Genomic DNA, 56,963 nt, shown 5'->3' with positions numbered 1-56,963 from the left:
CGAGCACATAGCTGGCTCGCTTGCCGAATGCCTGGACCACAATGCCGAAGCCGTCCCATCCGGTCAGTCGCGGATCGCTCAGCACCATCTCGATCATGTCGAGCGAGAGACCGAGACGATAGGCTTCCTCCGCATCGATATTCAGCCCGATATTGGCGTCGCGCGCCGCGCGTGCCAGTTCACCCACGCGGTCGGCAAGCTCGGGCACGGCCTTGGCCTGCTGGCTCATCTCGTAGCGCGGATAGAGTGCCGACAATTTGATCGAAAGGCCCGGGTTCTCGCGCAGATCGTCGGAAACGGCGACCTTCGCGATTTCCTTTATCGCATCGGCATAGGCGGCAAAATATTCATCCGCGCCTTCCTGCGTAATCGCGGCCTCTCCCAGCATGTCATAGGAATAGGTGGCACCCTTGGCTTTCCATTTCTCCGCCCGCTTCAACGCCAGCTTCATGTCCTCGCCAAGCACGAACTGGTTGCCCAGCTCTTTCATCGCCTGTCGCACCGCGACGCGGATGACCGGCTCGCCCAGACGCTTGATCGCGCCCCGCAAGGCGTCCAGCGGGCCGCTGCTTTCGGGCCGATGGATTACGCTGCGTGTCATCTCCAGAGCATAGGTCGAGGCGTTGACCAGCGAGCTTTCCGACTGGCCGATATGGTCGCGCCAGTTGGAAGGGCCGATCTTGTCTTCGATCAGCGCATCGATGGTCTGGTTATCCGGCACCCGCAACAGCGCCTCGGCCAATGTCATCAGCGCCAGGCCCTCGTCGGTGGAAAGCCCGTATTCGCCGAGAAAACTCTCGGTCAATGTCGGACCGGAAGCGCTTCGAACCTCGCGCACGACCTTGATCGCCCGATCCTGAATCCGCTTGCGCGTCTGCTCGTCCGGACCGTAATTCGAAATCAGATAATCCAGAATTTCGGTTTCGTCGGTGCGATGATGCGTGCGAATTTTTTCCCGATAATCAATCAGAGTGTTCATCATTCCAGGACTTCCTAACAAGATTTACCGGCTTGGTTGGCGATTTGCAGATTCAAATTCGTGGTGAAACGAGACCAGGAGCGATCATATTGATCCGCCGGTCGAGCAGCGCGACTAACGCATTTCCGGTTTCAAACGCAACCTTTGTCGCCCGCCTGGATGAAATTTGCATATCTCTTGTAATACCGCCAGTCGGCCAGAAGGTTCCGGCGCTGCTGGCGTGCAGGAAACGGCCCGCAACGCAAAAACCGGATAGGTCAAGGGCATGAACGACGGCAGGCAAGCGGGACTATTGGCCGATATATTTTCGAACCCGTTATTCCGCTTCGGCACTCTGGTCATATTTGAGCTCGAGATAGCGGCCACGGATCGAGAGATTGTCGATATCACCCTTGGCGATCTGCTGGGTCACGCCGGAAATTTCTTTCTCGATCAGCGACAGGCCGCCGATCAGCTGCTCATCCGGTGATTTGCCGCTATCCGTCGCCTTGCCGCGCATCGATGCCGGGATCGCCCGATAGCCGTTGATCAGTTCGGGCAGATGCTCACCGACCAGCTTGCGCACTTCATAGGCAGCCGCATCGCCTTCGTTGAGCTTGTTCAGTTGCGGCGACAGCATGTCCAGCTGCACTCCGATGCCGTTGACGATCTGCACCGCCGGGGCTGGCAGAGCCGGTCGCTGGTTTTCCAGCCAGATTTCGGTCTTGCCGGCCAGCGATTTCAGATCGGACTTCATGATAGTCTCGGGTGTCGGAACTTTCATTTTTGGAAATTTCATCGAGGCCCAGATACCGCCGGCGATCAAGCCGGCGGAGATCATCACGCCCCAGAAACCGATGCCGCTCAATATCCCGCCGATGACGCTGGCACCAACCAGCACGGCGGCGGTCCACATCGCCGCACGACCAAGCTTCTTGAAAAAATGACCTTGCTTCAGCCTGTGCGAGCGATTGCCGATCGAGCGACGGAATTGGGAGTCGCGCAGCGCCCGCGACGCGCTGTCCAGGATTTGCTGATTGGATTCCGACACCAGCTTCTAGCCCTCCAGCGCCGAAAGAGGATTTTCGGACGGCGCTTCCAGTTGCGCCTTGGCCTGCCCTTCCGAACGGGCGATATAGCCTTTCGACTTTTCGATTTCGCCGGACAGGCTGTTGACCGTCGCCTTCATATTCTCCAGCGCCTTGAGCTTGAACGTGTCGATATTGTCCATCGTGTCATAGACATTCTGGAAGGCCCGCTGCAGCGTCTCGAGCGGGATCGTTGCCGACGCGGCCTGCTCGTGAATCTGCGCTGTCTGGTTTTTCAGCATCTCGCTGGTGCTGTCGATCACGCCGGCGGTGGTGGTGTTGAGCGCGGTAATCTGGTCGAGAACCAGCTTCTGGTTGGTCAGCGCCTGGGCGACGGTAACGCCGGTGCGCAACGCGCCTACCGTCGTCGTGCTGGCCCGGTCGACACCCTTGACCAGTTCCACATTGTTGCGTTTGACCAGATCGAGCGCGAGATAGCCCTGCACTGTCACCGCCATCTGGGTCAGCAGATCCTGGGTCCGCTGACGAACATAGAAAAGCGCGCTTTCGCGGATCGCCTTGGCCTTGCCGGGGTCGGTGGCGTCGAGCTCGGCGGCCTTGTCTTCCAGCCGCTGATCCATGACCTTGGAGACATGGATCATCTGCTCGAGCCGGCCCATCGCCGCCCAGAGATTCTTGCGCTCGACGTCGATCGCCGCATTGTCCATCAGCAATTCGTCCTTGCCGGAACGAAGCCGGTCGAGGATCGAGCCGATATGGCCCTGAGCGCTTTTATAGCCGTCAAAATAGTTGCGCAGCTTGTTGCCGAACGGGATGATGCCGAACAGTTTCTTCTTGGCGGTCAGATTGCCGCGCTTGCCCGGATCGAGGTCCTCGACCGTGCGACGCAGTTCCGCGAGATCGGCTCCGATGCCGCTTTCCTCGTCCATCGACCGGATCGGCCGGTCGAGAAAGCGGTTGGACTGGCCCGCCGCTTCGGCAATTTCCTTGCGGCCCATATTGGTAATCTGGTCCACTTTTTTGCCAAATTCGGGGCTGTTTTGGTCCTGAGCGATCAAATCATCGATAAAAGTGTCGACTTTTTCTTCCAGTTTCGACCGGATATCGTCACCGACCGGCACGAGGCCAGCGGCCTTTTCCGGCGCGACGGCAGCCACCGGATCGGGCGGAGTGAGTTTCAGGTCTTCGGTCGCGGTGATTGTTTCGGTCGCCATGTTCTTCAGCCTCCCTGCCCCGGCACCAGTGCGGGGCTTTCTCTATAAATGGATGCAAATGCCCCGCTTTTCAAGCGTTTCAACTGCTGTATTAGTAAAATAATACAGTTTTTCCGGAACTGTGCAACATGCTTCCAATTCTTCCAGCGGGCCCGGCTCTCAGCTTTCAAGCAGTTCCGCGACCTGAGGTGCGATTTTGCCGACGATGACATCAATGCCTTCCGCGGTCGGGTGCAGCCCGTCGGGCAGGAACAAATCCGGGCGCCCCACTACCCCGTCCATGAAGAACGGATAAAGCGCGACATCATATTTTTTCGCCAGTGCAGGATAAATGACATTGAATTCCTTGCTGAATGCCGCGCCCAGATTGGGCGGCGCCAGCATGCCGGTCAGCATGACCGGAATATCGCGGTCCTGCAGTTTCCGAACCATCGCATCCAGATTGGCGCGGGAATCCGCTGGCTTCAGACCGCGCAGCAGATCATTGCCGCCGAGCCCCAATATCACAAGATCCGGCTTGCGCGACAGGCTATCGAGAACAAAATCCATCCGCCGCAATCCCGCAGCGGTCGTATCGCCCGACACGCCGGCATTATGAACCCGGACATCCTTGCCGGCAGCGATGAGAGCTGCCTGCAGTTCGGGTGCAAAGCCTTGTTTCTGGTCCAGACCATAGCCGGCATAAAGGCTGTCACCGAAAGCGACAATCAGGATTTCCGCTTCTCTTGTACTGGCCGTTTGATCGCTTTCTGTAGCGGTGGAAGCCGTCTCTACGTCCTTGGGAACAGCTTGCGGCTCGTCCGGCGCGGGGCCACAAGCGATCAAAAGTTGCAGAAACGCCAGCGTGAACCCATATACGAATAAATTCTTCAACATCGGATATCCTTACCCCCATGATCCAGAAAAACGCCGCATCGAGCGACGCCGCCACGGTTGAACCCCATATTGCCATTGCAGCCCGGAATGTCACCCTGTCTTTGGGGGAAGGCGATGCGCGGGTCGATATTCTGCGGGGCATCGATCTCTCTATCGAGGAGGGAAAGACCGTTGCGCTGCTTGGACCATCGGGTTCGGGCAAATCATCGCTTATGGCGATTCTTTCCGGTCTCGAACGAGCCACCGGCGGTGAAGTGGATATTGCCGGAGCCGACTTCGGCGCAATGAACGAGGATCAACTGGCGGTCGCGCGGCGGGGCCGGGTCGGCATCGTTCTGCAAGCCTTTCACCTGCTCCCGACGATGACGGCCCTCGAAAATGTCGCCGTGCCGCTGGAACTGGATGGCCAGCCCGATCCTTTCGAGATTGCCGCGAAAGAGCTGACGGCGGTAGGCCTCGGCGACCGTCTCGGTCATTACCCGACCCAGCTATCCGGTGGCGAGCAGCAACGGGTGGCGATTGCCCGCGCGATGGCCTCCCGACCTACCATCATTTTCGCCGACGAGCCGACCGGCAACCTCGACGGCACCACCGGCGAGAAAGTAATCGCCCTCTTGTTCGATCGCCAGAAGGCCACCGCTGCGACCTTGCTGATCATTACCCATGACCCTGAACTGGCAAAACGCTGCGACCGGATCATCGAGTTGCGCGACGGACTGATCGAACGGGACAGCGCCGCGTGAGCGCGGAACTGGGCAAAGCATGGACGATTGCCCGCCGCGACCTGCGCGGCCGGTTTGTCGGACTGCGGCTGCTGATCGTCTGCCTGTTTCTCGGCGTCGCAACCCTCGCCGCCATCGGCAGCCTGACCAACGCGATAACCGAAGAGCTGGCCAATCGCGGCCAGGCCATTCTGGGCGGAGACCTTGAAATCGCGGTTGCCCAACGCGAAGCAACGACCGCGGAACTTGCCGCTCTTGGTCAGGCAGGCACATTGTCCGAAACCATCCGGATGCAGGCGATGGCGCGGCTGCCCGACGGCAGCGACACCCAGCTGGTCGAACTAAAAGGCGTCGATAGCGCCTATCCCCTCTATGGGGAATTCACGCTTGAGAATGGCCAAACCGCACCTGTTCCCGGACCTCGGGAAATTTACGTCACTCCCGCCCTGATGCAGCGCCTGTCGCTGCAAACCGGTGGCACGATTTCCTTTGGCGAGACCAGCTTCACCATCTCCGGTATCATCGCCGAAGAACCCGACCGGCTCAGCGAAGGCTTGTCGCTCGGTCCAGTGGCGATCACCTCGCTCGAAGGCCTGCGCGCGACAAATTTGATCCAGCCCGGCAGCCTGTTCGAGAGCAAATATCGCCTCAAGCTGCCCGTTACAGCAATTCCTCGCGAGGTCGGTGACGGACTGGCAGAACGGTTCCCCAACGCCGCATGGGAGATCAAGACACGCGACGACGGCGCACCCAGCACAAGACGTTTCATCGAGCGAATGGGGCAGTTTCTGACCCTGGTCGGTCTAGCGTCTCTGGTGATAGCCGGAATTGGTGTCGGCAATGGGGTCGCCTCCTACTTGCGCGGCAAACAGGGCGCGATTGCGACGCTCAAGATACTGGGCGCGGACAGCGCCATGATTTTCCGCATCTATCTGTTCCAGATCATGGCGGTAGCCATCGGCGCAATTGCGCTGGGTCTCGTGATCGGTGCCTTGGCTCCGCTGGCAATAATCCAGATTGCGGGCGATGTCCTGCCGATCAAGCCGGAATTCGCCATCTATCCGCTGCCGCTTGTGGTCAGTGCCCTATACGGGCTGCTGATCGCTGTCATCTTCGCCCTGCCGCCGTTGTCACGGGCAAAAACAATCCCGGCTGCGGGTATCATCCGCGGCGAAGGCCGGTCATGGCGACAGATTGATCGCCAAAGCTGGATCGGTGTCGGCTTGGCGATTGTGGCGATATTGGTTCTTGCCCTTGGCACGGCCAATGAACCGCTGTTTTCTGCCTCTTTCATTGGTGCTGCGACGGCAATATTGCTGCTGCTGACAGGTTTGGGCGCGCTGATCCGCTGGCTCGCAAGCAAGGCACCACGCCCGAAACAACCACTATTGCGACTGGCGCTGACCAGCCTCCATCGCCCCGGCGCCCAGACCGGACAGCTGGTCGTGGCGCTCGGCCTTGGCCTGACCCTGTTCGCCACTCTGGCCGCCATCCAGACCAGCCTGACCAATGAGATACGCTCCACCGTTCCGCGTGACGCTCCGAGCTTCTTCGTCCTCGACATTCCGGTCGAACGGGCGGACGAGTTCCGCTCTAGGGTAGCAGAAACCTCCAGCGCGGCAGAGGTGAATATCGTACCGACGCTGCGCGGGACGATCACCGAATTTGCCGGCCAGCGGGTCTCCGAACTCGAGACGCTCCCAGAGGGTGCATGGGTGCTGCGCGGCGATCGCGGCCTTACCTATAGCGCCGCCATTCCCGAAGGCAGCGAGATCGCGGCAGGTGAATGGTGGCCCGCCGATTATGACGGACCGCCGTTGGTTTCGGTCGACGAAGAACAGGGCGCAGCGTTGGGCCTCAAGATCGGTGACAGTCTGACCGTCAGCCTGCTGGGTGTTGAAATTCCGGCCAAGGTAGCCTCTTTCCGCAAGGTCAACTGGCGCAATTTCGGCTTCAACTATGTCCTGGTCTTTCCGCCCAGCGTGCTCGCCAATGTGCCACATAATGTCGCTGCGACGATCCAGCTGGAAACCGCCAAGGAAGACAAGCTGCTCGGAATATTGCCGCAGGAATTCCCGTCGATTTCGATGGTCAAGGTCAAGGAGATCGCCTCCCAGATCGGTGACATATTGGACCAGATGGCCACCGCCATCGCTGCAGCGGCCTCGATCGCGATTTTCTCCGGCATCGCCGTGCTGATTGGCGCTATCGCCGCTTCGCGCCAGACCCGAGTCTATGATAGCGTGATCCTGAAGCTGCTTGGTGCAACCCGGGCACAGATATTGACCGTTCAAGCTATTGAATATGCGCTTCTGGCGCTTCTGCTGTCTGCTGTGGCGCTTGTCCTGGGCCTGTTTGCCGGATGGTTCGTGATCACCCAGGTCTTTGAATTCACCTGGCAGCCGGACTGGGGGATTGTAATGCTGACCCTCGCTATTGGCGCGGTCGTGACATTGGGTATCGGTTTGCTGGGTTCTATCCCTGTATTGTCTGCCAAACCAGCAAGAGCGCTAAGAGAGCTCTAGTTTATCATCTTCGGCCAACCTAAGAGCGAGCGGGGCGGACAGAAACAATTGCGCTAGATGGTAGAAAATAAGCGGCAATATCACCAGACCCGCGCGCTCTGGGGTAAAGAGGATAGCGGCCAGCGGGGCGCCGATCGCAATGCTTTTCTGCGCTCCCGAAAATAGCAATGTTTTGCGATCTCCGCGCGCGAAGCCCATCATACCGCCAAGCAGCCATGTACCGCCAAAAGCCATCCCCAGCCAAAGCAGCAATGCGGCTGCCAGCCAGATGAATTCCGTGACGCTGACCCGGCTCCACATCCCCGCGATAATCGCGGCGGAAAAAGAAACGTAGACCGCCAGCGCAATCGCCCCCCTGTCGATCCAGCCCGTCACATCCTTATGCGCCATCACCCAGGGCCGCAGCCATTTCTGGAAAATCTGGCCCAGAACGAATGGCAAAAGCAATATCGCGGCAAGCTTGATGATTGTTTCCGATGTTATCTCCACTCCGGCTGCGCTGGCCAGCAAAGCGAACAGGATCGGCGACAGGAATACTCCAACCAGATTGATGAAGGCGCTGGCAACCACCGATGCTGCCACATTGCCTCTGGCAATGGCGCAATAGCTGGTTGCCGACTGCACAGTGGAGGGCAATACGCCGAGGAACAAAAAGCCCAGGACGACATCGGCGGGAAGAAGCTGGTCAACCGCCTTCGACAGAAGCAGCCCGATGGCCAGCATAACCCCGAAGACCCAGATGAATATCGTTCCTTGCAGTCTGATATTGCCAAGCCCTGCCCGCACCTCGTGGCGTTCGAGTCGGATGCCATGCAGAAGAAATACCGCAAAGATCCCGGCATTGAACAAGACACCAGCTACATCTTTCGCCAGGCCCTGTACGGGTAGCAAGGTCGCCAGCAGCACCGCTCCGCTGAGCAGCCAGATGAATTTGTCGGTGAGGATGAGACGAAGGGTTTGCATGGTGTCAGGGCCGAATGGATGGCCCAAGTTGATTTGGCAAGCTTTCTGATGTTGCGGTGCAGCACCAAACAGGCTAAGGGCGCGGCAATATCGGGGCTGTGCTTATGGCCGCCCCTTCCTCTTCTAACGGTAGATTCTAGTATGTCCCTTCGCAATATCGCAATCATTGCGCACGTTGATCACGGCAAAACCACCCTGGTTGACCAGCTTTTCCGCCAATCCGGTACTTTCCGCGACAATGAACGTGTCGAGGAACGGGCGATGGATTCGAACGATCTGGAAAAAGAACGCGGCATTACGATTCTCGCCAAGTGCACCAGCGTCGAGTGGAAGGGCACGCGGATCAATATTGTCGATACCCCGGGCCATGCCGACTTTGGTGGCGAAGTGGAACGCATTCTTTCGATGGTCGACGGTGTTATTCTGCTCGTCGACAGCGCCGAAGGTGCTATGCCGCAGACCAAATTCGTAACCGGCAAGGCCTTGGCGCTTGGCCTGAAGCCAATTGTCGTCGTCAACAAGATTGACCGTCCCGATGGCCGTGCGGAAGAAGTACTCGACGAAGTCTTCGACCTTTTCGTCAATCTCGACGCCAATGACGAACAGCTCGATTTCCCGTCGCTCTTCGCCAGCGGTCGCAACGGCTATGCAGGCGAGACACCGGACGTTCGCGAAGGCGACCTTTCTCCCTTGTTCGACAAAATTATCGAGCACGTACCGGAACCCGATGTGGACCCGGATGCCGAATTCAAGTTCCTGGTAACCTTGCTCGACCGCGACAATTTTGTTGGCCGCATTTTGACGGGCAAGGTCGAAAGCGGAAAGATCGACATCAACATGCCGATCCACGCCATCGATATGGACGGCAAGGTTGTCGAAGCTGGCCGCGCCACGAAGATCATGGCGTTTAATGGCCTGGAACGCGTTCCCGTTGAAAGCGCCAAGGCAGGTGACATCATTTCGCTTGCGGGCCTTACAAAAGCGACCGTTTCCAATACGATATGCGATATTTCTGTTACCGAGCCTATTGCCGCCCAGCCGATTGATCCACCAACGCTATCGATGCGTTTTGCCGTCAACGACAGCCCGGTTGCCGGTCGTGAAGGCGACAAGGTCACCAGTCGTGTGATCCGCGAGCGCCTTTTCCGCGAAGCCGAATCCAATGTCGCGATCAAAGTGACCGAGAGCGACGACAAGGACAGCTTTGACGTTGCGGGCCGCGGCGAATTGCAATTGGGCGTTCTCATCGAGACGATGCGCCGCGAAGGCTTTGAACTTGGCATTTCCCGCCCCCGCGTTCTCTATCGCGAAGAAGGCGGCAAACGCGAGGAACCCTATGAAACCGTGGTTATCGACGTTGACGAGGAATATTCCAGCACGGTCGTTTCCAAGATGCAGCGCCGCAAAGCGGAACTGACCGAACAGCGCCCCTCCGGCGCCGGCAAGACCCGCCTCACCTTCTCCGCACCTTCTCGCGGGCTGATCGGCTATCACGGCGAGTTTCTGTCCGACACGCGCGGTACCGGCCTGATGAACCGTCTGTTCGAAAAATATGGCGACTATAAGGGCGTTATCGAAGGCCGCCCGGTTGGCGTTCTGGTATCCAATGGTACCGGCAGTACGGCTGCCTATGCTCTGAATATGCTCGAAGAACGCGGCGTACTTTTTGTCGGCGCACAAACCCCGGTTTACGAAGGCATGATCATTGGCGAGAATGCCAAGCCAGGCGATCTGGATGTCAATCCGATGAAATCAAAGGCGCTGACCAACTTCCGCGTTTCGGGCAAGGAAGACGCTATCCGCCTCACGACGCCAAAGGTCATGACGCTTGAGCAGGCGATTGCCTATATTGACAATGACGAACTGGTCGAGGTCACGCCGAAAAACATCCGCCTGCGTAAACGCTATCTCGATCCGAACGATCGCAAGAAAGCGTCCCGTCAGGCAGCGGCTGCGTAAAGCAACAACCATTACAAAAAAGGCGGCCATCAAGGCCGCCTTTTTCTTGTCAATTTGCCGTAGCGATTAGAAGCGGAGTGCCGCTGTCAGCCTTACACTGTGCTGATCGAAATTCGGATCGCTGCGCTTCATGTCGGTTCCACCGGATACCAGTAGAAACGGGTTTGTCGCGCCCGCGGTTCCCGGCCCTACATTCACGACATAATCATCGTCGGTATAGCGGGTGTACAGATATTCCAGACCCATGGTGATGTTGTTCGTCACCTTGGCTTCTGCGCCACCGCCTGCGCTCCAGCCAAAGCTGTCGGTCTTGCCATTGTCGGTAAAACTGTTGGCGCCATTGGTTGTGGTAAAGCTATTGTCGATCTTGGCATAAGAGACACCGCCGGTTGCATAAAACAACACGCCGCCCGGAGTATAGCCAACCCGGCCACGCGCGCCGATCGAATAGTCCAGTTGACGGGTGAGCGTATAAGACGCCGGCGTCGTGCTGAATGCGGTCACGCTATCTGTAGATTCGCTGCGACCGGCATCAACAAGAAAGCCGACAACGAAGTTGCCATATTGCTTGTCTGCACCAGCACGGATGTAATAATCAATATCATCTTTGTCGTTGGCGCATCCGGCGTTTGGCGCGTTGCCATTGGCGGCACCGTTACAGAAACCGGGCGAGAAAGCATCTGCGCCCGACACTGTCCGAACGCTATTGTTGAAAGCGCCGTCACGATCGGTGTCAAATATGACGCTTTCGTTCCTGTCATTGGATTGAGCACCCAATCCGAATGATCCGCCAACGTAGAAGCCGTCGAATTCCTTGTTTTCAATTTCCTGTGCCTGCGCCGGAACAGCAACGATCGCTGTCAGCATTGTCATTGCGCTTAGCGCGCGTTTTGTGGGGGACATATTAAACTCCTCTTTTACTCTAACAATTAAGAGACCCATCAAGCGCACGGCTGCTGTTATGGTTCCATCGCGAAGAGGAATATGCGGCGGTGTGACATTCAAGACACGGCAATCGGGTTTGCGACGCTCTGATGCCGAATTTCCAAACGGTATCAGCCTCGGCGAGGCGACAGCATGAGATTTCTCTCTCGACGGACGCGACTTGATTATATGGATTATTGTCCTACGCTCGGATCTGTTTCGGCTTTGGAGTGAGAATATATGGAATGGATGCTTTTGCCGCTGAAACGCTATGCGGATTTTTCCGGACGATCACGGCGAAAAGAATATTGGATGTTCTTTCTGTTCCAATTGCTCGTGAACATCGCTTTTTTCGGTCTGATGATCGTGGTTGCGATGAACGGGCCTGACGAAATTGTTTCCGCCAGTGACACAATTCCGAAGATAGATGGAACAGACCACCTGATTCCGCTTCTTGTCATAATGGGATTATGGGGCTTGTTCTGGCTCGGCGTGCTGATCCCCAATGCGGCCGTCATAGTCAGGCGCTTTCACGACCAGAATATTTCGGGCATCGTGGGAATATTGCTATATGTAGGAACTCTGATCCTCACCCTGCCCGGCATCGTGATTTTGATCTTCATGTGTATCGATGGCCAAAAGGGTGACAATCAATATGGCAAAGATCCCAAAATGGCGGACAATATCGGCGACGTCTTTCGCTAGCCGGTCTCTTACCCTCATTCTCGAGATAACATCTGTTTGATTTTTGCGATGATTATGGCAAAGCGCTCGCAACATCAGAAAACGAGTATCGATCATGACCGAAGACCAACAACCCGAGCAGGCCAACAGCGCAGCATCCGGCGGGGATGTTCCGCCCGACCGTCTCGCCATCAACCCGCGCAGCCCGCATTATGGCGGCGAGTTGCTCTCGCGCGGTATCGGCATCAATTTCCGCGGAGATCGCAAGCATAATATCGAGGAATATAGCGTTTCCGAGGGCTGGGTTAAGGTCCAGGCCGGCAAGACCATGGATCGCAAGGGCAATCCCCTTCTGATCAAGCTCAACGGCGAGGTTGAAGCCTGGTTCGAAGACCTCGGTGATGATGCGCCGAAGTTGAGCAAAAGCGCTTAGACAGCAGGAATAGCCGATGACACCAAAGCGCATTCAATTTTTCATTGCGCTGGTGTTCTTCGTGCTTGGCGGCTGGGCCGCCTTCTTTCCCCAACATGTGATTGATACGGTATTCCTTCCGGAATATCGCGATCACGGACGCCTGTTGCCGTTCACAATCGCGTGTTTCGGCGCGCAGGCTTTGTTGTCAGGACTGTTCGCGGCTTTCTCGCGATTCTCTTCGCTGACATTTCTTGTCTACGGAATCGCGCTGCTGCCCTTTTTCGCATTCAACTATTATTTCACCTTCCACGATCCGGTGTTCACCAGCATCGGGTTGCTCGACGCTGTCGGCAATATCATCATGCTCGCACTTTGTTATGTCGGCTGGAAGAAATGCAAAGCGATAGAACAGGGAGCCTTCTCATGACATTTGTCGATAAAACCGTCTGGATAACCGGCGCATCGTCTGGAATTGGCGAGGCACTGGCAAAGGCCTTTGCCGAGGCGGGGGCGCATATCATCCTGTCCGGTCGCCGGACGGATGCGCTGCAGCAAGTAGCGGCTGATATCGCGACCGACACGCTTGTTCTGCCGTTTGAAACAACTGACTATGGCGCCCTGCCCGCGAAAGTAGAAGAGGCGCATGGCTGGAAAGGCAAGGTCGACATTCTGGTCAACAATGCCGGTATCAGCCAGCGCAGTCTGGCGCTCGACACTCATCCCGATGTGCATCGCAAGATCATCGATGTCGATCTGCTCGCTCCGATCTGGCTGACGCAATTGCTATTGCCGCATATGATCGACGCTGGCGGCGGCCATATCGTGGGGATCAGCTCGGTCGCTGGCCGGGTCGGCGTCCCGCTTCGCACCGCTTATTGCGCTGCGAAACACGGACTGATCGGCTATATGGATGCCCTGCGCGCAGAGACCGAGAAACTGCATAATGTCCATGTCACCAATATTTTGCCCGGATCGATCCGCACCAATGTATCACGCAATGCGCTGAACAGGAAAGGCGAGAGCCGGGGCAAGTCGGACGCTGTTATCGACAATGGGATGGAGCCCGCCGAATGCGCCCGGCAGATTCTGGAGGCGATTTCGAGCAATGTACCCGAGCTGATCATCGCCGAAGGAATGGAACTGATGATCGCCAATTTGCGCCAGAGCGATCCCGACCAATGTTTCGCAACGACCGCTGCGCTGGGGGCGCAGATCGCCGAAAAATACGAAGCGGGAGACGATGACTGATGGCTCTGGTATTATTGGACAAAACAGACGGTGTTGCCACCATCACCCTCAATCGGCCCGAAGCGATGAATGCGCTGTCCAGGGCATTGCGCGCAGAACTCTCTGCCGCCTGTCAGGATGTTAGCAGCGATAATGATATCCACGCCCTGATTGTCACCGGTGCAGGAGAACGCGCGTTTACCGCCGGTCTCGATCTCAAGGAACTCGGTGAATCCGGCCTTGGCCCGGCCAATGATCGCGACGCCAGCACCAATCCGGTCTTTGCGCTGACCGAAATGCCGATACCCGTGATTGGGGCGATCAACGGAGTTGCTATCACCGGCGGTTTCGAACTCGCGCTGGCATGCGATATCCGGATCGCGTCTACCAATGCTCGTTTTGCCGACACCCACGCGCGCGTCGGGATTACGCCAGGTTGGGGCCTTTCTCAGAAATTGCCGCGCTTCATCGGCCTGTCTCGCGCCTGCGAACTGAGTTTCACCGGGCAATTTCTGGATGCGCAAACCGCTCGGGACTGGGGCCTTGTCAATCACGTCTATCAGCCTGATGAGCTGATGCCGGCTGCATTGGCGTTGGCGCGCGACATGACGACGATCGACCGCGACTTCCTGAAGGTCTACAAAAATTTGATCATGACCGGCTTTGACCGCAATCTTGCGGAGGGCATGGCTTACGAGAACGAGATATCGGTGCCATATAACGCCAAGGTATCGATGGACGAGGTCGAGAAGCGGCGGCTCGCTATCATCGAGCGCGGTCGCAAGCTGAAGGGATAAAGCCAGGCTCAGCGCTCCTGATTGCAGTGAAACAGGTTACCGGTCGCTGCAGCTAGGCTTTCGCGGTGAGCAGAAAATCCACGATTTCGTTCAGTGCCCTTTTCGCCTCCGGAATAGGCAACAGCATCCAGACATGCTGCATCCGGTCATAAACCTTCAGCTCGATCTCAGCCCCCTCTTGATCACCCTTTTGCTTCAGCCGCAAGGCGTCAGCAAGCAGCACTTCGTCCGATCCCGCAAAGACCAGCATCGGCGGCAATCCGTCAACCGTTTCGAACAGAGGACTGGCCGGGAACATTGCCGGGTCCTCGCCATCGCGCATCCACCATGACCCGAGGCGGCGGATACCCTCGATCGAGATCAATATATCGGTCTTTTCCAGCTCCACTTGCGTTGAATCCGCAGCGGTCTGGTCGAGATAGGGGCTGAGCAGCACCAGCTTATCGGGTAAAGTCTTGCGCTGATTCCGCAACATCTGGGTCAGGCCGAGCGAAAAGCCACCACCCGCACTGTCCCCCATCACGACAATATTTTCCGCACCATGAAGCGACACAGCCTGTTCAAAGGCCTCCATCACCATCGCATAGCTGACGTCCCATTTGTTCTCCGGCGACAGCGGATAGATGGGAACGGTAACGCTTGCTCCGGTTCGCCGGATCAATTTCCTGATGAAATGCCAGTGCAGTGAAACAATATTGAACGCATAGCCGCCCCCATGCAGGTAGAAAATATGCAGCGAGCTACCTTTTGCGCGAGGGTTGAGCCGGAATAGCGGCTGACCGTTGACCTCGACTTGCTCGATATCGCAATGTTTGCGCAACCAACGCCCTGGAGTGGCAGGACCGCGCGCATGGTCTCGAGCGATGAATTTTTCGTCCCGTCCCGGTTTGAGAAGACGATCTTTCAATCCGGAAATACGGACCAGAAAAAACAGGAATCGTGCTCTCAGACTGATCATATCATGCCCCTAAGCGGGTATTCCAGCCTATTGCAAAATGCGAGGCAACTGGAACTCGCTCGGTGATCACCCTGGCATCCCTGACATCTGAAGAACATCGGGATCAATTTCCACCCAGGCCTGCTTGCTTCTGGTCCAGAAGTGAATTTGCGGATCAACCACGCTGCTATCATCCAGCGTGCCGGCCTTGATATAGGTCATGCCCGGCTGGCTCGGGAGCGAAGTCTTTACCGGTGACCCGCATGTTCCGCAGAAATGGCGATAGACAATATTGCCGCTATCGCCGTGATCTTCATAGGAGGCGAGGTCACCGCTGAGTTCAATATCGTCGTCGGCCACACCGAAAAGAACCGAATAGGCACTACCGGCCTGGCGCTGGCAGTTTTTGCAATGACAGACCCCGCACATCTGCAATTCGCCTTCTATTTTATAGCTGATCGCGCCGCAGAGGCATTGGCCTGTCATCGTCATTTCAATTCCCCTGGATCACGCAACCTTGCGCACAAAAACCGTGCCTGCCGAATAGCCCGCGCCGAACGAGCAAATCAGTCCCAAATCACCGTCGGCGAGATCGCTGCTATGCTTGTGAAAGGCAATGATCGAGCCCGCGGATGATGTGTTCGCATAGGTGTCCAGAACGGTAGGGCTTTCATCCTCGCTGGCTTCGTGTCCGAGCACGCGCTGGGCGATCAGGCGGTTCATTCCGGCATTTGCCTGATGCAACCAGAGACGGCGTAGCGCGGAAGGTTCGATACCCAGCCGCTCGGACTGCTGGTTGATCATGTTCGCGACCATCGGCACGACTTCCTTGAACACCTTTCGGCCCTCCTGAACGAACAATTTGTCCTTGTCGTCCCGGCTTTCCGGACTGGTGCGATTGAGGAAACCGAAATTGTTGCGGATATTATTGGAAAATTGAGTCTTGAGCTTCGTTCCGACGATTTCCCAATGTTGCGCCGGCGCAATATCCCTGGATTCAACAAGGATCGCTGTGGCGACATCGCCAAAGATGAAATGGCTGTCGCGGTCGCGCCAGTTGAGATGGCCGGAACAGATTTCCGGGTTGATCACCAGCACCGATCTGGCGCTGCCCGAGCGGATATAGTCGGCGGCGGTCTGGATGCCGAATGTTGCGGAGGAACAGGCGACATTCATATCGAAACCAAAGCCGTCCTCTATTCCCAAAGCCGCCTGAATCTCGACCGCAATCGCGGGATAAGCGCGCTGCAGGTTCGAGCACGCACAGAGTACGGCGTCGACATCTTCCGGCTTGCGCCCTGCCCGCTCCAGCGCCTGTAGCGCCGCTTTCACGCCAATTTCGGCAAGTATCGAGATTTCCTCGTTCGGGCGTTCCGGCAGGCGCGGGCACATGACCTGAGGATCGAGGATAGGCTCCTTCGAGAGCACAAAGCGCGATTTGATGCCCGATGCCTTCTCGATAAACTCCACCGAACTATGCGGCAGTTCTTCAGCTTCACCGGCAGCAATCGCCTCGGCATTTTCGCGATTGGCGAGGTCAACATAGGCATTGAAACTGGCAACCAGTTCTTCATTGCTGATACTGTCTTCCGGCGTGAACAGGCCGGTGGCGGAGATAACGGGAATATTGTGGTCGGTCATGTGAAGATGCATTTCCTTTTGCGAATGCGCTTTCTGATGGCGCTTGAGCGGGATGGTAATCTTCTGGGGCGGAACTGGCAAGGAGGGTTAATCCTCCCTTGCCTATCAATTTCGCCTTGCTATCAGCAGCGTTCATGGATGACCGCGCAAAACTAGATCATAACTGGCAAGAACCGCTCGCTGACCAGCTTTCCAGCGATTATATGGCGAATCTGCAAGAGTTTCTGACGCGCGAGAAAGCCATGGGAAAATCGATATTTCCCGAAAGCCATCAATATTATCGTGCGCTCAACCTCACACCGCTCGACCAGGTTCGTGTCGTCATTTTGGGGCAGGACCCCTATCACGGTCCGGATCAGGCTCATGGTCTGTGCTTCAGCGTACAACCGGGCGTCCGGCCACCGCCGTCGCTGGTTAATATCTACAAGGAGCTGGAACGCGATCTCGGGATGCCCCGCCCCGCTCACGGGTTTCTTGAACATTGGGCCGAACAAGGGGTGTTGCTGCTCAACAGCGTGCTGACCGTGGAGATGGGCCGTGCCGCTTCCCATCGTGGCAAAGGCTGGGAACAGTTTACCGATGCGATCGTGCGTCTGGTTGCTGCAAAGCCAGAGCCGGTCGTGTTTCTGTTATGGGGAAGCTACGCACAAAAAAAGGCAGCCTTCGTAAAGAGCGTCGAACAAGGTGGCCGGCATCTGGTGCTGCAAGCCCCCCATCCCTCGCCGCTGTCTGCGCGTCATGGATTCTTCGGATGCAGGCATTTCAGCAAGACCAATGCTTTTCTTGAGCAGAACGGGATGGCACCGATCGACTGGAGCCTGCCGGTCGCCAGCCTGCCCATGAATGTCTATTGGGACAAATAGCGCAAAACCGTCATCACTCCTCGACCGGCGTGATGGAATCTGGCACTAGCCCCTCGATCCATCTATCAATATCGCGAGCAACCTGCTCCGGCGTTTCCTCCATCGGAAGATGACCGGCATCGGAGTAGGTGATCAGCTTGCTGCCCGGAATCGCGGCCTCGAAGGCACGACCGTGGGACACGGGAATGACTTTGTCCTGCTCTCCCCAAAGCAGAAGCACGGGCATTGTCAGATTTTTGACTTGCTCCCATTTCTCCGGTTCGCGCGGCGTGTTGCCTCGCGCCACAGACGCATGGCGGTTCCCGGGGAAGCGCAGCAATTCCCAATAGCGGTCAACCTGGGCTTCGGTCAGCCGCTCGGGCTGTGCGAAATTTTCTTCCAGCGATGATTTGACCAGAAAGCGCGGCGTGATTTCGGGAAGCAGCATTTTTCCAATCGATGACCGCGCCAGTCTAGCACCCAGATAAAGCTCGCCTTTCTGTTCCACTTGTGCGCCCGAAGCGTCGATCAGAACCAGACCTGCGGTGCGCTCCGGCACCGAAAGTCCGGCGCGCCAGGTCAGCCAGCCGCCCATGCTGTTGCCGACCCAATAGGCTTCGTCGATGCCGACCGTATCCAGAACCAGGATCGCCGCGGCAATATTGGCGTCGGCGCTATAGTTGTCGGTCGGACTCGGCCCGGTCAGCCCATGGCCATAAAGATCGAGCGAAACCAGTCGATATTTGTCGCCGAGCAAGGCGACCAGCGGCTCCCAAGTCTGGAGCAAGCTGTTCGATCCGTGAATCAGGAGAATTGCCGGTCCGTCCTTATTGCCCTCCTCGCGGTAATGGATTTGGCCGCCTTGGCCGTCATCGACGAAACGCGATGCCTCGTTGCCATATTTGGCGACCATCTCGGCGCGATCGGTGTCTGGCGTCCGGACTAGCAGAAATGCGAGGCCGAGCAGGACCAGGAACCCGAGAATGATGCGGATCGTCTTTTTCATCGCCTTGCCCCTCTTCCGATAAAAATCAGTCTATCGAATGTCGCCGCGGCCGCCAACGGATTATTCCGCGTGCCGCCATTCTCCGGGCTGCAATCCGTCCAGCGACCATTCACCCACGCTCCAGCGCACGAGTCGTAAGGTGGGATGGCCGACTGCCGCGGTCATCCGGCGGACCTGCCGGTTGCGTCCCTCGCTTATCGTCAGTTTGAGCCAGCAATCCGGTATGCTTTTGCGCACCCGGATCGGCGGATCGCGCGGCCAGAGATCGGGTTCTTCGAGACGCTCGACTTCAGCAGGTCTGGTCAAACCATCCTTCAATTCTACGCCTCGCTGCAGCATGGCGAGACTTTCATCGCTGACCTCGCCCTCCACCTGCACAAGATAGGTCTTGGGCATCTTATATTTGGGGTCCGAGATCCGCGCCTGCAATTTACCGTCGCCGGTCAGCATCATCAGTCCCTCGCTGTCGCGGTCCAGCCTGCCGGCCGGATAGACGCCGGGCAAATCGATATAGTCGGACAAAGTCGCGCGTTTGGTTTCGCTCCCGCGATCGGTGAATTGCGGCAATACGCCGAATGGTTTGTTGAACAGGATCAGTTTTGACATTCATCCCCTTTGGCAGCGGTCGGAGAATTCAGCAACGCAACAACGGTTTTGATCGCTCTTTCGGAAGTCGCGGAGCAATTGCCTTGAACAATAGGGTTACCGGTTCGGCGCGAAATTGTGTAGCGCATGATGATGCAATTTACTAATTTCGATGCCGCGGCTTTCCTGCGTGACTATTGGCAGAAACGGCCGCTGCTGATCAGAAACCCATGGCAGTCATGGCGCAACCCGCTTTCACCCGACGAGCTTGCCGGCCTTGCCTGCGAGGACCATGTCGAGTCACGCCTGATCACCCAGTCGAGCGATGACTGGAACGCCGAACACGGCCCGCTGCCAGAGACCCGCTTTGGCGAATTGGACAAATGCCCGTGGACCCTGCTGGTTCAGGCGGTCGACCAGCATGTTGCGGACGTCGCCGCGCTGATCGAGCCGTTTCGCTTCATCCCCAATTGGCGGATCGATGATGTGATGGTCAGCTATGCCAGCGATGGCGGTGGTGTCGGGCCGCATTTTGATCATTATGACGTGTTTCTGGTTCAGGGCCTCGGCCAGCGTCGTTGGCAGATCGGGGGCATGTGCAACGACCAGACGCCGCTCCGTTCGCATGAAGACCTGCTGCTGCTTGCAGAGTTTGAAGCGCTGGACGAATGGATACTGAACCCCGGAGACATGCTCTATATTCCGCCGGGCGTCGCCCATAATGGCGTCGCAGTCGGTCCCGATTGCATGACCTACAGCATCGGCTTTCGGTCTCCGTCACGCAAGGAGCTGATCGGCAGCTGGTGCGACGATCTGCTGCCGCAAATGACCGATGACGATCGCTATTGCGACCCGGACTTGGTGACGCAGGCTAATCCCGGCGAGATACCGGCGAATGCGATCGATCGGCTTCACGCAATGATCACCGAGAAACTGACTGATCGCAAGGAATTTGCAAAATGGTTCGGAGAATATAGCAGCACGCCGCGTTATCCCGAAACGGACTGGCGTCCCGAGGAACCGATCGAGGCAGATCATCTGCGCGAATTGCTGACCGCTGATCATCCGCTGATCCGCAATCCTGCGAGCCGGTTTTCCTTCGTTCGGGAAGAACAGGGCAAGCTGATGCTATTCGTGGATGGCGAATGCTTTCCTTGCGCCGGCAAAACTGCCGAGTTGGCCGAAATGGTCTGCGCGCAGGACGCGTTTGTCATAGACCCCGAATGGCGACGATCGGATGAGGTCGTGGCGCTGATCGCCGAATTATATAATCGCGGCAGTCTTTCGTTCGACTGGGGCTAGAGCGGCGATCTGCTGAAGACAAAAAAAGGGCGGGAATGCCGTGCACTCCCGCCCTTTCCCGTAATCGGTATTAGGCTTAAGCCTGCTGCAAGTTTACAGCGGCTTTCTTGCCGTTATTTCCGGTTTCAACATCATATGTGAGACGCTGTTCTTTTTCGAGCGTCTGCATTCCGGCAGCCTGAACTGCTGTGATGTGCACGAAGCTGTCATCGCCACCGTCTTCAGGAGCGATGAAACCATAGCCCTTGTCGGTGTTGAAAAATTTTACGGTGCCTGTAGGCATAGTCTTATTCCTATTCATAACTTAATTATGCCCGATCATGCGAAATGCAAAACCGGACGGGATTGGCCAACTTCGAGAAATGGGAAAAAGAGTATGCAACCTTAGGGGTAGCGAAACCATGATTTCGTCGTAACGCGATTTATTAGCTATCGCTCGTATAGCACCCTATTCCCTAATAAGCAATCAGATGTATTTCGACGGTTTCAAGTACCACAGAAACTGTGTAGCAATAGCCTTTATGAACAAATCAATTCTGGCCTGCTCGGCAGCTATTCTTCTCTGTACCCCTCTCGCATCCTGCGATTCATCGCCGGACGGGCCGCCAGAACCATCGCCGCAGGACCTGTTTTTCGAACGAATGAGTCTGCTCTGCGGGAAAGCCTATGCCGGAATATTGGTGTCCGATCAGGAAGCCGACGCTGACATGGCGGGCAAGCCGATGATCATGCACGCTGCGGCCTGCGATTTGAACGAGATCCAGATTCCTTTCCATATCGCCGAAGGGCCGGACTCGTGGGACCGGTCGCGCACCTGGTTCATCACCCGCAGCGACGAGGGACTGCGCCTGAAGCACCGCCACCGGCATGAAGACGGCAGTCTCGACGATGTCACCAACTATGGCGGCGACACCGTTGGAGAAGGAACAGCGGGCCGGCAGGAATTCCCGGTAGACGCCGAATCGATAGCCTCGTTCAAGGCAAACGGGCTCGATCAGTCGGTGACCAATGTCTGGGCGGTCGAAATCAGCCCGCCGGGACAGTCGGATGCCAAGTTCGCTTACGAACTGCGCCGTCCGGAAACCTCGGGCGGGCGTCATTTCCGCGTCGAGTTCGATCTGTCTTCCTCGGTTCCCGCACCACCTGCTCCCTGGGGAAGCTAGAACCAGATGTTCGCTGAACTGGCAGTGGGCGGTTTCATGGTCTTGTTGACCGTGCTTATCCACGGCGTCGGCATCTTCGGGCTCGGCCGATTTCTCCGGATAGAGGCGCGCGAAGAGGCCGCCGAACATATTCACCCGATGTCGCCGCACGGGATCATGGTAACCCTCGCGCTGGTGTTCGGCCTTTTCACACTCCACGGCATCGAAATCTGGGCATATGCGGTCGTCTACCGGATTGTGGATGCCATTCCGACCTTCGAACAGGCCATCTATTTTTCGACCATCACCTATTCCACCACCGGCTATAATAGCGAAGGCCTCGACGCCAAATGGCAGATGATTGCGGCCATAGAAGGCCTCAACGGTTTTATTCTACTGGGCTGGTCCACGGCTTTCTTTGTCACCGTGGTCGCTCGCATGGGCCGTCGGTGATGGAGCAAATCGATGGAAGGGATGGACGGACGAAACGCTTTTTCCGTATTTTGCTGGCGCTCATTTATCTGCTTGCGGGAATCGCGCATATCCGCTCCCCGGGCGGATTTCTTCAAATAACCCCGGATTGGGTACCTTATCCTGAACAGGTAATTCTGTGGACCGGGATAGCAGAAATCGCGGGCGCGATCGGGTTGCTCGTCCCGCCCCGCGTGATACCGCGCATGCGTCATGCAGCCGGCATCGGGCTCGCCCTCTATGCGTTGTGCGTCTATCCGGCAAACATCAACCATGCGGTCAACAATCTCGCGATCGGAGAGGCGACGGCGAGCTGGTTCTATCACGCCCCGCGCCTCGCGTTTCAGCCAGTATTTATCTGGTGGGCGCTGATTGCCGGAGGCGTCATCAACTGGCCGTTCAGACCAAATCAGCCGTAAACCTGACCAAAATCGGGTATGTATGTTATCCTCCGATCTGCTATTTTGCGAAAAGTGAAGGAGCACATCATGGAAAAGCATGGCGACAAGATTGAAGTAACCGAGCGCGAAGCGAGCAACAAACCGCGTAAATCCCACAATGTAAGAATAGTTCTGGCCGTATCTCTGTTGCTGGCGATCGTGACTTTGTCGATAGTCTGGATCGTCCCGGCATTGAGTTGATCAAACCCGGCATTCACCGCTGGTGCTGAGACTGTCTAGCGAAAAGACAGGCTCAGGATCGACGGTGAATGGGCCTCGTCTCACGCCCAAAGTTTGTCAAAGTTTGGGCCAAGGACGGTTTTTGCAGACAAAGCCCGATCACTTAACCTCATCATCTTTTCCTTTTTCTTCAGATATTTGCAGCTCGTTTGCGGGAAGACTTGTCAGATTTGGCGGAATTTCCGCCTCGTCGCCTTCGCCAATCCGGTCCTGTCGCTGCCAGTGCGGCAATTTCCCGTCCATGACATCGGCGATTTCCAGCGCATCATCCAGTTCCTGCGGGGACATCAGCTTCTCTGGCTCTATTGGTGGTTCGGGCCCCAGCAACCTGATTGCCTCCGCGACCGGTGGTGTCGCGGAAACTGTTCCCTGCCCGGCTGCGCGGCCATCCTGACTTGCATGTCCATAGCGTTCGGGAGCATGGGCGCGAATCAGAAACATCAACAGCCGGTCGTTATATTTGCGCTTGGTGAATATGTGATGGCCGTCCCTGTCTAGCACCACGTCATCCACCCCGTTGATCGCCCGGTCGAAGGCGATGTCGACGAGCCGTCTCGAAGCCGCTGCCAGCGCTGCGTCCCAGGCCGCGGCAAATCCCTCCGCCCCGGGCGAGCGACGCAGCTTGTAAGCCGCGGTATCAGACATTCCGACGCTTCGTGCCGCCGTGGCAACCACACCGCTATCGGCCAGCGCCCCGACAAAGGCTCGCTGTCGCTCAGGGGTCCAGCCATCCTTGCGACGCTTGCGCAGGACCGGAACCCAGTCATAGGCCCTGGGGTCATGGCCATGGGCATCAAGTTGGGAAGATTCGACCTCCTTATTTTCGGGAGATTCGGGGGTTTGCGGGGGCTTTTTGTCTGTCATGGCCGACATAATAACCCATTTGGTACATTGTAGGAAAGAGCCGCCAGGATCAGGCTCCATCAACGGTCGCGTACAGCCCGGCCTTCAGTCAGGGTCGTTGATAATCAATTCCATCGCGGCCACCACGGTGGCAATGGTTTTCTCGCCCAGCAGCTCATCGATCTTGGCGCTGGCCTCGTCCTCGATCGAGCCGGTTTTCCTGACGGCCTCGGAGCCGGATTTGGTCAGCTTCAGCAACCATGAGCGGCCATCATTGTCATCGCGAACCCGCTCGACCAGATTGAGATCGATCAGCCGCCGCATCATCGCGGTGATCGCGCTGTCGTTCAGACCGAGCTCTTTCGCCAACAGGGTCTGGGTTGTCGCCTCTTCGGATTCGATAATTGCCAGAGCAGACATCTGAGCGGTCGTGACGCCCGCAACTTCGAGCAGCTGACGGTCAGAAATTTTCTTGAGCGTGTGGGCGGCGATCTGGAGTCGCGAGTAGAATCTTTGTTTTCTTGCCGTCATGCCATCCCGATAGCGCAATCGCGCCTGTTTTGGAACAATTATAAGTTCACTGGTGAATTATAATGTTTCACAAATTCGCCCTCATGAGGGCGATCGCCTCCTATCTTTGTCACCATTACTGTGATATTGCCATCCATATTGATTGTGATATAGTTTAATGATGAACTAAATTACGACTCGCACGATCACCTCCACAACCCCGGATGTGGCTGCCCAGACCGCCTAGAAAAGGAACAATAATGACCCACGATCCCAATGATTCTGAAATGAATGACCTGAGAATGTCAGACAGCGGCCGGGTTCTTTACGACAAGGTAAAACGCTTTGTTGCCGAAGAAGTCGATCCGATAACCGAGAAATTCTATGCGATGGGCGAAGGCCGCGAAAACCGCTGGAGCTATGCTCCCGGACAGCTGGAATTGCTGGAAGGCGTGAAAGACAAGGCGCGCGCGCAAGGGCTCTGGAACTTCTTCCTGCCCGACGCTGAATCCGGCGAAGGCCTGAAGAATCTCGACTATGCATTCATCGCCGGCGTCCTCGGCCAGAACTCGCTGGCATCCGAATGCATGAACTGCAGCGCGCCGGATACCGGCAATATGGAAGTGCTCGAGCGCGTCGGAACGACCGCACAGAAGCAGGAATGGCTCGTCCCTTTGCTCGAAGGAAAAATCCGTTCGGCCTTCGCAATGACCGAACCGGGCCATCCTTCTTCGGATGCGCGGAATATTCGCACCGAAGCCGTCCTCGAAAAAGGCGAATGGGTGATCAACGGAGAAAAATTCTACATCTCCGGCGCCGGCGATCCGCGTTGCAAGGTCATGATCACGATGGTCCGGACCAACCCCGACGGCCCGTCGCACTCGCAGCAGTCGCAAATCCTTGTGCCCATCGACACGCCGGGCGTTGAAATCGTCGGACCAATGCATGTCTTTGGCGATGACGATGCACCGCACGGTCATATGCACATCAAGTTCAACAATGTGCGCGTGCCCGAAGAGAATATCCTGCTCGGCGAAGGACGCGGCTTCGAGATTTCGCAGCTGCGCCTCGGCCCCGGACGTATTCACCACTGCATGCGCAGTGTCGGTGTCGCCGAAAGAGCGCTGGACCTGATGGTCCATCGCGGCGGAAGTCGCGAGGCTTTCGGACAGCCTCTGGCGCTGCTCGGCAAAAACCTCGAGGTCATTTCACGCGCCCGTATCGATATCGAAGCGATGCGCCTGATGGTTCTGAAAGCCGCCAAGGCAATGGACGTCATGGGCAACAAGCAGGCCCGCGTCTGGGTCTCCATGGTCAAAGCATATGTGCCTGAAATCACATGCCGGATCATTGATGAAGCGATCCAGATTCACGGCGCCGCCGGCGTGTCGCAATGGACGCCGCTTTCCCGCATGTACGCCAACCAGAGAACCTTGCGTCTCGCCGATGGTCCGGACGAGGTCCACCATATGGTCGTTGGCCGCAACGAAATGGGCAATGCAGGCTACAAGCCACAGCGCTAAGACAACCATCTTCTGACACGAGAAAGGCCGGGCATGATGTCCGGCCTTTCTGCTTTACAGGCCTCCCGCAAACCGCTGCCCCATCGCATGCCCCGGCTTCTGCGGAGACAATTGTCCGCGAAACATATCCGTCGTCGATGCCATCGACGCGAGCACCCGTTCTTGTCAATTTGTTTACAACATTACATAGGTTTTGCGCAACTCCTAGACATCACGACACGAAAATTGACAAGAATCGCTGGCTTAGTTCCGAAAACTGGCCCAAATATCGTGTCAGACGCTGAAAATATTTTTACAGCACAATCAGTAACCGCCTCCCCAGTTTAAGGAAGAAGTATATGTCCTATCAAGATTTCAAAAATTCCGCTGACAGTCTGATCAGCAGCCAGAATGGCGCATGGAGCGGCATTGATGCCGAGTCCGTTGCCCGCATGCAGCTTCAAAACCGGTTCAAGACCGGCCTCGACATCGCCAAATATACCGCGGCCATCATGCGCGAAGATATGGCGGCCTATGACGCCGACAGTTCCAAATATACCCAGTCGCTGGGTTGCTGGCACGGGTTCATCGCCCAGCAGAAGATGATTTCGATCAAGAAGCATTTCGGCGATACCAAACGCCGCTATCTCTATCTGTCCGGCTGGATGGTTGCAGCGTTGCGCAGCGAATTCGGCCCCCTGCCCGACCAGTCGATGCACGAGAAGACCTCGGTACCTGCGCTGATCGAAGAGCTTTACACCTTCCTGCGTCAGGCAGACTCCCGCGAACTCAACCTCTTGTTCCGCGATATCGACGCGGCGCGCGACGCCGGTGACAGCGCGGCTGAAAAAGCGGCAATGGACAAGGTCGAGAATTTCCAGACCCATGTTGTTCCGATCATTGCCGATATCGATGCCGGTTTCGGTAACGCCGAAGCGACTTATCTGCTCGCCAAGAAAATGATCGAAGCGGGTGCCTGCGCCTTGCAGATCGAAAACCAGGTTTCCGATGAAAAGCAATGCGGTCACCAGGACGGCAAGGTTACCGTGCCGCATGAAGACTTCATCGCGAAAATCCGTGCGTGCCGCTATGCCTTCCTTGAGCTGGGCGTAACCGACGGCATCATCGTTACCCGCACCGACTCGCTCGGCGCCGGCCTGACCAAGCAGATCGCGGTGTCCAACGAACCCGGCGATCTCGGCGACCAGTATAACAGCTTCCTCGATTGCGAAGAAATTGATCCGGCCACCGCGAAGAACGGCGATGTCATCATCAACCGCGACGGCAAGTTGCTGCGTCCAAAGCGTCTGCCTTCCAACCTGTTCCAGTTCAAACCCGGTACCGGTGAAGACCGCTGCGTTCTCGACAGCATCACCAGCCTGCAGAACGGTGCCGATCTGCTGTGGATCGAAACCGAGAAGCCGCACGTTGAACAGATCGCCGGCATGATGGACCGTGTCCGCGAAGTCGTTCCGAATGCGAAGCTGGTCTACAACAATTCGCCTTCGTTCAACTGGACGCTGAACTTCCGTCAGCAGGTCTATGATGCGATGGCCGCAGAAGGGCTCGACGTTTCCGAATATGATCGTGACGGCCTGATGGACGCGAAATATGATGACACCGAACTGGGTGAAGCGGCTGACAAGCGCATCCGCACCTTCCAGGCCGATGGATCCAAGCGTGCCGGTATCTTCCACCACCTGATCACCTTGCCAACCTATCATACCGCGGCCCTGTCGACCGACAATCTGGCCAAGGAATATTTCGGCGACGCGGGCATGCTGGGTTATGTTCTTGGAGTACAGCGCAAGGAAATCCGCGAAGGCATCGCTTGCGTGAAGCACCAGAACATGTCCGGCAGCGACATTGGCGATGACCACAAGGAATATTTCGCCGGAGACGCAGCGCTCAAAGCTGGCGGTGCTCACAACACGATGAACCAGTTCGGCTAATATCAGATAGATCGGGCGTCTCCTTTCCCCTTGCGGGACGCCCGGTCCAACCAGTTTTCCTGGGGAGGAAAAAACTATCCGTCGGCAGCAATGTCGGCGGATTTTTTCTGTGTGGACAATTGCTCATAAGGTCATCAGTGTCGTTCACCTGAAGTCTGGCTGTCCGGTCCGGCAGTCTTCCACTTGGCAAAGGGGGCAGCATGGCGTTGCGGAAATCCGGTTCGATATTGGCACTTGCGGCCCTGCTCTCGGCCTGTGGGGGCGGTGGAGGATCGAGCAACAATACGGTCAGCCTGCCCGGGGGCGGATCAACACCGACACCGTCGCCCGCGCCGGTCAGCTCGACCTGTTCCCTGCAGAACCGCCAGAACTGGGCCTTTGCCCAGATCAACGAATGGTATCTCTTCCCGGAAACCCTGCCGGCCAGCCTCAATCCATCGCCTTATGCGTCGGTCCAGGCCTATATCGACGCGCTGACCGCAACCGCGCGGGGACAGGGGCGCGATCGCTATTTCACCTATATTACCTCGATCGCGGAAGAAGAGGCTTTTCTTAATTCCGGCGCGACAGCGGGCTTTGGAATCCGGCTGAGCTATGACAGTGCCGCCGCCCGGGTGTTCATTCTCGATGCGTTCGAAGGCGCCCCTGGTCTGGCCGCCGGTCTCGATCGGGGCGGCGAGCTGCTGGCGATCGGGACAAGCAGCGGCAATCTGCAGACTGTCGCCGCCTTGTTCGCGCAAGGCGGTGCCGGTGCGGTTAGTAGCGCTCTTGGCCCCTCCACCGCCGGCACCAGCCGGGTCTTGCGCTTTCGCAATGCTGCAGGGGTCGAGACCACCACCACGGTCAACAAGGCTGATTTTGCGCTTCAGCCGGTTTCGCCGCGCTATGGCGTGCAGATTATCGACAATGGTGGCACCAGGACGGGCTATGTCAATCTGCGCACCTTCATCGACAGCGCCGAACCGCAATTGCGCGCCGCTTTCCAGCGGTTTCGCGATGAAGGGGTGAGCGATCTGGTGATCGACCTTCGCTATAATGGCGGCGGACTGGTCCGCACCGCGGAGCTGTTCGCCGACCTGCTCGGCCGCAACCGCTTTGCCAACGAGGTGCAGGGTGTTACCCGTTTCCGCGCCAGCAAGGCGGCCAATAACGAGACCCGCACCTTCCAGTCCCAGCCCCAATCGATCGCCCCGACCCGCATCGCCTTCATCACCACCGGCGGCTCGGCCTCGGCCAGCGAGCTGGTGATCAACGCGATGATCCCCTATCTCGACGCCAATATGGCGCTGGTCGGCAGCAACACCTTTGGCAAGCCGGTCGGCCAGGTCGGTCTGGACCGGGCGGCGTGCGACGACCGGATCAGGATCGTCGCCTTCGCCACCGAAAATGCCGACGGCAATGCCAATTATTTCAGCGGCCTTGCCGGTTCGGTCGCCAACAGCTGTCAGGCAGCGGACGACATCAGCCTCCCGCTCGGTGACCCGGGCGAAGCCTCGACCGCTCGCGCGCTCGGGTTCCTCGCCGGAGCAGCCTGCAGCCCGATCAGCCGCGCGGCAGCCGGAGCGACGGCAGCTCAGCGCACACCGCTCTCCCTGCCTCGGGAGCTGCTGATGCCAGCCCGGCCGACCCCGGCCCAGCGCGAACTGCCCGGATCATTCTGAGATGACCGAGCACCAGACCGACCATGCCGTGATGGAGGAAAGTCTGGAGCTGCTGGGCGACCGCTATGACGGCATGGCGGCGGAACTGTTCGACCGGTTCATCGCCGGTCACCCCCAATATGCCCACGCCTTCGTCAACCCCGAAGCGGCGCGCGAGCGGATGACCCGGGAGACGCTCGAGGCGATGGTCGGCCTCGCGGCGGACGAGCCGTGGGTCGATCATGCGGTGACCAATTTCATCGACCTCCACCATGATTATGCCGACTTCACCCCGCAGGATTATGCCGCCTGGTTCGCGCTGGTGATCGAGACGATGGCAAGCCGCGCCGGAGCGGACTGGCCCGACGGTGCCAGCGCGGCGTGGCAGCGACAGGCCGACCCCCTGGTCGCCAAAGTCGCTGCGGTGGAGCGCAACAAGGAAGTGCCACTGCGGACATAGCTGTCACGCCGCACCATGAAATAGCGGATGAAACGCGATCACGCTGTGCGGTTCCGTCACCCGCAAGGGCAATAGCTGGAAATATTCAGCCGGTTCACCTTCCGGGCAGAGGTTCGGAAAGAGCCTGAAGCCAAAGCGGCGATAATAAGCCGGATCACCGACCAGCACGCATCCCGCCGCATCGCGCTCGCGAAGCATCGCCAGCCCCGCATCGATCAGCTTGCTGCCGATATGTTGCCCCTGCAGCTCCGGCTCCACCGCAACCGGACCGAGCGCATAATATCCCGAACTGCCATCCGCCGCAAAGGCCTTGGTAAAGGTCACCTGCCCCACCACGATCCCGTCCTGCTCCGCGACCAGCGAAAGCGCCAGTGCCCCGGCATCGCGGAAGCGGCCGATCAGATCCTGTTCATTGCCGTCGGCAAAGGGCATCGGCGCAAAGGCGCGCTTTGTGATGTCATATATTGCTGCGTGATCGGCGGACCGTTCGGGGCGAATGACGATGGTCACCGGACAGCTATGGCAGCGACCAGCAGGACCAGCGAAACCGTGCAGCTCACGGTCCGGACGTGGTTCCACGGCAGCCAGCGCAGCATGTAGCGGCGCCACATCGCCTCGGCGTCCGGGCCACAGGCATCCGTCGCTTCCAGCGCATTGTTGAGCGGGACATTCGCGGCCGCCGTGACCGCCAGCATCCCGGCCAGATAGAGCGTCCCGCCGATCACCATCTGCCACGATCCGGCACTGCCCCACTGCATGACGCCAAAGACCGCCAGCAACAGACAGGCGAGACTGCTGGCGAAGAACAGCGGCAGGAACAGCGACCTGACGATGATCCGGTTGATGGATTGCATCGCGGCCATGCCGGTCGCCCGCCCCGCCGCGTCGAGCGACTGCATGACGAAGGCCGAGAAGGCGAAATAGACCCCCGCCATCAGGCCGACCGATATCGCTGCGAACCAGAGGGTTGCGGTGATGACGTCCTGCAACGCGCTTCTCCTGCTGTTATCCTTCGATCTACATCGCCCGGACGTCGATATCCGCTTTCGGCATCAGCACGCCCAGCACCACGGCGACCAGCAACAGTGCCGGCACATCGCCGAGCATATGGCCGATATGCTCCGGATTCTGCATCGCCTGCACCGCCATGATCCCGGCGTGGACCACGCTCGACCAGATGGTGAACCAGATCAGCGAGCGATTGGCCGCGGGATTGGCGGCCGCGCGGATCAGCATCAGGCCGAGGGTCAGGTAAATGCCGAGGATCATCACATAATAATGGGAGGCAACCGGCGGTCCTTCGTGCCACATCCAGCCCGAGGGCCAGACCAGCGCCAGCGGATAGACGAGGCAGAAAATCGCTCCGAATAGAACCAGGGCGACTTGCAGAAAGCTATAACGTCCGATCATGATTATTCTCCCGTTACGACCCGCGAGTGGCGCATTGCTACGCCTGTTGGGCCGCGATAGCAAATCACGCGCCGAACTTTACACAGACGCACGCTTTTATTTTCTGTAACCTTCCGGTTCCTCGCCCCAATCCTCCCCCGGCGGCACCAGCCGGTCGAGCCGCCCGAGCAGCGTCAAAAGCGCATGATTGTCCGGTTTTTTGATCGTTGCGACATAGCGGCCGCCGCGCAGGACCGGCCGGTAGCGGCCCTGCCTGATCCGCTGGAAAAGCGTCTCTAGTGTAATCTTTGGCTGCCGGCTCTCCGGCACACCCAATATCGCGTCCCAGGCCGCAACAAATTCCTCCGCCCCCGGCTTGCGGCGCAGGCGGTATGCGCTGTCTCTGCTCATCCCGACAAAAGCCGCCGCCTTGCTGACGGAGCGGGTCTGCGCCAGCAGGCCGAGAAATTCCGCCTGCCGGACCGGCGTCCAGCCGTCCCTGCGCGCGCGCAGCGGGACGGGGGTGAAAGCGGGGATACGGGAGACGCGGCGGTTCTGGACCGCGGCGCTGCGGGGGTCGGGGCGGGTGTCGGTCATGGGGCCGATTAAGGCATATTCGGGGTGGTGTAGGAAAGCGGTTTTTTGAAGGGGGCGCTTCCAAATAAGCCCCTCCTTTTCAAAGGAGGGGTTGGGGTGGTTTCTCACGGCGAAATGCAATTCCCGATAATCAAAGCTTCCATCCGCCGCACGCCCCCTTGTTCGCTGACGCGAGCGATGCTTGCGCATCGCCACCACCCCTTGAATCCCCTCCTCTGAAGAGGAGGGGCTGGAATGTTGCCCGAAGCTCCCTCCCTTCGTCATCCTGAACTAAGGACGGTAGTTCTGTATTATGTTGATTTTGCTTGATAATAATCGACATATTTTACCTGTGCAGGAACTGTGTAGAATAAATTAGGGTTCCGTGCAGTTTTTTAAGTTTGAGTGAGCATCTGCGTTTGGCAGCAAGAGCCTCTTTTGTCTATCATTTCGTTGCTTGTAGCGCCGACAGTGGACCGGCTGCTTTCAAGCGATACCGACGAATGAATGCAATGATCCGACAGCAGCCCTACAAGGTATCGCGGCTCGTGCCCCAATCACTTTCCTTGGGTTTGAAGATGGCTTCGCGGCATCTGATCAGCTAGCATCATTATATTCGGGAAAATGTTGTCCAATTTTGGCATCAGTGTACCATCTGAATTGCAGATGAAAGCAATCAGAAAAGCCAATGCGTTCGCGCTCCGTCCGACATTAACAGAATATTATTCTCGGTAAAATCGCGCTTCACATAAATGCTCACGCTAATTGCAATTTTGACAATAACTGAAAGTGATACTACGCTTCGAATGGTTAAAAATAATAAGGGGAGACGATAGCTTGGCAAGTCTGGTAAATGAAGATGACGTTTTTGTTGTGGAGAATGACAATTCTGAGGACATCGCTTTAACAGAACATAAATCCGATAAATCTGTGCCTGAAAATTATAAGGTTCTTAGAGTCGAAAAAACATTGGAGGATTTGTGGCGCGGAGTTTCCGGCTGTTCAAGCAAAACTGACCGAAAAGTGCAGGAGTTATTTGATCGGTTCAAAAAAGGTCAAACTGAGGGGCGTCCGGGCGCAATAGTTAAGACGTCTGGCTGGACAGGAGGGACGGTTAGAAATCGCTCAGGAACAAGGAACTGGGGAGCAAGATGGTGTAGCACCCAAATTTTTCTAAATTGCTATATAGAATTTTATATTGTTGAAGAATAACTTTGACTTAGTATATTATCTCGGAATAACCACACAATTACGCACCAAGCTGGCCGATCCCTTTAGCTTCAACGCTAAAGGCGCTCTATCTCATGAAAAACCTCCAAATTCCCCGCGCCTTACATGTTAGCATCCGTTTCCATGCCAGCGCAGATAACCAAGCCCTGCTCAATCAATCGCAGACCACGCTTTCCGATATGCGCAACCGGAATGGAGCGCGGCTCGACGGGCTGGAGGAAACTGTACTGAACCTTATCGGTGACTTGAACGACATCGAAAGTCGGGACGCGGTCAATGTCGGCGACAGATACGCCTATTTCGTCACGAGTTTCTGAAGTTCTTGAATTCTAGCCTCAATTTCGCTGTCAGAAACCTCAATTTTCAGTTGATCTTGAACGAATTTTAGGCGGGCCTCATTCGCCCTAATAATTTCAGACCATGTTTTCACCCAGACTTTGTAATTCTCGCCTTCCAAAAACAAGCCTTGAGGTCGATCCTTTTGATTTACTCGACTATCAATTTCATTGGCATGTGAACCGGAAATCAGGTAAAAATGCCATGTGGTATCAGTTCTGGCGAAATCATCTTCATCCTTAATGGCATTCATATAGTCCTCCACCTGATCCAACTCTTTTCGAGCCACTGTAAGCGATGGTCTTTTCAGTTCGATCAATAAGTACTCCCTTTTTGCCGGGTCTGGATTAGGAACTAAGCGTCCAAGAAAATTATCCACCCTGCCCGTTTTCCCATCCTTCTTTGTAATTTTTCGCCCTTTTCTTTTTGACGCCACCTCTTCGGAAACCCTTCCCATAACCCGTGTGAGACCAACTTCGGACAAGGTTATGTGAAATTGCTCTCCAAAAAGCCAAGTGTGGTCCCTTATCAGAACATCTAATTCGCCACGTTCCTTGACAGTGTTCCTGTACTTGGGATTAAAAACAATGCCTTTGAGAATTTCTAAAACAACAATACGCTCTGATATTAAACTTGATGCATTGATAATATTTCCAAGTTCCGTTTTCTTCAGAAGCGCTGAAAACTCGGTTTGCTTTTTTTTCGGTAAGTTTACGACAGCTTGAAGAATGGTCGATAACTCATCTGGATTGTGCTTTATAGCCTCCTTCAAAAGCGTTAGTGTCATTTTTTGCAATGAAGGTTCCGCTTTTGTGAAATCTTTCGAATATGATGAAACAGCGTAAGTAGCTATGTCAAAAACTTGCCGCTCTCGTCGTTCAATTTCATCTTTCGGATCACCTTCATATGGATAGGCACCAGCATCTTTCAATTCTTGGATAACACCAAGTGATTTTTCACTTTGACGCTGTCGAAAATAGTCACCCAACTCGTCTCGAATGTGATTGATAACAATAAGAAATTCTGGATCATTAAGATCATCAAGTTCCAGTAGATTTTTATCTGCAAGCTCTTGAAAATAGGAGCTGTATGCATATGCTGAGAATTCAAATCCGGGTGCCGTGACGTGTGCCGCTTGCGAACCCAATACAATACCATCTTCTCCACCGAAATGAATTTGTCTAGCGTCGATGGAGTTCTTCCATTCGATGACTTTTAGCCGTAAATCCGAGACTGTTCTGTTCGGAAGCTGAATATCATCTTGCGGTAATTCGTGCCATCGCTCGACGATTATATTGGGATCAATTTTGTATCCATTATACCAAAGTTCAGCATCAGTGTATTGCAATATGTATGGTGCAAAGATTGAACTGAATTCTCGAAAGGCATCGACACTGTCGAGATTGTCAAAGGTATCTTTTAGATTTTGGAGCCGAACAATCGTTCCTGTATGTTCGTTGCTCGGAGATTTAACATTAGAAACTTCACAACGTTCCAATGCGTTAGCAAAAATTTCAATGTCGAATGATTTTAAACCTTCGTCAGATTCGAAAGTGGTTTGCCATTTACAACGCTGGGCCAGAGAATAAAATCGGAGCCGACCGCGACCTTCCTTGCCATGAATTGCTCGCTTTAGGTCGCTCGTTCGATGTGCATTGCGTTTCCAAGAATCTCCCAAATTACCAAAATCGTGATTAGCTTGTTCGAATTTTATGCCGTGGCCGTTATCGGTGACGGTGATTGCTGAAAGTCCACCTAATCCATTTTTTTCAAGAACGACGCTTACACTAGTCGCTTCGGCATCCAAAGAATTCCAAACCAGTTCCGAGATAGCTCTGATGGGATCGCTAGTTTTGGCTTCTCGTTCTAGGAAATCCTGTTTCGCATGTAGATTAAGGGTTGTCATGTGCTCTTGCTTACAATGTTTGTGGGGATTTCAACAGAAGCAAACTGTCAAATTCAACATAATCGTTTAGATTCATTCTGTTCCGGATGACTCCATAATGTTGATTTGCTGGTACCATTGTCCTTTACCGCTCACGCTCGAACGCGTCACGTTCAGGCTTTTGCTCCTTAGCTTTAAGCCTTCGCTCCCTCTCCTGATTGAGCAAGGCGAGAAACGTAGCCATGCGAAGGCGACTGGCGTTGCTCTGATCGGGATTATTTTGTGCGCGCTCGATCAACTTATCTATTATCTCGCCGGGTTGGCGGTCGAGTTCATTCAGCAATTTTCGGTCTTGCCTCGACATGGTGATAACCGCATCATTCGGCCAACGCTCGATAATAGCGGCCATCACACTTGTATTGATGACATCATCGGGCAAGGCGCTCGTCGGTTTGCTTACATAATATGTGCGGGTGGCGATTTCAGCGATGGTGGCAAGCGCCTCGTTGACCTGTTCCTGATGCGCCGCAGCGCTTTCTTCAATTGCATCAACCCGCGCGGACAGCGCCGCCACACCTTCGGCAATATCGGTCAACAGCCCCAACAGTGGATCGTCCTGCGTGTCGCTCATCGTCCTGGCCCTCCACGGTCTCGGTCTTTCGTGCGGTCACGATCCCGCTCATCGTCTTTTCGCACCTGTTTGCCCAGTTCGGCCATGCGGGCGTGCAGGCGGCTCGCAGCGTCATTGGTGTCGCGACCTTTCTCCGGTTCTTTGTCCGCGCCGCGCTTAGCTTCGGGCGCTATTGACGGCTCACGCCCTAGCGCCTTGTCGAGACGGCCCCGCAAAGCTTCAATCCGGTCAGGGTCAGCGATCAAGTTACGCGCCTCGACGACCATATCGCGGGTCATTTCGCCAAACCGGAACTCGCGCCGCTCGGCAAAGCCGCGCGCTGCGGCATCGGGCAGCGGATAATCGCTCGCCATGTCCTTTGCTCGTTCGCGCGACAGGGTGCGGACAAGTTTGCTCTGGTCGGCAAAATCATCGCGGCCATAATGAAGCTGCACCTCGTCACGGTGGCGCGTGAGGCCAACATAGGCCGAATGCCGGTCCATACCCGGCGTTGCCAATATATGCGCCTGATCGACCGTCACGCCCTGCGATTTGTGGAAGGTGGCCGCATAGCCATGATCGATATGGTCATAGTCCTTGAGGTCGAACGATACACTGCGCCCATCGTCTGTGCGAACGGCCATATGTCCGGGCGACACCTGCTCAACCGTGCCAAGCGTCCCGTTCTTGACTCCCATGCCGCGTTCGTTGCGCAAGAACATCATCCGGTCACCGCTGGCAAAATTGCGCGTCCCGCGTTCGGTTTCGACGCCAATATCAGCGCCAAGCTCGCCATGATCGCGCAGCTTGTCACGCGCAGCTATATTGAGGTCGCGCACTTCGGCATTGGTATGGGTCAATATGATCCGGCTTTTGTCAGGGTAGCTGGTGCGAGCATCATTCCAGCCCTCAACAAGCTCAGCGCGCGCATCCTCGCGCGTCTCGGCGCTGTGAACCATGCTGTTTTCACCATAAGCATGGATCGCCTCGCCAGTCCTTCCGGTGGCAAGCGCACGGGTTGCGCCGCGCTGCCAGTCATCGCGCTGGCGGCGAATCTCGGTAATCTCAACCGCGCCGTGCGCTTCGGCGAGCGAGCGGAATGCCGCTCCAGCCTCTATTGCCTGCAACTGCTCGGGATCGCCAACCAGCACAACCTTCGCGCCTGCATCACGCGCCGATGATAAGACGCGCTCCATCTGACGCGTGCCGGTCAGGCCCGCTTCGTCGATGACCAGCACATCACGTTCGCTCAATTGCTCGCGGCCATGCTTCCACTGATATTCCAGACTAGCAATCGTCCGTGACGTAATGCCCGAACCGGCTTCGAGATTTTCCGCAGCGATGCCAGAGAGCGAAGCACCGCGCACATTATAGCCTTCACGCTCCCAAGCATCCCGCGCAACACCCAGCATTGCCGACTTGCCGCTCCCGGCATATCCGACGACCGAGGAAAGACCGCGCTCGCTAGTGACGTGATCGAACGCATCGCGCTGCTCGCCCGATAAAATCATCCCGCGTCCGGCTGCGCCATCAAGCGCAGCATGGCGGTTACGATCCGCAACACCGTGTCGCTCGCTGGTGACCAGCATCGACGCAGAAAGCCCAAGCCGCTCTTCCACCGCAATCATATCGGCGCTGGTAAACCGTTCCTGATCCTTGCCGTCTTTTCCCAATGCGACAAGTTCAGGCGAGCCGCGCACCGATGCCATGACCGCATCGAACTGATCCTTGCCGTCGCTGTGCCGGAACGCAAACTGGGCAAGGTCGCGCTTTGTGAATGTGGCTTGGGAATGGGTAATCGCATTCAAAGCGATGGCAGGATCGGCGATAATCTTGTCGCCATTCTCGCGCGCGATCCGCATATGATCGTCGGCGCGTTCGGCGTCCTCGCCGTGGATGGCGCGCCGTGATCCTACCGCACCAATCTTGTGCTGCGGTTCAAGCGGAATGCCCTGTGCTTCCAATGTCCGGTGATCGACGCGCGCATCAAGGCCCAGCTCGGCCATGCGGGTGTTCACATGGTCGGCCCAGCTCTCGCGCCAATTGCCCAAAAGCTCTTTGCTGTTCCAGTCTCGCTCCTTCTGGCCAAAGCCTTCGGGGCCAACTTCGCGCATCGAGAGCATGACATGGGCATGGGGCTTGGGACTACCATCTGCCTCCTTATCCCAATGGACATTGAGGTCGGCAATCATGCCGCGCGCTACAAATTCCCGTGCGACAAAATCACGCGCCAACTGTGCGCCCTCCGCCTCGTTCATCTCCCGTGGAATCGCAAACTCGACATCGCGCGCAAGCTGCGCGTCCTTGCGGACCTCGCCTGCCTCGACGGCATTCCAAAGCGTCTCGCGGTCGCCGAGTCGCTCCGGCGCACCCTCGGGCAACATGATCTCGGAGTGGACGACACCGGCCTTGTTGGTGAAGTCATGATCGCGCCCAAGCCGGTCATCGGTAAGGCGTTCAGCTGCACGGTAGGCAGCCGAGGCAACCGCGCTTGATCCGTTGGCGCGGCTCACGACTTTTGCAGAGAAATGGTAGATTGCCATAAGATCAACCGACCGCAAGCGGCTCCATCAATTCGATCCGATTTCCGAACGGGTCGGCGACATAGACGCGATCATAGCCTTCAAGCGGTTCGTCTGATTGTGGAGAGAAACCCGCGTGCTCCAGTTTCACAATCAACTCGCGCAAACCTTGAACGAGCAAGGCCGGATGAGCCTTCAAGAGACCGCGCTCGAACCAGCAACCTCCACGCTTAGCTAGGTTAGGTGGTTTGGGCGTCTCTGGGATGCCAAGAATGCCTGCGTAGAAGGCGCGAGCGCTTGCTTCTTCGCCCGCTGGCATTGCGAGTTGAACATGGTCAAGTGCGAGCACCTGCATCAGCACCTCCGATCTATTTATATCCTCTCACTTTTAAGCGACGTTGGCAACAACGTATAAGCGCGCACTCAAAATTACTTACGAAATTCTGATGTGACTTGGTTCTTGGATTTTATGAAGCGATTGTCTGAAAGACGGTTTTCGCATATGTTGCGAGTCTAAATGGCAATATACGGAGACACGCGATGCGTAAAGTCCGGGACTATGATGCTGAACTGAAAGCGCTCGCGGACAAGGCGAAGAAGCTCAAGGCGCGAAAAGTCGAACAGCTTGGCGCGCTGGTGGTTGCGACCGGAGCCGACGCGCTTGACCTTGAAGTCATCGCTGGAATGCTTCGCCAAGGCGTGCAGGAAGCCAAGCTCGATTCCGTAAAGGAGAGCTGGCGCGCCGATGGTGCGACCTTTCTCGGCAAGCGCGGGCGCAAAGGTCGTCGCAAAGCTGGTAATAACCAATCGAGCGCTGACTAGAAACCTCGCGGCGAAGCGGCGGGTTGAAGCTGGACAGCGGCGATATGATACAAGGGAGTGGGTGGTGCAGCGACGGGAACGAACACGGCATCTGATCGAACTGGGCGGCCTCGTCCAGAAATCAGGCTTGGTCGAACTCACCGATGATGACCGTGCTACCCTTTACGGCGCGATGCTTGAACTTGCTGGTCGTGCACAAGATGATGATGGCATTAACGCGATGGCGTTGTGGAAGCGTCGCGGCAAGCGGGCGTTTGATTCCGAAAGCGAAGCTGCGCAAGATAAGCCGCTGGCTGATGCGCAAAGCGATGAGGATTGATCGGTGAGTAGCCGCCTTCACGGATGCGCGTTGTTGCTGTTCGCTGGAGTGCTGCTTATCGCTTGGTGGTTGCCGAAAACGCATACCGCATTCTGGCTGATCCTGATCGGTGGCCTTGCTGTTTGGATCGGGGGCATTTACCTCAAGGTCCGGCTCGGTCGCTCCGATACCACACTTGGCTCCGCCCAGTTCGGATCGCGCAGTGACGTGAACGCGCTGGCGAAAAACAAAGGCGATCTGCTGATTGGCCGCGACACATCGGGTCGGTTGCTCCGTTATGATGGCCCCGCCCATCTCATCACCATCGCACCGACGCGCTCGGGCAAAGGTGTGGGCACGATCATTCCCAATCTACTCACCGCCAATCGGTCGGTGGTCTGCATTGATCCCAAGGGGGAGAATGCCCTTGTGACGCTGCGCCAGCGTGAAGCGTTCGGGCCGGTGCATTGCCTCGATCCGTTCGGTATCTCGGGGCAGACAAGCGCACGTTACAATCCGCTCGACCAGCTTGACGCCAAAAGCCTTGATCTGGCCGAAGATGCGATGACGCTTGCCGATGCGCTGGTGTTCGATGAGGCCGAAACCGAAGCGCATTGGAACGAGGAAGCCAAAGCGCTCATATCGGGCATCATCCTTTATGTCGTCTGCCATGATGATGCCGCGCACCGAAATTTGACCAGCGTTCGGGATTATCTGACGCTGGCTCCCGATGACTTCACGGCGTTGCTAACGATCATGCAGGCGAGCGACCGCGCGAGCGGATTGATCGCGCGAGCTGCTAACCGATACCTCAGCAAATCGCACCGCGAAGCGGCAGGCGTGTTGTCGGGCGCGCAGCGGCACACCCATTTTCTTGATAGCCCGCGCATCGCAGCCGTGGTGGGCGGGTCTGACTTTGCCTTTGCCGACCTCAAGGACGAGGTGGCGACGGTGTTTCTGATCCTGCCGCCCGACCGGCTCGATACATATTCGCGCTGGCTGCGCTTGCTGATTGCGCAATCCATCAATGAAATGGCGCGCTCGTCAGCCAAGCCGGAGCGCCCTGTCTTGTTCCTGCTTGATGAATTCGCCGCGCTCGGGCGGCTGCAACCTATCGAGCGCGCTATGGGTCTGATGGCTGGATACGGTCTGCAACTCTGGCCCATATTGCAGGACATCCACCAATTGCGCAGCCTCTATGGAACCCGCGCAGGGACGTTCCTGTCCAATGCCGGTGTGCTGCAAGCGTTCGGGGTCAATGATTTTGATACCGCCGATATGCTGTCGAAGACGATGGGACGCGAAACCATCACCTATGAAACCGGCGGGCAGAGCCAAAAGGATGTGATGCTTAAAGACCCTGAACGGTCGTTGAGTAAAACCCAGCACCTCGCCACCCGCAATCTCATGGACCCCAATGAGATAATGAAACTTGCGTCCGATACGCTTTTGCTAATGCGCGTTGGTGAAAGTCCGCTGATCGTCAGGAAGTTGCGATATTACGCGGATAAGGAATTTGCGGGGATGTTCGATGCGCCGTGAAAGTAATGAACTTAGTCGAGGACATTGCGGACATTACCCGTATGCGCCACTCAAGACAGATGAGTGAGCTTGGTACGATGGAACGCCTGAAAGTTTGGGCACGCAACTTAAAGCGTGACGTGATTGCGCTGTGGTTGGCCGCGCGCGACCCTCGCGTTCCTTGGTATGCCAAGGCGCTCTCTGCTGCGGTCGCCGCCTATGCGCTTTCCCCCATCGATCTTATTCCTGATTTTATACCGATACTTGGCTATCTCGATGACCTATTGATTGTGCCGTTCGGCATATGGGCAGCGGTCAAGCTCATCCCCGAACCGATAATGGCCGACCTTCGTGCGAAGGCTCTTGAGCACCGCAAACCGACGTCAAAAGCGGGGTTGGCTGCCGTCGTATTCATCTGGCTCGCTGCGATTGCGCTTACCGTCTGGTTTTTTGGCCTGATGGAGCGATGGTAATCCGCTAATGCCAGCTTTCCACAACTTGTCTCTTTTGGCTGTGATGGAAAATGCGGGGCGGCATAGCCGCCCCGCTGGATGCTCATTCGCCAGCTTCTCCGTCGGCAGGCCTCCCCTTGGCTTTAGCGAGGATTGCAAAACCGTCCGCGATCAGGTCAACCGAGTAACGAGTCTGGCCTTCGACCTTGTAGCTCGACTGACCGATGCGCCCAGTGATTCGGACAAGATCGCCGATGGTGGTTTTGGCGAGCCGATCGCGCAATTTGCCGAACAGGGTGACGCGATGCCATTGCGGATCGGACTTCCATGTTTCGCCTTCGCGGCGGTTGTAATTAACGGCTACCGAGATGTGGGTGACTTTCTCGGCTGCGTCGATCTTGCCTAGCCGTCCGATGATGTGAAATTCTACAATATTCTGCACTGGTTTTCTCCTGATTGAGTGTCAGGCGAAATGTCCTGACGGACATAGAAAGGCCGCGCTCCGCCTGCGCGCAAGCCAAAAAACGGAGGCTCCATTCATGGAAACCGTAGGCGTGAAACGCCGGTTTTTTGCTTGCGCGTATGAAGGCGGTGCAAGCGGCCAATTTCCGTCAATCAAGGACAAGTGTTGATACGCGGTCGGGATGCTTTGTGTGGAGTGTGAATTCTTATCGTTGGCACTTGATATGCCGATGCCCGGTCAGACGCGGCTGTAATATGTCGCTTTGCCGCTACCGTGCTGGACAAGGTGGTTATCCGATACCAGCATCTGCAAATGCTTTTTGACCGTGTTGCGGTTTGCGCCCGTCACTTCCACAACCTGGCTGTTGGTGATCCGCCCGTGCGCTTTCGCTAGTTCGAGAATCTGCACAGAGAGTTCGGGCAACCGCTGGGTCATCAATCGTTCGCGTTTGATCTTAGCCTCAAGTCGCGATTTCTGCTGCCGAAGTGACTGGAGGAAATAGATGATCCACGGCTCCCAGACTGGCGCGTCGCTGCGGATTGTGCCCTGCGTCCGGCGAAGCCCCAGATAATAGCCTTCCTTGCTCGCCTCGATCACGCTTTCGAGTGAGGAATACGGCACATAGACATAGCCGCTGCGTAGCAAGAGCAAAGTGGTCAGCACCCGCGACAAGCGGCCATTGCCATCCTGAAACGGATGGATTTCGAGGAAGACGACGATGAAAATCGCTGTGACAAGCAGCGGATGAAGCTGCTTTTGGTCCAGCGTCTTATTCACCCACTCGACCAGTTCCACCATCAATCGCGGTGTATCGAACGGCGTAGCCGTCTCGAACACAACGCCGATTTCCTTGCCCTCGGCGTCGAAGGCGCTGACATGATTGGTGTTGGTTTTGTAACTGCCGCGATGACGCGCATCCTTGCTGCTGTGCGCCAGCAAGTCGCGGTGCAATTGTTTGATGTGGTTCTCGGTCGGCGCAATTTCATCGAACGATGCGAAGATGGTTTCCATCACTTCGGCATATCCCGCCACTTCTTGCTCATCGCGGGTGGCGAAGTTTTGAATTTCAATATTGGAAAGCAGCCGCTCAACATCGCTGTCTGACAGCTTACTCCCCTCAATCCGCGTCGAAGAGCCGATGCTTTCAATCGTCGCCACGCGCCGCAGCGCCGACAGGCGATCAGGCGCAAGCGTTCCCAAAGCGCGCCATGCGCCTTTGAACTCATCGATCTCGGCAATCAGCGAGAGCATTTGCGGCGTGATCGCCAACGAGGCTATGTTGATAGGCATATCCATATTTATACTCATAAATATCCATAAATGCAATCGCGCATGTAATAGGTAGTGACGTATCTCGAATTATCGAGTTAGGGAAACTGACACTGCGCGATGCCGCTGATTGCTAAATCGCTTGAAATGTTTCGCCGTCAGTTAGAGTAGAGTGATGAGTTAAATATTGACTTCATAATGCGAAAAAGGACGGCGCTTGGAAAGAATAATTTCTCCACCATTGTCGGAGCTACCAAAGTTACGCCAACCGTTGACAGCGGGTGAAAAAATGGTGTTCGACTTGTTTTCGAGTTCGCTTGATCCTGAATGGGAAATATACATTCAGCCTCATCTAAATGGTCTGCGACCTGATTTTGTGCTGCTGCATCCACAGATAGGTATTGCTGTATTCGAGGTGAAAGACTGGGATCTTGATGCGATGGAATATTTCGTTCGCCAAGGTCCTCCGCCGAAACTCTGGGCGCGTAAAGACGGCAAGGAGTTTTCTCGGCAGATGGATAATCCCGTCACTAAAGCGGAATATTACCGGGAAGCGATATTCAATCTCTATTGCCCAAGGCTAACAGCAAAGAAGGGCTTCGGGGCAATTACCGCTGGGGTAATTTTTCCTTTTGCAGACAGGAAGCGCTTGCGCTCGCTTTTTGACCCTTTCCTCAAGCACGAGGATAATGAGCAGCTTGCTCGGTACATGACCATCAGTGGTGCGAGCGAGATCAGGAATAGGGACATCAGCCATGTGTTTCCAGATTCAACTCGCAGCCATTCGGTTTTGATGCGGCCGGAACTCGCCGAAGATTTGCGTGGTTGGCTAGTGGAACCTGACTTCTCCGTCACTCAACGCCGCCCGCTGGTTATGAACGCGCATCAGCGGCAACTGGCTAACTTCCGAACAGATACTGGCTTCCGGAGGATTAAAGGTCCGGCAGGATCAGGGAAATCACTTGTTCTTGCTGCACGAGCGGCAAGGCTTGCAGACGAAGGTAAGTCGGTTCTCGTGGCGACCTTCAATATCACCTTATGGCACTATCTGCGTGATTTGATCGTTCGCGATTTACGGAAAAAGCAAAGTTATCGAAACATCGTTTTTGCCAATTTTCATAGCTGGTGCAGAGACATTTGCGAGCATGTAGGTTGGTCTGATCGCTACGATGACCTATGGAAAGGTAGCGACGCCAGCATCGTTATGAAAACGTCGTTACCTAACTTGGTTTCTACTATCGCCGATGAGATGCAAGCACCTACCTACGATGCGATTCTTGTCGATGAGGGGCAGGATTATCAGCCGCTGTGGTGGAATACATTACGCCGCTTCCTCAAGCCCGGTGGTGAAATGCTTATGGCTGCCGATGCCACACAAAACATTTACGGTACGGCGGACGATTGGACCGACGATGCAATGACTGGCGCGGGATTTCGAGGGAACTGGTCAAGGCTTGATGTCAGTTACCGGTTGCCTCCCGAAGCGGTTCCTCTGATTCGTAATTTCGCTGATCGTTTTCTGCCAGGAACGGAGATCGATCTACCACTGCAAAATCAGGGCGAATTCGATCTCGCTCCATGCCGATTGCGTTGGGTCCAATGTGCGGCTCCGCAGTCGGCCAAAGCCTGCACAGAAGAACTGCTACGAATGATGCATTTCACCGGAACAGGAAATCTCGCCAATGCTGATATCACCTACCTCGCTGCCGACGTTGCTAGCGGTAGCAGTGTCGTTGAAATGCTAAATGATCGAGGCGTCAAAAGCGTTTCGACTTTTGCCGAGGACGTACAGGAGAGGCGGCGACAAAAAGTGGGTTTTTATATGGGAGACGCCCGCATAAAGGCCACGACGCTTCACAGCTTCAAAGGATGGGAGTCGCCATCACTAGTAATCCATGTCGGAACCACGACTGATGCTGGAAGTATCGCGCTTATCTATACCGGCCTAACGCGACTCAAAAATAGCAGCCTAGGTAGCCGCTTAACGATCATCAGCTCGTCACCAGAATTTCTCGAATATGCGAAAACTTGGCCGAATTTCACTGATATTACTAACAAAGTCGATCAGTCGCATTGAACTATTTTTGGCCAAGCAAAAAACTTGCGCGCCGCGTTGTCGGCGGGTCTTGGGCATTTGCTAGTTTCGCGAACTCATAGCCGAAAATGCGTCACTACCCGTAATGCGACCCATAAATATCCATATCTTTTCGCTCATCGGCGCGGCAGCCATAAGCTGACGCGCCGATTGAGGCCGAATGCAAAGGCAGTCGGCCTTGGCCCGTCCCGCATGGACGGGCCGCGAAAATACATGGCTGGCGATGCAATCACGGTTAGAACATTTCAATCTGGTCACGCATCGGATTCCAAAATCCGATGTCGAGCGGCTTCTGCTCGCGGTGGGGCTGCATCGGCTGCTCGGCAAGCCAACCAAGCCGCTCACCTATGCTAACCGGCGCAACGCCGCCCAACATCATCTGGTCAGGGTCAGAAAGTGTGATGGTGGCAAGGTCTTTGCGTTTCATGGCTCTGGCTCCGCTCAATATTCATCGGACAGCATGATTGTCAGAACGCGCCGCGTGATGGCTGGATTGGCAGCGTCTTCGCTGGCAAACTCCAAGTTGCGGTCGTAATAATCCAGTTTCCAGAACACCCGTTCGCACTCATCCTCTTGGCTTCGCGGGCGCTCGGTCGTCCAGCTTCTATCGCGAAGCTGGTAAATCGAACCGAAATCGCGCTCGCCGTGCGGGTCATTGTCGTCGGTGAAAGCATCAAAGGTTTCAATAAGTTCGCGCACCTGTGACTGGTCTGCATCCGGCAGCGACCGGAATCCGGCGGTGGCAACAGGAGTGCAAGCAACGCCCATTGCTTGCCGTGCAAGGTCGTTCAATCGGGCAATCCGCGCCGTTTGCTCCCGCGCTGCGGCACTGTTCTCAAGGGCGGCGCTCATCGGACCACCCCCCTGCGGGTTTCGCAAATCAAAACAAGCGCCCCGAAATCCTCGCGTTCGCCAAGCCGCTCGGCAATCTTGCGCACACAGGCCAGCGGCAAACCGTTCTCGTTGGCGATACCGCGCAGATAATCGTCCCGCGTTTCCGCCCCGCACTCACGATACATTAATTGTAAATCACACATTTTCTGCCTCCTCTTGGCTGAAAGCCGCAAACGCCTTGCGACATGCGGCTCTGCCTTCCGGCGAGGATGGGAGGGGGAGGGAAAGCTGAATCGTTGCCCTTGGCGCGGGCCAGCGGGCGAAGCCCGCCACACGGGGGTGACTATTCTGCTTTGGGAAACGAGAGGGCGAAGCCCTTGGCGTTCCCAACAATAAAGAAAACGGAGCCGGTTAGGCTCCCACAACCGCAACGCGGCACACGAACGGCACCCTCGCAACGGCGCGTCGCCGCCGGATGGTGTGCGCGCGCAATTGTGCGTCAGCGCCCATCGGGCAAGAAGAGAGGCGAGAGTGCCAGCGGGTTAGACAAAAAAGCCACGCCCTCAGGAGCGCGTAGCGCGGGACAGAGCGCGACCTTAAAAAGTCCCGCTCATTATCCCACGCTCCTGATCGTCACCCGAAGGGCCAAGACTACAGGCTTGGTTCGCGTAGGCGAATAGAGCGGGTTGCCGTCAGGCAGCGATCACAATTCAGCTATATGTTCGCAAAAAGCATTCGTAATCAGATTTCAAGAGCTGCTTCAATTCTAATTTTGACTTCTGCAGCATCGAAGCCAGTGACCTCGGTTGTAGTTAGCAGTCCAATCGCTGATTGGCTTTCCTCAACTGGCAACACACCCATTTTTCGGTACCAAAGAAGCTTCTTTTCCCAACGGCTTTTGTAGTCAGGCCGGTCAAGCATACCTAAATGCTCGATCAACAGGCGGCGACCGCTTTCGGCGTCTTCCACCGTGAAATCAGGATATCTTAATGTACCATCGCGCCCGACAAAGGGCTGCTCGTAGCTATATGGAACACCCATACTGTCTAACAAATTTGCGATGATGACTTCTGACTTTGATCGAACAAGCTCACCACGAATGGTTCGGTGAACCAAACCTTGTTCCAAAAACGCGGTTCCATGAGAAACCAGCGACGGCTTTGTGAACAGGTTAGTGAGGCGGTGCGCCGTATCTGAGTTTGCGGCATCAGACATTTTCATCAATTCGCGAATTTCGCCTTGATGAAAAACAACTACTTCCTGTTGTTGACGCGTTAACGCCGTGTAGAGAAGCTCGCGTGACAAAAGCCGACAAGGGTTTGGAATGACCACGAATGTTGTTCCAAACTCGCTCCCTTGCGACTTGTGAATCGTTAGAGCATAGGCAAGCTCAAGACGGTCGTTGCCGTCTTCAGAAAAGTCTGATCCGGAAAAGCCAAATTTCTGGCCGAGCTGCGTTGAAAACTCGACCTCAAGCTTCCATGGAAGTTTCTTAGGCTTCCATTTGGTCCCCTTGTATTGACCAACGGCTAAACCAATCTCGCCGTTCGCAAGATAGGCGTTTGGATCTTCTGGGTAAACGTCGAAACGCCTACCGTTAGAAAGATTGATGACCTTGTCACCATAGAGGATGCCTTGGCTTCCCATTGCCTTTGCAACCTTGCGATATCTTGGGTTTTCTGGCTCCGCCCAAGAACGCACCGAATTCCGAAATAGCCTTTTTATCCAGCGATTCATCCCATCGACGCCAGTCTCCCCTCCACGAAGAGGTGCAAGAATTTGCCAACTTTCAGTATTCGCTCCGCCGCCATTTCGCTGTCCGTCAACTGCGCGAGACTGCGAAAAATAGACTCGACCTCTAAACTCTGATCCGCCGAGACTGACTTCAAACGCGGTCTCATCGGACCAAGATGGGTCCGCATCGCGTCGGACATGTGCAGTTAATTCTACCAGCAGTTTTTTGTGAAGGTCCGCATCTCCATCCCATTGAACCGCACGAACGCCTTCGGCTTGTCCAGAAGACAGCCTATCCCAAATTTCGTCCGCTCCGGGGTCAGGCGCTTCTCCGGAAAACCAGCGTGAGAGCAGTACACCGTCCCCACCCGTTTGGCGGCGGACAATGCTAAGCTCAGCAAGACCGGGGGCTGGCTTTGCGTCACTTTCGCTTAGGAGCGTGATGATATCGACAAAGGGACGCCCCGCTCCGATTGGAGGTAGCTGGCGGGGGTCTCCGACCAGCACCAGCCGCTGCACGGCGGCAGGGTCAAGGGCATCGAGTGTCGCAGCCAGTTGGTCCTCTGTGAGCATAGAGGCTTCGTCAATAATGACAGTGGAATAACCATTTTCGCGTGGTTGTTGGCCCGTTACAAAATAACGGAAAGATTTGCCGTCATAGCGGCCAAATTCTGACAAAAACTGTGCCAACGTATAGGCCTTCACGTCGCCAGCCTTTTTCTGCATTTGAACGCGAGCCTTGCCCGTTGGCGCGAGTAATAAGACACCACCTTGCTTGACTGTTGGAATGGATAACAACGCCTGCAACAAAGTGGTTTTTCCTGTACCCGCTGGACCGATCAACGCGACAACGCGCGACCGGAAGACCTCTTCTAAGGCGACAGCTTTCTCATTCCGGGCAGCCTGTTCCTCAACATCATCTGCTTTTGCAGGATCAGGGATGACTTTATCGATCAGTGCACGCCAGTTTTCGCTAATGTCATGGCGCATCCCTTTGAGGCGCTTGCGGATACGAGCGCTGATAAACGTCCGCGCGTCTGCATAGCGATCAAGCTGCCAAGCTGGGCTTCCAGAAGCATCGTCAGCTTCCGAAAGGACGGGAGCAAGCTTGTCACCAAATGCTTCGAACCAATCGCTGCCAATGGGACATGCAGGTGCTAATTCCGCGTCGCGAATCCGGTTCACAATCCATTCTTGCGGCAACAGCGTGTGCCCTTCGGTCGTGGCCTCTTCCAAAGTTTTGAGAATAAACGCTCTGCCACGTCTGGGGTCGATCGGTTCCGGGCAGGCTGAAGGATGCGGAATAGGAATAGCTACTTCGATCTGGGGGTCTGGGAATACCCCCCTATCAATAGTGCTCAAGGGAATGGCATCGAGCCGACCGCGATCCATTTCATAGCAAAGATAAGGATTGGCCAGTATCTGGCCATCTTCGATGTTTAGTCCTGCTTTCTTACGAACCTCATGTATCCACCATCGTTGCGCCTGTTCTTTAGAGATTTCAAAACGGGCGAGCAATTTCAGGAGGGCGCGCCGTTCGGGCTGAAGTTTGTCCCACAGTTTTACGATGACTGGACCAACGGATTTCCTGAGATCGGCAGGGAGTTTCAGCGGGTCACGCAATACAGAATCAACGAGTGGCCAAGGATCACGCACTTCTTCCTTGCCATCGGCATGTAGCAGCCTACCCACTTCGTGGGCGATGAGCGTACCATTTTCCAGACCCAGCGCGCTCAGGGCCGAGCCGAGGCCGGGGAATGCCCCGCGTAGTCGCCATAGACGATTGAGTTCCGCGTCGATCCAGCTTCGCGCTTTGTCCCATGCTCCGGGCAACAGGGCTTCATAGCGCGCGACCACATTTGCAGCGGACAAAAGAACCGAAACAGCCTGGTCGTGGCTGACATGCTCCGAACCCATTGAGAAAGCATCCCAATGCTCCTCCGAGGCATGGAGCACATAGAGCGACGGATCAAAGTCCGCATCACCGGCAGCGAGTTCTAACAGCTCTTGATAGGGCAACAGGAAGCCATCGCCGATTTCAGGCCGGATCGAATGACTGACATTGCGTTCCCAAACCATGGACCGCAAAGCATCGTCGTGCCGGTCTTCATAGGCATATTCCGTTGGGCCGCTTACCCCGGTTACCCGGCCTATGCCAACGATCACCCTGCGCGGGTCATCGGTCAAAGGGGTCCGCTTGGCATAGAAGAACACCAACGATTCTTGCGGATTGATCGCTTCGAAGAACGTATCAAGCATGACGAGTTGGTTGGATCGCTCCTGCACCCAGATACTGTGAAAGCCGAGGTCTGGTTCGCGTTCCGGGCGAAAGCCGAGGCCCAAGCGGTCCGCGATGGCTGGAATGCCAGTCTTCGCTTCTTTCATCATCCAGGCGAAGGGGACAGCGGATGCGGAGCGCGGGGCATGGCGAAAAGTTGTCGTGCGAAAATGGGTGTAGAGCGCATTGTTCTGCCGCGCATAGGGATGGGGAAAGCGCCGCTCATAGGCGGCTTCGGACATGAATGCTCCGCGCTCCGCCGCGCAGGCAGGAAGACGCACGCCGTCTGGATCAAACATTTCACCGGCGTTCTCGTTTTCCCATTCGTCATCGCGGGTATCGCCGATGCGGGGTAGAGCGATGCAATAAGTATTTCCAAGCGGGTTAGAGCAGACTTTGCCGTTCCATCCGGAATCATGCCAAGGCACGCGGACTGAAAGGTGTTTCATCGGAAGTTTACGTGCACCTTCAATCATTTGTTCCTGCCTCTCGATCTAACTTAGGCCGTTGAAACCCATATTCGGCTTCCAGCATGTCCACGACCTTTAAAAGCGCGCGGTATATGCTCAGTTCATTCGCGCCGAATTTGTAGTGGCCCGTCACAAGTTCTTCATGTTCCAAATCGGCGGTTCGCGCTCGCCTTTTCTCTTCCTCACCTTTGCGGATGTATGTGACGGGGTATCGAAATGAGCGACCTTCGCCGTCCCATTCACCCCATGAGCTGTAATTCTGGATGTTGGCGTTATAGCATTCCTGTCCGATGATATCCTCCATCCGAACGAGAAGGTCGCGGATTGGCTCGACTTTTTCTCGCGTCCGCTGGATGTAGCGATAACCGTCAATTGCCCGCTTCACCTCGTCTAATTGTAGGCTGTACCAATCGTTTTCGGCAGCGGCAGACTTCACGAAGCCGTCGAACGCATCAGAAGGTATGTCGTCCGGGGGCAGCGTTTGGAGTTCAGAATAAGCTTCAACTTCTTCTTGAACGAAGCCTGCCCGGCTTTCCCATGTGTCATGAAATTCCATCGCCTCGGCCAAAATATTAGTTTGGACTGGTAACGCGGCACCATACTCAATGGATTGAACAGCCAAATAACCGCCGGCTTCTTCATCGATGTAATAGTCTTGCATCTCAGAATCATCGGGCCATTCGGTTTTGGCACCTTCCCGAATTTCCGAGAGCACCTCGGCAGGAATCGCCGAAAAATTTGGATTGATGGTCATCGTTCGTTTTCCAATACGCTGATGGGCTTTGCGCCCATGATGATCAAATGGGCATTGCTTGGCGATTGCATGGTGAAAATAGGGAGGCCCATTGTTAAAGCTTCAGCAGCAAGGATTTCGGTTTTGCCTCCGTTTGATGCGTGGGCGAAAAGGACGCTGCTGACTTGGGTGAGGATATAGCGATTGCGCTGTTCTGACGTGCTGGAAGTAGTTCGTTTTACGCTGGCCGCAAAAGGGGACAGGATTAGGGCACGGCCCTCCTTCTCTGCTATTCGCAGCGCAGTAGGCAGACGTGCTCCTTCGACCGCACGTGCAAGGGTATGAATGACAGGTGCTTTTCCGCGCAAAAGAATGCGGAGCACGTCGCGTTCGACTTGGGTGTGAAAACCGCTAATCACCGGCGGATTATTCGGGCCGCGCGCATTGGCCCAATCTTGCGCTTTTAGGATCACATCGCCGGGACAGGACTGCGAGCAAAAGAAGGCGATGGGTTGGCGCGCGAGCAATACGGCGCTGCCAAGGTGGGACGGCGGATCAATGGGGGTCATCTTCATGTGCGCCCATGCGGTATTTGATATCGTAGTTGATGATGAAATCTGTATCTTCGTGCGACATCCCAACAATTTTTGTAAGTACCATGTCTATCTGATCAATAATATCTTTCGATTTTCCAACGAAGAAAGTTTGTAAATGTATCAGGCCAGTTGCCTTTTGATTCCTTGTGCGAATTTCCGAATTGTCGCGAAGACTGGCGTTCAGCTCATCGGACAGTCGATCAATTTCTGAACGTAATGGTTCAACTATTTTATCCAGCGAGAATGGAAACATCCCGATATCACGATACCCGCAATGAAACCCGTCGCCATGTGCGCGCCAGTACCAATAAAATAAGGACGAATTTAGGACGGCAACGAAAGGGTCAATCATCGTTTTATCTAGGCCAAGAATCTTGAAGTCGTCCGAAGTTGTGATGGTTCCGTCGGCTTTCTTGAAGTAGGGAGGAAATTTAACAGCTTTTACAAAATTATTGACGATCCGATGAGCATAGATTGGGGTGCCACCTGCACGCGTTGTTTGAACTGACAATGGCTTGCCAGTTAGACGCTTCAAGATAGCAGTTTCACGCGATGAACCGAGCCGTGGCAACCAACCCAGTTTTCCTAGACCAGAGGTTTCCGCATATTCGAGTCCTTCAATCAGAGAAGGACGTTCTTGCTGAAACCAACGGAGGTAGCGTGTCGTATGAAGGGTAGGTTGAATTCCAGAAGGGTTGGCAGCGATCACAATACTAACACGCTGGGCTGCGCCTTCAAATGCGCGGGCGGGGAAGACGTCGAAAGTTGAAGCCCATACTTGGGAGTTAGCCAACAGTTGACGCTGCACATCTGTCGTTCGTTTCGTGCACATGACTGAGATCGGCACAATTAGACCTGTATAAGTATTTGCAGATGCAATTTTGTGTTCATGTTCGACAAATAACCCGTAAAGATTTCCGCCAGAGGCCGTTTTGTAGCCTCTTGGAATGTAGTCGGCTTTGACCTTTGATAGCTCGATGTATGGCGGGTTTCCTACGATCACATCAAACCCACCGCCGTTGATGATTCCGTAAAACTCAATCAGCCAATGGAAAGGCTTGTGGCTATTTTTCCAAATCTGAAAATTTGCAGAGGCGGCAAGATCATCATCTCCGATTTCAGGGACATCGACGCCATAGTCTTTAGCGAGAAAACGGTCGAGCTGGCTTTCCAATGCGGTCAATCGGCTACGCAATTCGGATTTATGATCGACTTCTATTCCGCCATGCAATTTGGTTTGCTGTTCACGGAATAAGCGGAAAGCTTGGTCTAGGTCTTGCGCTGCTGCTTCAATCTTGCCGGCGCGGTCATCGAAATCTAAGCCATTGGCTTCAGTTGCCTTTTTCACGTCGGCAATGGAAGTATAGCCAATGAGCGTATTGCCAGCTCGAATGTTGAAATCAATATCGGGCAGCGGTTCGATCTGGTCCGGGCTTTCAAGCTGTGACGCCAGTTTCAGGAACAGACGCAGCTTACAAATCTCCACGGCCTCGTCCATAATATCGACGCCATAGAGGTTGGAGATGATAATCGATTTATAGATGAAATAGTCTCGGTTGGGATGCTGCGCAATTTGTCTTAACACGTCGCGGAAATCTGAATAAAGCTGACCACGCCCGCCGCCGCTATCTGGGGCAGAGGCAACGAATTGCTCCATACGCTCAAGGCAAGCGTCATAAAGGTCATATTGGATATTGAGTGCCGCAAAAAGGAACGCGCCGGAACCACAGGCGGGGTCCAATATCTTGATCGCCGATATGCCTTTCCAAAATGCCCGCACCAGATCGGGGCTTTCGGCATATTGGATTACGTCGCGTGCAAACTGGCGGATATCGAGATTGTGGGTAATGAAGTTGTCAATCCGCGTTATCTCGCCTCCTGCCGCCTTGGCGCGAATGGTTTCATACCGTTCGCGCCGCGCCACAACCTCCCGCCAGATTTCAGTAGGTAGACCGAATTCTCGCGGTGCGGTTTTGTTCCAGTCGGTGCGTTGCGCGACATCATCTATGCCCGCCGCAATGTTGTCGGGAAGGGCAGTTTCAGTGCCGTAGCGCACCGATTTATAGATATAGGCATCGGGATTTTCCGACAGCAACCGCCAGACATAGCCGTGCGGTTCAAACGCAACTTTGTCATGGCCGGTTGCGGACTGAAACAACCAAGGAACAACGGTGTTTTTGGTAATATAATCGGTGATGTCTTCCTTGGTGTAGTAGGCTCCCATCTGCTTCTGATTGATATATTTTTCAAATATATGGCCGAGAACGTCGGGGTTGATCTCTTTGCCATCGACCCGCTCGATAGGCCGGGTGTCGAGCGTCCATTCATATTGATCGAAGAAATTGAATACACTTTCAAACGCGGCATCCGCGATTTGAATGTCGTTGCCGTCCGCTTCCAACGCATGGGGTTCAAACAGACCGCCATTGAGATAGGGAATACTGCCCAGCATCGCCGCCGTATCAGGATCCCGTGCGTCCACCGCCGTTGCCAATCCGCCGTGAAACAGTTTCAGCAGGAATACCCGGTAGAAACTGTGGAACTGATCTGCCCCTTTCGCAGCCCGTACCTGTTCCAGCCGGTTTTTCAGATAATCAATATCGCCGTCCAGAAACCGCTTTTTCTGAATGAAATAAACAAACATCAACCGGTTGAGCATTAATGAGGCATACCATTGCCGGTCGGTCGCACTGGCCAGCCCTTCAATGAAGCCAAGGAATTGGTCATGCTGCTGTTTGAACGCTTCATAAAAACGTTTGGTTATTTTCTCGCGGTCAAAAGCATCGCGCATTCGCAATGTGGTTCCAGCGAGGGTTAAGCCCTCCTCCTCACTAAGTGCGAAAGCGATGTGGTCGAGCTTTTGAATTAGTGCATCTGGCGCGCTGCTGGCAAGCCAAGTATGTTCTCGGAAAGCAGCGGGCTTGCCTTTTTCGCGAGCGACCCATTGCCAAATCTGCTTGGTCTGCGCGGGGTCGGTAAAAATTATTAAATGCTCAAAGGTGAGCTTGGTTATCTCGCGTTCTATCCGCTGGCGCGTATTGCGTTCGGGGATTGCCGCGCAATGAAATATGCGGACGCCACGTTTTTCGGCAACGGGGTTCAACGTATATTGCTCACCGGCAGCATCAACCGTTTCTGCTTGGCGTGAAACGGGGCGATCCCAGCCAAGTTCGTCAATGAACAGCGTTGTAAAATCAAACGCCTTTAGATGGGTTGATGCGCGAGCCTTGTCGATTGCCATATTCAGCCCTTCAACCCCATTGAACAGATAATCCGCATTTCATTGTGCTTGTCGTCCTTGTCTTGCTTCATGCTCAACCTCCCGTCAGCGCGAAAAGCGATAACCATTTCCGCCAGTTTAAAGTCACTGATTCCGGTTTTCAGTTGCCGATTGAGGGCGTCAATAGTGGATTGAAACAGCGGTGTTTCGTAAATATCGGCCATCGCCTTTTCGACATCACGAACGAAGTGATCGGTCACGAACAAAGTTCGTTCGTTCCCCTGATTTTCAAGGAATCGTTTCAGACGGTCATAGGTTTTAAAGCGCGCACCCGATGGTCGCCCAAGCGCACCGTGCGTCGTGCGCTCCTCCTTCATCAAATACTCTACGCCCTTGGCTACAATTTCATGGTGAAAGTCGGTGCGCTCAAGCGCTGGTTCTTGAGGGGTGCACTCGGCAGCACGAAGAATCGCAAGTGGGGATTGGGTAAGAATTTCGCCTTCCCGGTCCATCCATGCCAATGAGTCATTGTCGTCAGGGGTGCGGATATAGACAAGCGCGCCCTCTTTCGCATTTTGCACGGGCGGGGTTGCCTTGGTAGCGAAAACAACTTCTGGCATGTCCTCGACAAGTTTATTAAGTTTTGGATTTGCTTTTATGGCGTTCTGCCAAATCTGAAAAGCGTGTGAGGCGAGATCAACCTCACCATCGTCATCTCCGTCAAGAATACCGGATTTTTCGCTGTAAAGGTCTTGTATTGGGTTGTCTTTGCTATCGCCTTCAAAGAAGGCCTCGTCAGAACCCACTACTTCCTGATTTTCTTTTAATCGTTCTCGTACTCGCGCCCGAAGGCGAATAATCCGCTCAACACCGTCGGCGGGCAGGAAAGAATAGCAATTGATCGTGTCCGCCTGCTGCCCGATGCGATCAACGCGGCCTGCGCGTTGAATTAGCCGGATGATGGCCCAAGGCAAATCGAAATTGACGATGGTGGCGCAATCTTGAAGATTTTGGCCTTCAGATAATACGTCAGTTGCCACAAGAATGCGTAATTCGCCCTCTGCTTGGGCCAATCTTTCCTTCTTGTTCGATCTGGGGCTGAAACGCCATGCCAGTCGGGTGGGGTTTTCGGATTGCCCGGTAACAGCGGAAATTGAAGTGATTCCGGCTTTGACAAGCGCCTCTTCGAGGTAGCGCGCCGTGTCTGCGAACTGAGTAAAAATAAGTAGTTTGTCGGTTGGGTGATCCACACAAATAAGGTCGATCAACGCCTTGAGTTTGGTGTCGCGCGCCTCATTCCAAGGGCCGCAGATACGCAGCGCTTCACGTAACGCATCGACATCTGCTTGCAGGTCGGTTTGCAAGGTAAGTTTGAATAACGAGGCGTTTAGCCATTTGAAACGACGCTTCTTGGTATTTGCATAAACGTCGTAAATTGCACCGGCCTGCTCCCGTAATTTTTCAAGCTCGTTAATTGCAATAACGGCTTCGGCTTCGCTATCGCTATATTCTCCATCGGCAAACAGCGTTCCTGCGGCCTCAGAATCAGCGTCTTCATCTGATCCATTCAGCAATTCAGCATCCTGCGATCCGATGGGTACCGGCAGATCATTTTCGAGTGCGTGTAAATAAACCAGATTGCGCATTATGTGTCGTTGCAACGATTGGATAAAGGCGGGGCCACCGCTTTCGAGCCTTTTGAAAAGGTTCGTTTTGCAGAACCCCATAAGCCGGGTTCCCGCTCTTCCGAGGCCGTCCATGATTGTGTCTTCGGCAGGCGTCGGCGGATGCGCGGGGTCGAGGT

At 55.5% G+C, this 56,963-nt stretch carries 57 protein-coding genes (2 of these 57 cut by a window edge); 25 read left to right on the top strand and 32 right to left on the bottom strand.

What is annotated here, in order from left to right; all coding sequences use genetic code 11:
- From putA to HUO14_RS03905, 4 genes are all read right to left on the bottom strand, one after another.
- On the bottom strand, positions 1-982 hold the 5' end (the start) of the coding sequence (gene putA / locus HUO14_RS03920) for a bifunctional proline dehydrogenase/L-glutamate gamma-semialdehyde dehydrogenase PutA (protein WP_246255206.1). It extends 2,501 nt beyond the left edge of the window; only the first 982 of its 3,483 coding nucleotides appear in the window; the start codon lies at positions 980-982; its stop codon lies beyond the left edge, outside the window.
- A gap of 313 nt (positions 983-1,295) precedes the next feature.
- The gene (locus HUO14_RS03915) at positions 1,296-2,009 is read right to left on the bottom strand and encodes a hypothetical protein (protein WP_176278545.1); all 714 of its coding nucleotides are present in this window, start codon (positions 2,007-2,009) and stop codon (positions 1,296-1,298) included.
- 6 nt (positions 2,010-2,015) lie between these two features.
- A complete protein-coding gene (locus tag HUO14_RS03910) occupies positions 2,016-3,221 on the bottom strand; it encodes a toxic anion resistance protein (RefSeq protein ID WP_176278544.1) in 1,206 nt (401 codons plus the stop codon).
- A 159-nt stretch (positions 3,222-3,380) separates the two neighbouring features.
- Complete coding sequence (locus HUO14_RS03905) at positions 3,381-4,097, bottom strand: arylesterase (RefSeq protein ID WP_176278543.1); 717 nt, start codon at positions 4,095-4,097, stop codon at positions 3,381-3,383.
- Positions 4,098-4,114: 17 nt separating this feature from the next.
- On the opposite strand from HUO14_RS03905, the gene HUO14_RS03900 reads away from it, so the two are divergent.
- Both HUO14_RS03900 and HUO14_RS03895 read left to right on the top strand, forming a co-directional pair.
- Complete coding sequence (locus HUO14_RS03900) at positions 4,115-4,840, top strand: ABC transporter ATP-binding protein (protein ID WP_176278542.1); 726 nt, start codon at positions 4,115-4,117, stop codon at positions 4,838-4,840.
- Complete coding sequence (locus tag HUO14_RS03895; protein WP_343046045.1) at positions 4,837-7,344, top strand: ABC transporter permease; 2,508 nt, start codon at positions 4,837-4,839, stop codon at positions 7,342-7,344. Before HUO14_RS03900 ends, HUO14_RS03895 begins: the two co-directional genes overlap by 4 nt.
- Here HUO14_RS03895 and HUO14_RS03890 read toward each other — a convergent pair.
- Positions 7,330-8,307 carry a bile acid:sodium symporter family protein gene (locus HUO14_RS03890; RefSeq protein WP_176278541.1) on the bottom strand — a complete coding sequence of 326 codons (978 nt, stop codon included), beginning with the start codon at positions 8,305-8,307 and terminating at the stop codon, positions 7,330-7,332. The genes HUO14_RS03895 and HUO14_RS03890 overlap by 15 nt on opposite strands.
- A gap of 141 nt (positions 8,308-8,448) precedes the next feature.
- Here HUO14_RS03890 and typA point away from each other — a divergent pair, with 141 nt between their 5' ends.
- Positions 8,449-10,266: a translational GTPase TypA gene (gene typA / locus HUO14_RS03885; RefSeq protein WP_176278540.1), complete on the top strand. Its 1,818-nt coding sequence runs from the start codon at positions 8,449-8,451 to the stop codon at positions 10,264-10,266.
- A 66-nt stretch (positions 10,267-10,332) separates the two neighbouring features.
- On the opposite strand, the gene HUO14_RS03880 is transcribed toward typA, so the two are convergent.
- Positions 10,333-11,169: an outer membrane protein gene (locus HUO14_RS03880; protein ID WP_176278539.1), complete on the bottom strand. Its 837-nt coding sequence runs from the start codon at positions 11,167-11,169 to the stop codon at positions 10,333-10,335.
- A gap of 261 nt (positions 11,170-11,430) precedes the next feature.
- Here HUO14_RS03880 and HUO14_RS03875 point away from each other — a divergent pair, with 261 nt between their 5' ends.
- The 5 genes from HUO14_RS03875 to HUO14_RS03855 all read left to right on the top strand — a co-directional run bounded on the left by HUO14_RS03875 (position 11,431) and on the right by HUO14_RS03855 (position 14,313).
- Complete coding sequence (locus HUO14_RS03875; RefSeq protein WP_176278538.1) at positions 11,431-11,895, top strand: DUF805 domain-containing protein; 465 nt, start codon at positions 11,431-11,433, stop codon at positions 11,893-11,895.
- A gap of 94 nt (positions 11,896-11,989) precedes the next feature.
- Positions 11,990-12,307, top strand: coding sequence for a DUF3297 family protein (locus tag HUO14_RS03870; RefSeq protein WP_176278537.1), 318 nt, complete (start codon positions 11,990-11,992; stop codon positions 12,305-12,307).
- Between the two features lie 16 nt (positions 12,308-12,323).
- Positions 12,324-12,716: a hypothetical protein gene (locus HUO14_RS03865; protein WP_176278536.1), complete on the top strand. Its 393-nt coding sequence runs from the start codon at positions 12,324-12,326 to the stop codon at positions 12,714-12,716.
- Positions 12,713-13,537, top strand: a complete 825-nt coding sequence (locus tag HUO14_RS03860; RefSeq protein ID WP_176278535.1) for an SDR family NAD(P)-dependent oxidoreductase — start codon at positions 12,713-12,715, stop codon at positions 13,535-13,537. The genes HUO14_RS03865 and HUO14_RS03860 overlap by 4 nt, the downstream gene beginning before the upstream one ends.
- On the top strand, positions 13,537-14,313 hold the full coding sequence (locus tag HUO14_RS03855; protein ID WP_176278534.1) for an enoyl-CoA hydratase: 777 nt from the start codon (positions 13,537-13,539) through the stop codon (positions 14,311-14,313). Before HUO14_RS03860 ends, HUO14_RS03855 begins: the two co-directional genes overlap by 1 nt.
- 52 nt (positions 14,314-14,365) lie before the next feature.
- On the opposite strand, the gene HUO14_RS03850 is transcribed toward HUO14_RS03855, so the two are convergent.
- The 3 genes from HUO14_RS03850 to HUO14_RS03840 form a co-directional block, all read right to left on the bottom strand.
- Positions 14,366-15,271 carry an alpha/beta hydrolase gene (locus tag HUO14_RS03850; protein WP_176278533.1) on the bottom strand — a complete coding sequence of 302 codons (906 nt, stop codon included), beginning with the start codon at positions 15,269-15,271 and terminating at the stop codon, positions 14,366-14,368.
- A 66-nt stretch (positions 15,272-15,337) separates the two neighbouring features.
- Positions 15,338-15,742: a GFA family protein gene (locus HUO14_RS03845; protein WP_176278532.1), complete on the bottom strand. Its 405-nt coding sequence runs from the start codon at positions 15,740-15,742 to the stop codon at positions 15,338-15,340.
- Positions 15,743-15,757: 15 nt separating this feature from the next.
- Complete coding sequence (locus HUO14_RS03840) at positions 15,758-16,891, bottom strand: beta-ketoacyl-ACP synthase III (RefSeq protein ID WP_176278531.1); 1,134 nt, start codon at positions 16,889-16,891, stop codon at positions 15,758-15,760.
- Positions 16,892-17,025: 134 nt separating this feature from the next.
- Between HUO14_RS03840 and ung the strand changes: the two genes are divergently transcribed.
- Positions 17,026-17,754, top strand: coding sequence for a uracil-DNA glycosylase (ung, locus tag HUO14_RS03835; protein WP_176278530.1), 729 nt, complete (start codon positions 17,026-17,028; stop codon positions 17,752-17,754).
- Between the two features lie 13 nt (positions 17,755-17,767).
- Here the strand turns inward: ung and HUO14_RS03830 are convergent, their stop codons facing one another.
- Entirely contained in the window at positions 17,768-18,739 is a 972-nt protein-coding gene (locus HUO14_RS03830; RefSeq protein ID WP_176278529.1) for an alpha/beta fold hydrolase, read from the bottom strand.
- A 60-nt stretch (positions 18,740-18,799) separates the two neighbouring features.
- Complete coding sequence (locus tag HUO14_RS03825) at positions 18,800-19,345, bottom strand: pseudouridine synthase (RefSeq protein WP_176278528.1); 546 nt, start codon at positions 19,343-19,345, stop codon at positions 18,800-18,802.
- 132 nt (positions 19,346-19,477) lie between these two features.
- Here HUO14_RS03825 and HUO14_RS03820 point away from each other — a divergent pair, with 132 nt between their 5' ends.
- Positions 19,478-20,626, top strand: coding sequence for a cupin domain-containing protein (locus HUO14_RS03820; RefSeq protein WP_176278768.1), 1,149 nt, complete (start codon positions 19,478-19,480; stop codon positions 20,624-20,626).
- 76 nt (positions 20,627-20,702) lie between these two features.
- Here HUO14_RS03820 and HUO14_RS03815 read toward each other — a convergent pair whose 3' ends face one another.
- The gene (locus tag HUO14_RS03815) at positions 20,703-20,909 is read right to left on the bottom strand and encodes a cold-shock protein (RefSeq protein ID WP_089132154.1); all 207 of its coding nucleotides are present in this window, start codon (positions 20,907-20,909) and stop codon (positions 20,703-20,705) included.
- A 238-nt stretch (positions 20,910-21,147) separates the two neighbouring features.
- Here HUO14_RS03815 and HUO14_RS03810 point away from each other — a divergent pair, with 238 nt between their 5' ends.
- From HUO14_RS03810 to HUO14_RS03795, 4 genes are all read left to right on the top strand, one after another.
- Entirely contained in the window at positions 21,148-21,789 is a 642-nt protein-coding gene (locus tag HUO14_RS03810; protein ID WP_176278527.1) for a hypothetical protein, read from the top strand.
- A 6-nt stretch (positions 21,790-21,795) separates the two neighbouring features.
- Positions 21,796-22,221, top strand: coding sequence for an ion channel (locus tag HUO14_RS03805; RefSeq protein WP_176278526.1), 426 nt, complete (start codon positions 21,796-21,798; stop codon positions 22,219-22,221).
- Positions 22,221-22,658, top strand: a complete 438-nt coding sequence (locus HUO14_RS03800; RefSeq protein ID WP_176278525.1) for a DoxX family protein — start codon at positions 22,221-22,223, stop codon at positions 22,656-22,658. The genes HUO14_RS03805 and HUO14_RS03800 overlap by 1 nt, the downstream gene beginning before the upstream one ends.
- 69 nt (positions 22,659-22,727) lie before the next feature.
- The gene (locus HUO14_RS03795; protein WP_176278524.1) at positions 22,728-22,880 is read left to right on the top strand and encodes a hypothetical protein; all 153 of its coding nucleotides are present in this window, start codon (positions 22,728-22,730) and stop codon (positions 22,878-22,880) included.
- 138 nt (positions 22,881-23,018) lie between these two features.
- On the opposite strand, the gene HUO14_RS03790 is transcribed toward HUO14_RS03795, so the two are convergent.
- On the bottom strand, positions 23,019-23,783 hold the full coding sequence (locus HUO14_RS03790) for a hypothetical protein (protein WP_176278523.1): 765 nt from the start codon (positions 23,781-23,783) through the stop codon (positions 23,019-23,021).
- A gap of 84 nt (positions 23,784-23,867) precedes the next feature.
- Positions 23,868-24,293 (bottom strand): MarR family winged helix-turn-helix transcriptional regulator, encoded by a 426-nt coding sequence (locus HUO14_RS03785; RefSeq protein ID WP_176278522.1) that lies wholly within the window; start codon positions 24,291-24,293, stop codon positions 23,868-23,870.
- 239 nt (positions 24,294-24,532) lie between these two features.
- Between HUO14_RS03785 and HUO14_RS03780 the strand changes: the two genes are divergently transcribed.
- The 4 genes from HUO14_RS03780 (at position 24,533) to HUO14_RS03765 (ending at position 29,826) form a co-directional block, all read left to right on the top strand.
- The gene (locus HUO14_RS03780; protein WP_217907899.1) at positions 24,533-25,795 is read left to right on the top strand and encodes an acyl-CoA dehydrogenase family protein; all 1,263 of its coding nucleotides are present in this window, start codon (positions 24,533-24,535) and stop codon (positions 25,793-25,795) included.
- A 338-nt stretch (positions 25,796-26,133) separates the two neighbouring features.
- The gene (locus tag HUO14_RS03775) at positions 26,134-27,726 is read left to right on the top strand and encodes an isocitrate lyase (protein WP_176278521.1); all 1,593 of its coding nucleotides are present in this window, start codon (positions 26,134-26,136) and stop codon (positions 27,724-27,726) included.
- 200 nt (positions 27,727-27,926) lie between these two features.
- The gene (locus HUO14_RS03770; RefSeq protein ID WP_176278520.1) at positions 27,927-29,387 is read left to right on the top strand and encodes a S41 family peptidase; all 1,461 of its coding nucleotides are present in this window, start codon (positions 27,927-27,929) and stop codon (positions 29,385-29,387) included.
- Between the two features lies 1 nt (position 29,388).
- Positions 29,389-29,826 (top strand): globin, encoded by a 438-nt coding sequence (locus tag HUO14_RS03765; RefSeq protein ID WP_176278519.1) that lies wholly within the window; start codon positions 29,389-29,391, stop codon positions 29,824-29,826.
- A 3-nt stretch (positions 29,827-29,829) separates the two neighbouring features.
- Here HUO14_RS03765 and HUO14_RS03760 read toward each other — a convergent pair whose 3' ends face one another.
- The 4 genes from HUO14_RS03760 to HUO14_RS03745 all read right to left on the bottom strand — a co-directional run bounded on the left by HUO14_RS03760 (position 29,830) and on the right by HUO14_RS03745 (position 31,812).
- A complete protein-coding gene (locus tag HUO14_RS03760) occupies positions 29,830-30,336 on the bottom strand; it encodes a GNAT family N-acetyltransferase (protein WP_176278518.1) in 507 nt (168 codons plus the stop codon).
- On the bottom strand, positions 30,333-30,815 hold the full coding sequence (locus HUO14_RS03755) for an anthrone oxygenase family protein (protein ID WP_217907898.1): 483 nt from the start codon (positions 30,813-30,815) through the stop codon (positions 30,333-30,335). Before HUO14_RS03755 ends, HUO14_RS03760 begins: the two co-directional genes overlap by 4 nt.
- 28 nt (positions 30,816-30,843) lie before the next feature.
- Positions 30,844-31,236 carry a DUF6632 domain-containing protein gene (locus HUO14_RS03750; protein ID WP_176278517.1) on the bottom strand — a complete coding sequence of 131 codons (393 nt, stop codon included), beginning with the start codon at positions 31,234-31,236 and terminating at the stop codon, positions 30,844-30,846.
- Between the two features lie 96 nt (positions 31,237-31,332).
- Positions 31,333-31,812: a hypothetical protein gene (locus tag HUO14_RS03745; protein ID WP_176278516.1), complete on the bottom strand. Its 480-nt coding sequence runs from the start codon at positions 31,810-31,812 to the stop codon at positions 31,333-31,335.
- Positions 31,813-32,628: 816 nt separating this feature from the next.
- Here HUO14_RS03745 and HUO14_RS03740 point away from each other — a divergent pair.
- The gene (locus HUO14_RS03740; protein WP_176278515.1) at positions 32,629-33,003 is read left to right on the top strand and encodes a hypothetical protein; all 375 of its coding nucleotides are present in this window, start codon (positions 32,629-32,631) and stop codon (positions 33,001-33,003) included.
- 92 nt (positions 33,004-33,095) lie between these two features.
- Positions 33,096-33,338, top strand: coding sequence for a hypothetical protein (locus HUO14_RS03735; RefSeq protein ID WP_176278514.1), 243 nt, complete (start codon positions 33,096-33,098; stop codon positions 33,336-33,338).
- Here the strand turns inward: HUO14_RS03735 and HUO14_RS03730 are convergent.
- The 4 genes from HUO14_RS03730 to HUO14_RS03715 form a co-directional block, all read right to left on the bottom strand.
- Positions 33,317-35,263 (bottom strand): ATP-binding protein, encoded by a 1,947-nt coding sequence (locus HUO14_RS03730; protein WP_176278513.1) that lies wholly within the window; start codon positions 35,261-35,263, stop codon positions 33,317-33,319. The genes HUO14_RS03735 and HUO14_RS03730 overlap by 22 nt on opposite strands.
- 124 nt (positions 35,264-35,387) lie before the next feature.
- Complete coding sequence (locus HUO14_RS03725) at positions 35,388-35,873, bottom strand: hypothetical protein (RefSeq protein WP_176278512.1); 486 nt, start codon at positions 35,871-35,873, stop codon at positions 35,388-35,390.
- The gene (traA, locus tag HUO14_RS03720; RefSeq protein ID WP_176278511.1) at positions 35,870-38,395 is read right to left on the bottom strand and encodes a Ti-type conjugative transfer relaxase TraA; all 2,526 of its coding nucleotides are present in this window, start codon (positions 38,393-38,395) and stop codon (positions 35,870-35,872) included. Before traA ends, HUO14_RS03725 begins: the two co-directional genes overlap by 4 nt.
- A 4-nt stretch (positions 38,396-38,399) precedes the next feature.
- Positions 38,400-38,729 (bottom strand): VOC family protein, encoded by a 330-nt coding sequence (locus HUO14_RS03715; protein WP_176278510.1) that lies wholly within the window; start codon positions 38,727-38,729, stop codon positions 38,400-38,402.
- Positions 38,730-38,914: 185 nt separating this feature from the next.
- Here HUO14_RS03715 and HUO14_RS03710 point away from each other — a divergent pair, with 185 nt between their 5' ends.
- From HUO14_RS03710 to HUO14_RS03695, 4 genes are all read left to right on the top strand, one after another.
- Complete coding sequence (locus tag HUO14_RS03710; RefSeq protein ID WP_176278509.1) at positions 38,915-39,196, top strand: conjugal transfer protein TraD; 282 nt, start codon at positions 38,915-38,917, stop codon at positions 39,194-39,196.
- Positions 39,197-39,260: 64 nt separating this feature from the next.
- A complete protein-coding gene (locus tag HUO14_RS16470) occupies positions 39,261-39,515 on the top strand; it encodes a conjugal transfer protein TraD (protein WP_176278508.1) in 255 nt (84 codons plus the stop codon).
- Between the two features lie 3 nt (positions 39,516-39,518).
- On the top strand, positions 39,519-41,036 hold the full coding sequence (locus HUO14_RS03700; protein ID WP_176278507.1) for a type IV secretory system conjugative DNA transfer family protein: 1,518 nt from the start codon (positions 39,519-39,521) through the stop codon (positions 41,034-41,036).
- A gap of 5 nt (positions 41,037-41,041) precedes the next feature.
- Positions 41,042-41,488: a YkvA family protein gene (locus HUO14_RS03695; protein ID WP_425500470.1), complete on the top strand. Its 447-nt coding sequence runs from the start codon at positions 41,042-41,044 to the stop codon at positions 41,486-41,488.
- Between the two features lie 82 nt (positions 41,489-41,570).
- Here the strand turns inward: HUO14_RS03695 and HUO14_RS03690 are convergent, their stop codons facing one another.
- Both HUO14_RS03690 and HUO14_RS03685 read right to left on the bottom strand, forming a co-directional pair.
- Positions 41,571-41,909 (bottom strand): single-stranded DNA-binding protein, encoded by a 339-nt coding sequence (locus HUO14_RS03690; RefSeq protein WP_176278506.1) that lies wholly within the window; start codon positions 41,907-41,909, stop codon positions 41,571-41,573.
- Positions 41,910-42,167: 258 nt separating this feature from the next.
- A complete protein-coding gene (locus HUO14_RS03685; protein ID WP_217907896.1) occupies positions 42,168-43,226 on the bottom strand; it encodes a Fic family protein in 1,059 nt (352 codons plus the stop codon).
- 190 nt (positions 43,227-43,416) lie between these two features.
- On the opposite strand from HUO14_RS03685, the gene HUO14_RS03680 reads away from it, so the two are divergent.
- Positions 43,417-45,276 (top strand): nuclease-related domain-containing DEAD/DEAH box helicase, encoded by a 1,860-nt coding sequence (locus tag HUO14_RS03680; RefSeq protein WP_246255203.1) that lies wholly within the window; start codon positions 43,417-43,419, stop codon positions 45,274-45,276.
- Positions 45,277-45,529: 253 nt separating this feature from the next.
- Here the strand turns inward: HUO14_RS03680 and HUO14_RS03675 are convergent, their stop codons facing one another.
- The 8 genes from HUO14_RS03675 to HUO14_RS03640 form a co-directional block, all read right to left on the bottom strand.
- A complete protein-coding gene (locus HUO14_RS03675) occupies positions 45,530-45,721 on the bottom strand; it encodes a hypothetical protein (RefSeq protein WP_176278505.1) in 192 nt (63 codons plus the stop codon).
- 14 nt (positions 45,722-45,735) lie between these two features.
- Positions 45,736-46,146, bottom strand: coding sequence for a DUF3768 domain-containing protein (locus HUO14_RS03670; RefSeq protein WP_176278504.1), 411 nt, complete (start codon positions 46,144-46,146; stop codon positions 45,736-45,738).
- Positions 46,143-46,331 (bottom strand): hypothetical protein, encoded by a 189-nt coding sequence (locus tag HUO14_RS03665; protein ID WP_176278503.1) that lies wholly within the window; start codon positions 46,329-46,331, stop codon positions 46,143-46,145. Before HUO14_RS03665 ends, HUO14_RS03670 begins: the two co-directional genes overlap by 4 nt.
- Before the next feature lie 538 nt (positions 46,332-46,869).
- Positions 46,870-50,616 carry an AAA family ATPase gene (locus HUO14_RS03660; RefSeq protein WP_176278502.1) on the bottom strand — a complete coding sequence of 1,249 codons (3,747 nt, stop codon included), beginning with the start codon at positions 50,614-50,616 and terminating at the stop codon, positions 46,870-46,872.
- Positions 50,609-51,364, bottom strand: coding sequence for a hypothetical protein (locus HUO14_RS03655; protein WP_176278501.1), 756 nt, complete (start codon positions 51,362-51,364; stop codon positions 50,609-50,611). The genes HUO14_RS03660 and HUO14_RS03655 overlap by 8 nt, the downstream gene beginning before the upstream one ends.
- Positions 51,361-51,918 (bottom strand): DNA-binding protein, encoded by a 558-nt coding sequence (locus HUO14_RS03650; RefSeq protein ID WP_176278500.1) that lies wholly within the window; start codon positions 51,916-51,918, stop codon positions 51,361-51,363. Before HUO14_RS03650 ends, HUO14_RS03655 begins: the two co-directional genes overlap by 4 nt.
- Positions 51,899-55,180, bottom strand: coding sequence for an Eco57I restriction-modification methylase domain-containing protein (locus HUO14_RS03645; protein ID WP_176278499.1), 3,282 nt, complete (start codon positions 55,178-55,180; stop codon positions 51,899-51,901). Before HUO14_RS03645 ends, HUO14_RS03650 begins: the two co-directional genes overlap by 20 nt.
- Before the next feature lie 2 nt (positions 55,181-55,182).
- Positions 55,183-56,963, bottom strand: partial view of a helicase-related protein gene (locus tag HUO14_RS03640; protein WP_176278498.1) — the 3' portion only. 1,609 nt of this gene lie beyond the right edge of the window; 1,781 of the gene's 3,390 nt are visible here — the last part of the coding sequence; its start codon lies off the right edge, out of view — the gene reads right to left on this strand; it ends in the stop codon at positions 55,183-55,185.

It is taken from the genome of Parasphingorhabdus flavimaris, assembly GCF_013371215.1.
Lineage (GTDB): Bacteria > Pseudomonadota > Alphaproteobacteria > Sphingomonadales > Sphingomonadaceae > Parasphingorhabdus > Parasphingorhabdus flavimaris.
The sequence above is the reverse complement of the archived record's forward strand: the minus strand, read 5'-3'. Positions and strand labels throughout refer to the sequence as shown.

Bases quoted from the DNA above. Each gene is read 5' to 3' on its own strand.
- HUO14_RS03660 (WP_176278502.1), bottom strand. From the start codon at position 50,616: ATGATTGAAGGTGCACGTAAACTTCCGATGAAACACCTTTCAGTCCGC.
- HUO14_RS03675 (WP_176278505.1), bottom strand. From the start codon at position 45,721: ATGAAACGCAAAGACCTTGCCACCATCACACTTTCTGACCCTGACCAG.
- traA (WP_176278511.1), bottom strand. From the start codon at position 38,395: ATGGCAATCTACCATTTCTCTGCAAAAGTCGTGAGCCGCGCCAACGGA.
- HUO14_RS03775 (WP_176278521.1), top strand. From the start codon at position 26,134: ATGTCCTATCAAGATTTCAAAAATTCCGCTGACAGTCTGATCAGCAGC.
- ung (WP_176278530.1), top strand. From the start codon at position 17,026: ATGGATGACCGCGCAAAACTAGATCATAACTGGCAAGAACCGCTCGCT.
- HUO14_RS03770 (WP_176278520.1), top strand. From the start codon at position 27,927: ATGGCGTTGCGGAAATCCGGTTCGATATTGGCACTTGCGGCCCTGCTC.
- HUO14_RS03875 (WP_176278538.1), top strand. From the start codon at position 11,431: ATGGAATGGATGCTTTTGCCGCTGAAACGCTATGCGGATTTTTCCGGA.
- HUO14_RS03890 (WP_176278541.1), bottom strand. From the start codon at position 8,307: ATGCAAACCCTTCGTCTCATCCTCACCGACAAATTCATCTGGCTGCTC.
- HUO14_RS03730 (WP_176278513.1), bottom strand. From the start codon at position 35,263: ATGACAACCCTTAATCTACATGCGAAACAGGATTTCCTAGAACGAGAA.
- HUO14_RS03865 (WP_176278536.1), top strand. From the start codon at position 12,324: ATGACACCAAAGCGCATTCAATTTTTCATTGCGCTGGTGTTCTTCGTG.
- HUO14_RS03805 (WP_176278526.1), top strand. From the start codon at position 21,796: ATGTTCGCTGAACTGGCAGTGGGCGGTTTCATGGTCTTGTTGACCGTG.
- HUO14_RS03795 (WP_176278524.1), top strand. From the start codon at position 22,728: ATGGAAAAGCATGGCGACAAGATTGAAGTAACCGAGCGCGAAGCGAGC.
- HUO14_RS03650 (WP_176278500.1), bottom strand. From the start codon at position 51,918: ATGAAGATGACCCCCATTGATCCGCCGTCCCACCTTGGCAGCGCCGTA.
- HUO14_RS03870 (WP_176278537.1), top strand. From the start codon at position 11,990: ATGACCGAAGACCAACAACCCGAGCAGGCCAACAGCGCAGCATCCGGC.
- HUO14_RS03695 (WP_425500470.1), top strand. From the start codon at position 41,042: ATGAACTTAGTCGAGGACATTGCGGACATTACCCGTATGCGCCACTCA.
- HUO14_RS03655 (WP_176278501.1), bottom strand. From the start codon at position 51,364: ATGACCATCAATCCAAATTTTTCGGCGATTCCTGCCGAGGTGCTCTCG.
- HUO14_RS03745 (WP_176278516.1), bottom strand. From the start codon at position 31,812: ATGACCGACACCCGCCCCGACCCCCGCAGCGCCGCGGTCCAGAACCGC.
- HUO14_RS03725 (WP_176278512.1), bottom strand. From the start codon at position 35,873: ATGAGCGACACGCAGGACGATCCACTGTTGGGGCTGTTGACCGATATT.
- HUO14_RS03860 (WP_176278535.1), top strand. From the start codon at position 12,713: ATGACATTTGTCGATAAAACCGTCTGGATAACCGGCGCATCGTCTGGA.
- HUO14_RS03820 (WP_176278768.1), top strand. From the start codon at position 19,478: ATGCAATTTACTAATTTCGATGCCGCGGCTTTCCTGCGTGACTATTGG.
- HUO14_RS03845 (WP_176278532.1), bottom strand. From the start codon at position 15,742: ATGACGATGACAGGCCAATGCCTCTGCGGCGCGATCAGCTATAAAATA.
- HUO14_RS03900 (WP_176278542.1), top strand. From the start codon at position 4,115: ATGATCCAGAAAAACGCCGCATCGAGCGACGCCGCCACGGTTGAACCC.
- HUO14_RS03830 (WP_176278529.1), bottom strand. From the start codon at position 18,739: ATGAAAAAGACGATCCGCATCATTCTCGGGTTCCTGGTCCTGCTCGGC.
- HUO14_RS03780 (WP_217907899.1), top strand. From the start codon at position 24,533: ATGACCCACGATCCCAATGATTCTGAAATGAATGACCTGAGAATGTCA.
- HUO14_RS03810 (WP_176278527.1), top strand. From the start codon at position 21,148: ATGAACAAATCAATTCTGGCCTGCTCGGCAGCTATTCTTCTCTGTACC.
- HUO14_RS03785 (WP_176278522.1), bottom strand. From the start codon at position 24,293: ATGACGGCAAGAAAACAAAGATTCTACTCGCGACTCCAGATCGCCGCC.
- HUO14_RS03800 (WP_176278525.1), top strand. From the start codon at position 22,221: ATGGAGCAAATCGATGGAAGGGATGGACGGACGAAACGCTTTTTCCGT.
- typA (WP_176278540.1), top strand. From the start codon at position 8,449: ATGTCCCTTCGCAATATCGCAATCATTGCGCACGTTGATCACGGCAAA.
- HUO14_RS03840 (WP_176278531.1), bottom strand. From the start codon at position 16,891: ATGACCGACCACAATATTCCCGTTATCTCCGCCACCGGCCTGTTCACG.
- HUO14_RS03850 (WP_176278533.1), bottom strand. From the start codon at position 15,271: ATGATCAGTCTGAGAGCACGATTCCTGTTTTTTCTGGTCCGTATTTCC.
- HUO14_RS03645 (WP_176278499.1), bottom strand. From the start codon at position 55,180: ATGGCAATCGACAAGGCTCGCGCATCAACCCATCTAAAGGCGTTTGAT.
- HUO14_RS03815 (WP_089132154.1), bottom strand. From the start codon at position 20,909: ATGCCTACAGGCACCGTAAAATTTTTCAACACCGACAAGGGCTATGGT.
- HUO14_RS03825 (WP_176278528.1), bottom strand. From the start codon at position 19,345: ATGTCAAAACTGATCCTGTTCAACAAACCATTCGGCGTATTGCCGCAA.
- HUO14_RS03735 (WP_176278514.1), top strand. From the start codon at position 33,096: ATGAAAAACCTCCAAATTCCCCGCGCCTTACATGTTAGCATCCGTTTC.
- HUO14_RS03765 (WP_176278519.1), top strand. From the start codon at position 29,389: ATGACCGAGCACCAGACCGACCATGCCGTGATGGAGGAAAGTCTGGAG.
- HUO14_RS03685 (WP_217907896.1), bottom strand. From the start codon at position 43,226: ATGGATATGCCTATCAACATAGCCTCGTTGGCGATCACGCCGCAAATG.
- HUO14_RS03670 (WP_176278504.1), bottom strand. From the start codon at position 46,146: ATGAGCGCCGCCCTTGAGAACAGTGCCGCAGCGCGGGAGCAAACGGCG.
- HUO14_RS03905 (WP_176278543.1), bottom strand. From the start codon at position 4,097: ATGTTGAAGAATTTATTCGTATATGGGTTCACGCTGGCGTTTCTGCAA.
- HUO14_RS03880 (WP_176278539.1), bottom strand. From the start codon at position 11,169: ATGTCCCCCACAAAACGCGCGCTAAGCGCAATGACAATGCTGACAGCG.
- HUO14_RS03710 (WP_176278509.1), top strand. From the start codon at position 38,915: ATGCGTAAAGTCCGGGACTATGATGCTGAACTGAAAGCGCTCGCGGAC.
- HUO14_RS03665 (WP_176278503.1), bottom strand. From the start codon at position 46,331: ATGTGTGATTTACAATTAATGTATCGTGAGTGCGGGGCGGAAACGCGG.
- HUO14_RS03750 (WP_176278517.1), bottom strand. From the start codon at position 31,236: ATGATCGGACGTTATAGCTTTCTGCAAGTCGCCCTGGTTCTATTCGGA.
- HUO14_RS03790 (WP_176278523.1), bottom strand. From the start codon at position 23,783: ATGACAGACAAAAAGCCCCCGCAAACCCCCGAATCTCCCGAAAATAAG.
- HUO14_RS03855 (WP_176278534.1), top strand. From the start codon at position 13,537: ATGGCTCTGGTATTATTGGACAAAACAGACGGTGTTGCCACCATCACC.
- HUO14_RS03715 (WP_176278510.1), bottom strand. From the start codon at position 38,729: ATGCAGGTGCTCGCACTTGACCATGTTCAACTCGCAATGCCAGCGGGC.
- HUO14_RS03910 (WP_176278544.1), bottom strand. From the start codon at position 3,221: ATGGCGACCGAAACAATCACCGCGACCGAAGACCTGAAACTCACTCCG.